The following is a 57,671-nucleotide window of genomic DNA, read 5'->3' on the forward strand; positions in this document are numbered from 1 at the left end:
TCCGGTATTCCGGAAGCTGGTCTTCGGCAATCGCCTGGCGGACCTCTTTCATTAAATGGGTTAGAAAGTGCAAGTTATGGATCGTCATCAGCCGGTGTCCGAAAATCTCATCCGCTTTGATCAGGTGCCGGATATACGCCCGGGAATAATTCTGACAGGTATAACAGCTGCAGGTAGGATCAATCGGCGTAAAATCATCGGCATATGTGGCATTACGGACCACAACCTTGCCAAACCTCGTCATTGCTGTCCCATTTCGGGCAATACGCGTCGGCAGCACACAATCAAACATATCAATGCCGCGCATGACACCCTCGATTAAATCATCAGGTGAACCCACACCCATCAGATATCTTGGTTTAGCTTCGGGCAGCAGCGGAACGGTATAATCCAGCACTTCGTACATCATTTCTTTAGGTTCGCCGACGCTCAAGCCTCCCAGCGCGTACCCTGGCAGATCGAGTTCGGTAATTTCCTGAGCGCTTTGTTTGCGGAGATCCTCATACATTCCGCCCTGAACAATGCCGAAAAGTGCCTGCTTTTCTGTAGTCGGCAGCGTATTTTTGCAGCGCTTCAACCAGCGGAAGGTCCGTTCAGCGGATTTTTTCGTGTACTCCCGGTTTGCCGGGTACGGCGTGCACTCATCAAAAGCCATCACAATATCCGAACCAAGAGCGATTTGAATTTCCGTCGCTTTTTCCGGACTTAAGAATTGTTTGGAGCCATCAAGATGGGATCGGAATTCCACTCCCTCTTCGGTGATTTTCCGTAAATCCCCGAGACTGAAAACCTGAAACCCCCCGCTGTCGGTCAAAATCGCGCCATCCCAGTTCATAAATTTGTGCAGGCCGCCTGCGCGTTTAATCAGTTCATGACCCGGACGCAAAAACAGATGATAGGTATTGCTTAAGATCATGTTGGCTCCGAGCGCCTTCAGTTCTTCCGGGCTGACAGATTTTACGGTAGCCTGAGTTCCCACCGGCATAAACACAGGCGTCTCTATCATGCCATGAGGCGTATGAAGTCTTCCCAGACGGGCCTTGGTACGGGTGTCTTTCTTTAGTATTTCCAGTTTAACGGCCGCCAAAACATTTCTTCCTCTCTTTTTGTGAAATTAACCCGGAAACATGGTCTTCCCCATGTGTCAACCGGAACTAGAATACGTGCATTTTTCCCATGTTAAACTAAAAACATGGCGTCCCCAAAACTGAAGAAACGATATTTCTCACGGACTGCGGTCTGATACGCTTCCAAAATCATTTCCCGGCCTGCAAATGCACTAACCAGCATCAGCAGTGTCGAGCGCGGAAAGTGGAAATTCGTGATTAAGGCATCGACAATTTTGAATTGATATCCGGGGTAGATAAAAATATCCGTCCATCCTTCAGTTTCGGACAGCACATTCCCGGAAGCATCCTGACAAAGTCCCGCTGCGGATTCCAACGTCCGGACTACGGTTGTCCCAACCGCAATCACCCTGCGGCCTTCTTTTTTGGCCAGAGAGATTTTGGCGGCAGTCTCAGAATCTATGCTGAAATACTCCGTGTGCATTTGGTGTTCGGTGATTTCTTCCGTCTTCACCGGCCGAAACGTTCCCAGCCCGACATGCAGCAGGACTTCAAGAACCTCGACTCCGTTGTCCCTAATCCTCTGCAGCAGCTCTTCCGTAAAATGCAGGCCTGCAGTAGGTGCCGCGGCCGAACCGTTTTCTTTGGCATAAACAGTCTGATACCGCTCTTTATCGTTTAATTTTGCTGTGATATATGGAGGCAGAGGCATCTCGCCGAGACTGTCCAGGACTTCCTCAAACAAGCCGGAATACGTAAAATGAATGATCCTGTTTCCGTCGTCAAGAATTCCGATCAGTTCTCCGCGCAAAAGTCCTCCCCCGAAAACAACGGTTTGACCCTGTTTTAACCTTTTGCCGGGCTTAACCAGGACTTCCCAGCGGTCCCTGTCTATTCTCTTCAGCAGGAGCACCTCAATTTTTGCTCCGGTACCTTCTTTTTGCCCAATTAATCTGGCCGGAATCACCCTGGTCTTGTTCAGGACAAGTACGTCTCCCGCATTGAAGAATTGTACAATATCCTGGAATAAGTAATGAAATATTTCACCTTTGGCTTTATCCACCAGCATCAGCCTTGATGAATCCCGCGGTTCTGCCGGCGTTTGGGCAATCAGCCTTTCCGGCAAGTCGTAATCAAAATCCTCCAACCTCATTCTCTGCTACTCCATTTTCACCAAATCAATATTTTTGTAGTAATAGTTTAGGATATCCTGATAAGAATAACCTTGCATTGCCATATCATAGGCACCCCATTGGGACATCCCTACGCCGTGTCCCCAGCCCCTGCCGTTGAAAACAAATACACCGTATATCCCAGGTTTTTCTGCTATACCGTCATTGGAGCTTTTGATCCTGGAGAGCAGCGGACCAGTGCCTTCTTCCGCAGAGGTCCCTGCCAAAGAATTCCCAGTCAAAGAAATCTCCGGAGTCTCCGGGGTATTTTTCTGAAGTACAGGCATGATATATTCTACCTGAAATAGTCTTCCAAGGAAAGAATCATTTGAAAGAGGTCCTTCAGGATAAAACTTGCGAACGAAATCTCCGCCGGATACCAATTTTTCGTTGCCTAACCAGTCTTGAAGCACGACACGGTATACGCGGCCCGATACATATTTCGCCAGCTTCACCTGTCTTACCGGGGCGAGATCAAAAGCTTCTCCAAGAACATCCGCGGCAATTACAAACCTCCAGTGATCGGTATAGCCTCCAATGCCGTTGGAAAACGGATCTGGAGTGGACGTATAATGAGCGTCCTGATTCTGCCAGACATTCTGGGGGGCCTCCATATAACCACCGTTATGTGAAGAGTAGAAAATTGAAATGGGTCTGCCGGTATCCTGATCAGTCAGGACCTCTCCCGTCGTTGCTGTCACCGCCTGGCTGGCTTCCCCTTCCACTGATCTGCCGAGGTAAGCCTGATGGATATCGGGTGAATCCGTGATAACACCACCGTTTATATTTTTCAGCAAATATGTCCTTGCGGCGACCGCCTGCGCTTTCAGGGCTTCGAAACCTTTTGCGGCCCAGGCATTGCTCATCTCTATCGGAACGACGCCTTTCAAGTAGTCTTCCTGCTCAAGTGAATTATACAGCTTCCAGCAACCGTTTTCTTTCACAATGGAAAGATTTCCGCGGTAGCTGATCCAATCCTTTTCGGGTTCTCTGACCCGGAAAACGCCCTGATCTTGAGAAGTAAACTTAACTTTATTTTTCTCCAGAATCACGAACTGGTCGCCGACAGCCAGGAAATCTGCCATACTGCTCTGTCCGATCTGGCAGCGGTCCCCGGCTGTTAAACTGACGCTAACATCATTATAGTCGAGGGTATAACTGCCCTTTCTGACTTCAATTTCCAACCAGCCGGTTTCAGGAAACTGCCAGACAAGCTTCACAGTTACCTCCCTTGCAAGCGCTGCATTCGGTGTCAGGGTAATCAAAAAAAGCATTACAGTAAATAATAGGCAAAAAGCTTTAGACAAAAAAGCGCTCTGTTTAACACCGCAGCCATGGAAAAACATTCGAATCGACTCCTTCACTATCCGGCTGTTAAACAGATTGCCCAACTATCGTTCAGTATATTCAATAATTTTCCTATAGAAAGCTTGGCTTACGCCAAGCTTTTGACGCTGGCGAAAGCCTAAATTTTGCCCTTAAATGAATCAAGAAAGCTATTTACTTTCTGATTCACAAAAAAGTCCCGTCTGTACATTCGCTGGAAGATCCAATCCAAAATAGCTGTAGACCTGGTTCGTTACCATTCTTCCTCTTGGTGTCCGCTGCAGGAAACCTCTCTGCAGCAAAAATGGTTCCACAACATCTTCCAGGGTCTCGGCCTCTTCACCTACAGTAGCAGCCAGCGTTTCCAGACCGACCGGTCCTCCGTCAAAATTCCGGATAATGGCCAGCAGAATTTTCTGATCCAGACTGTCCAGGCCCATCGGATCAACTTCGAGCTTATCCATTGCTTTGGCTGCCGTCTGAGAATCAACAATCCTGCTTCCCCAGAACTGCGCATAGTCCCTTACCCTTTTAAGTAACCTGTTGGCGACCCGCGGTGTCCCTCTGGAACGCTTGGCAATCTCCTCCGCTCCGTCCGATGACAAATCCACTTTCAGAATCCGGGAAGCCCTGACGACGATCTGCAGCAGTTCCTCCGTCGTATAAAATTCCAGCCGACTGATAACCCCGAACCTGTCCCTCAAAGGAGACGTCAGCTGCCCGGCTCTGGTCGTCGCACCGATCAGCGTAAACGGAGATAGGGACAGCCTGATAGAACGGGCGCTTGGCCCTTTACCGATCACGATATCCAGACAGTTATCTTCCATCGCGGAATACAGGACTTCTTCCGCTGTCCTGCTTAGACGGTGGATCTCATCTATAAACAGCACATCGCGCGGTTCGAGTGATGTCAAAAGTGCCGCCAAATCTCCCGGCCTTTCAATCGCCGGTCCGGAAGTCGTCCGGATATTGACCCCCATCTCGGCCGCAATGATATTGGCCAGCGTGGTCTTGCCGAGTCCGGGCGGACCATAGAGAAGGACATGGTCGAGAGCCTCTCCCCTGTTTTGGGCCGCCTGGATAAAGACACTTAAGTTTTCTTTGATACTTGCCTGTCCGATATATTCCATCAGCCTGCCCGGTCTTAAGGCTTCGAATTCCCGGTCTTCAGGACGCTCCAGGGAAGTGATGACTCTTTCCAAATTTTCTCCTCCTTCAAATCAATGTTTTTTTAAATTGCTCGGGTAAAGTCTCCGTAATGGAAGACCGCTTTCGGCTATTGCGCCATCCATGACGAGTCGCTCCTTGCCATCCATGGCATCGCGACATTAGGCCATCCGTGGCCGTCAAAAAGCCGCGCTGCGCATCCATGCTCCGCTTGACGCCGGTCTTCCATTACGGAGACTTAGTCTGGAGCTAGTAAAAGCTTAATTTCAAAGTTTATGCTTCTGAATCGTTGTAGTAGTCAAATGTTATTTTACAACAGGAATGAGCTTCATTCTGACTTTCCAACATGCCAACCTGCTTGGAAACCTAAGATTAGTCTGGGGGCCACAGTTCCGCTGTGAGCGGAGCACGATGCGGAGCGCGGCCTTTTGACGGCCACGGATGGCCTAATGCCGCGGTGCCATGGACGGCAAGGAGCGGCGTGCCACGGATGGCACAACGGCCGAAAAGCGGTATTGTGGCCCACAGACTTGCCCTGATTATGGTTTTAGATATAGAGATAAGCAACAATTTGTGTAAGTAATTTGGGAATCATGTACGAGTATATCAAAGGGTATCACATATGTTCTGATGGTCCTGCCAATAAGCGAAGTGCTTCTTTGAGCTGATCCTCCATGGAAGACAGTCCTCTCTTTTCCGCCCTAGTCAGGGCGTCACGCGCTTCATAGCGGGAAAAGCCCAAAGCCAGCAGTGTCTCCAGGGTATCGTTGGCCGGAATAAAGGAGCCTAGATCTTCCGTTCCGGCTTTAATATCAACATCCTTGATCTTTTCTTTCAGTTCCAGAATGATTCTCTTCGCAGTTTTGCCGCCGATTCCGGGGACTTCGGTCAATTGAGAAACATCCTCACAGACGATCGCCGTCTTGATCTTACTGACAGAAAAAGCCGACAAAATACTCAGTGCTGCCTTTGGACCAATCCCGGTTACGCTGAGCAGCTGCAGAAACAGCTCTTTTTCATCCCGGGTCAAAAAGCCGTACAAAGACAAATCATCTTCCCGCATGATTAAATGGGTATGCAGGACAGTCTCTTCCCCCTGCCTGATCTTTACCATTGAACTTACCGGAACATGGAGTAAATAGCCTACGCCGCCGACATCTAGTACCAGGCGGTCCGCTTCGGCCGTCCACACAGTCCCCCGCAGCATTCCGATCATTTAAACATTCCTCCATTTATCCGACGTCCCATACTGTGCGCATGACATATGGCGATGGCCAGTGCATCAGCCGTGTCATCAGGCTTAGGCGTTTCCTGCAGCGACAGGATTGCCTTGACCATATACTGTATCTGCTTTTTATCTGCTTTACCGTATCCGACCACAGCCTGCTTGACCTGCAAGGGTGTATATTCGGATACTTCAATATTTCGGCGGGCAGCGCTTAGCAGAATGACTCCCCTGGCCTGTCCAACCGTAATTGCCGTCGTAGTGTTGCGGTTAAAAAACAATTCTTCGACAGCCATCACATCAGGTGAATATTCTCCCAAGAAATCCTCCAGAGATTCATAAAGCATTCTGAGCCTATCCGGCATCGGCAAGTCAGACGGAGTCCGCCAGCAGGAATAAGTGACCGGGGAAAGCTTTTGGCCATTTTTTTCGATTAATCCATACCCCATAATGGCGGTTCCCGGGTCAATGCCAAGAATTAACATCTTCTTGCTCCTTCTGTGATCCGCATTCCATTATTCCAGTATCTTGTCAAGCTTATCGTACCTATCGTCCTATACCTGTACCATGTTCAATTTTAAATTCGTTCTATCGAGGCGGAAGATACGGTTTAGAGATCAGCATCTTCCAGTGATTCGGCAAGATCAAAGTTTGTATAGACCTTCTGAACATCATCATGGCTTTCCAACGAATCAATCAACTTAATGATCTTTTTCGCTTGTTCAATATCGGCAATCTCGACGCGGTTGACCGGAATCAGATTGATGGCCACATTTTCAATCGGTATCTTACTATCCAGCAGCACCTGTCTGACTTCCTGCATGCTGTCCGGCTCGGTGAAGATTTCGTAGCTCTCATCTTCAGACGCGACATCCTCTGCACCTGCTTCAAGCGCCAGAAGCATGATTTCATCTTCATCCATCTTTAAATCTTCTTTCGGTACATCAAGCTGTCCTTTTTCTGTGAACATCCAGCTGACACTGCCGGTTTCTCCAAGGTTGCCGCCGTTTTTTGAGAAAAGATGACGCATCTCTGATGCTGTCCGGTTCCTGTTGTCCGTCATCAGCTCCACCATGATCGCTACTCCGCCGGGACCATAGCCTTCGTAACGCAGTTCTTCATAATTAGCGCCTTCCCCTGCTCCGGCACCTTTTTGGATCGCGCGCTGAATATTGTCATTCGGCAGGTTGGCTGCCTTGGCATTATCAATCGCAATTTTTAACCTAAAGTTCCCGTTCGGGTCTGCACCACCCGCACGTGCGGCCACCATGATCTCTCTGGCTAATTTTGTGAAAATCCGGCCTTTAATGGCGTCGGTTTTGGCTTTCTTATGTTTAATATTTGCCCATTTGGAATGACCTGACACAATGATTCCTCCCTGATACATTATAGCCTATATATTTTACCATGTAGCGGGAGCTCAGGCAAAAAAAAATCAGGTGATCTTCCAAATCACCTGATTTTCTCGTCTAGTCATGAATGCGGTGGCCGGCTATTCAGTTTAAGCTCATTGTCGGTCTGTTCTTTAAAATCCATTGTTCGGCTGCGTAATGAAGGGGCAGTGTACGTATATTCTCCCAATCTAAATCCTCGACTCTCCGTTCGCGCAAATCGATTTCTTTAAAATATTGGCCGCAATCTAAACAGACAACAACCTCCACTCCAGGAAACTCGGCAGAATTGAGATACGTTTGTTGAGAAGAATTTTCACTGCCGCAGTGTATGCAGCCCGATATTTTTATTGGCCTCTCGTTTCCGCAGACAAGACAATGTAGAAAGCGTTTTCCATTCAACGCATCCAATGTTGTCATAAGATTATCTTCACCACAAACCGGACATGGGCACATTGGCTGATCATCCACACTTGCAGAGATAGGCAGTTGCTGATATACCGCTTGAGCTACCCCAGCTATTGCTAAGCTCAGACGGCTGAAAAGAGGTTCGTTTCCTTGAATACGACCTGCGCTGAACTCATCTTGGAGAACGGCAAGTTTGGAGTGGTCTATCTTTTCTTCCGCAACAATGTTCAACCTGTCCCATAAATCAATGATGGCGTTTTCCGGCAAATCATTGATGGTGAATAATGGATACTGCCCGGATCTCGACGGTAATTTCAAATCCTTCAGGTTGTTTTCTTTTTGCCAGGCAGTGATCTCTGCTCTCATTTTTAAATAATTCTCTTTGACAGCAGACAAACTTGTTGCTTGTCCTCCATCGGTCTTTTCAGTACCCAAGTACATCCCTCCCAAAGGTTAAGACAGTGTCCAAATGATTTCACCGTACCGGTTCCGGCTTTCGACTATTTCTCTTGCTCCTTGACCTCTTCATACCAGGCGGCGTGATGCGCCTGCGCAAATTTTTCCGGAACGTATCCCTTTACCATACCCTCCAGAGCAACCCTTGATACTGGGTGGAGCAAAGCCAAATAGAGATGTCCCATCAATGCTGTAACCATCATAAACATCGCCAGATCGTGAACGGGATAAGCTATCCGGACCAACTGATCAGGAAAAACCTGAGGGAACCACATGATAAATCCGCTCAAGATGATGAATGCGGAACCCAGGATCGTAATCAGAGAGTTAATCTTTTCTCCGCCGCTGAACTTACCTTGGGCCGGATAGTTGGCGTGTCCTCCAAAAAACTCCTTAGGAAAAGCCATGATATGTTGGATATCCGCTTTCGTAAACCGGAAAGCAGAACGTAGCCATTCCCAGTGATATTTCGGGTCTTTGACAAAAAACATAGCCACAATGACCACCACAAAGATCACGGCAAAAACCCTGTGGAGGATCCGGGAAACATCGACGCCACCAAATATCATTAAGGTCGGCCGGAAAAATTCGGACAATATTCCCCACCCTGTAAGGAGGAGAACAAAAAAGCTTACGACATGAACCCAATGGCTCAATCTTTCCCCTTTGGTAAACCGTAGAATTTTGCCGGGAACTCGAGGTGAATTTGGTTTTTGAACAGCCATTACATTTTCTCCTCCTTCTTCATTTGATGGTGGTCTTCAAAAGGTTCTTTTTGATAATTCCCCTTGACCGCATTAATCACTACTCCAGCTACAACTGCCGCAGCAGCGCCTCCCATCACAATTTTGCCAATCGGCCGGATAATATCTTTCCATAGATAAAGCGATAAATCGGTCGATGGATTTTCAGGCAGTCCATAGGCAGCAGGTGCATCGAGCAAAATATAGCGGTAGGTTGTACCTGCCTGCCCATTCTGACCATAAAGATTAGCGTTGGGGAACTTCTTTTTAACTTCAGCCAACCGGGCCTGGGCTGTAGCCATCATTGCATCATAATCACCGTAGGACAGGGCCCCTGGTTGGCAAATTGCTACACAAGACGGCGAAAGATTGTTTTCTACTCTCGCAACACAGCCGGTGCATTTGTTCGCCTTTTTGGTGCTTTCGTCAACCTTCGGCACGTGAAATGGACAATACTGCGCACAGTACCCGCATCCAATACATTTATCTTGATCAATGACCACAAACCCGGAATCTGTTTTAGATATGGCACTTGAAGAACACGCTTTCAGGCAGGAGGGATCCTCGCAGTGGAAACACTGCGCCTTGCGCATCAGCCAGTGCATGTTATTATTTTCATACTTTTCCTCAAATGTTACATACGTATAGGTGTTTGGTGTAAAACCGGCCATACTCTGATAACTTTTGACGAGAGAGGTTTTTTCAGTCGGAAGATCATTCCATTCCTTGCAGGCTGCTGAACAGGCTTTGCAGCCGGTACATTTGGATCCGTCCACCAAAATCATTTTTTTTGCCATCTCTAAGCCCTCCTTATATTGACCAGACAACATTTATATTCGGGTGTTCCTGCTGTCGGGTCAATTACGCCGATGGTTACTTCATTGATGCTTGATCCAGGATTTAAAGATGCAAAACCCCAACTCCAAGGTACACCGATCGTTTCGGTCGGCTGTCCATGTACCTCATACGACTGAATGCGGTCTGTGACAAGACAACGAATCTCAACCTTGCCGCGTGCCGAGGATATTTCAACGCGATCTCCATCTTGTACGCCAATTTTTGCTGCAAGGTTTTTGCTGATTTCTGCAAAAGGTTCCGGCATCAGTTCGTTCAGCATCGGAATGTTGCGGGTGATACCGCCGGCACAGAAGTGTTCGCTTACGCCATACGTCGTCAGCACATAGGGATAATCTTTACGGTTACCAACCTTCTGAACATCGGGCAATGTTTTGGGCATTGCCACAATCGGATTGCTTGATACATTCGGATGGAAGATATTTTCCGCAGGGCTTTCCACCGGCTCGTAAAACTCTGGTAGCGGACCATCGTTGCAGATCCCTCCTACATTCACGCCGCCAACCGGTTTGCCGTCTGCTGAAGGCGTTGTTGGTATCCCGCTTGTATATTTGCCTGCAAACAAACGCCCTACTCCTTCCGGATTCATACGGAAAGCCAGCTTTCCTTCTGGAGTGTCAGGCCCTTTGGTCTTGTCGACTACGTCAGCACCGTCATTGCCGGCCCAAACATTTTTGGCCGCATCCCACCAAATTAATTTGCGTTTGGGATCCACAGGCTGTCCCTGGGCATCACAGGATGCACGATTGTATAAAATACGGATATTTCCCGGCCAAGCAAAGCTCCATTCGCGGAACAATCCAAGTCCGGAGGGATCTGCATCTCCCCGGCGTGCAGCCAAATTGCCTTTCCCGGTAACACCGGCATAAATCCAGCATCCGGTAGATACTGACCCGACCGGTGCTTTGAGATAATCGGCTAATGTCGGCAATAATTCCCCGCTTGTTTCATCATAGCCGTTTAATTCCTGCAAAACCTTAAGCGCTTTCGGCTCATGGCCGTAATCCCAGCGCGCATCGAGAATCGGTCTGTCTTTGGGATTAGTACTGCCTTCATATAAGCTTTTCACCCGCTTATACAACAGATCGAGCATATCCAAATCCGGTTTGCATTCGCCAAGGGGCTTGAGCGCTGCATCCTTCCACTGAACCCAGCGGCCTGAGTTCGTCAGCGTCCCGTCTTTTTCATAGACAAAGGCAGCCGGTAAAAAGATTACTTCCGTCATAATTTTAGATGGATCAACACCGGGCTCCCGCCAGAACTGGGCAGTCTCAATTTCAAATAGATCAGAGACAACCAACATCTCTAGTTTGGGCAAAGCCTGGCGGACCACTTCGAGGTTTGGTACGGATACCAATGAATTGGAGCCAATATTCAACATCATCTGGAATTGGCCTTTATTCACCGCATCCCAAATTCGAACCAAACTTGAATTAACATTGGAATCATACTTTGGCAGATAATTGAAACAATAGTCGTTTTCCTTGGTCGCTTTATCTCCGAACCAGGCCTTCAATAACGATACGAGATGTTTTTCCCGGTTGGAGCCGTTTCGTACCAAATAATCTTTGAGTGTCTTGTCGGAATGGGAGGGGGCCGGAAGATAACCTGGCAGATTATTATAGAGATTGGCCATATCCGTGGAACCCTGGACATTCGGCTCGCCGCGCAAAGCGTTGATACCGCCTCCCGCTTTGCCGATATTGCCCATCAACAGCTGGATAATGCCGTAACACCGGATACCTTGCACGCCCGTTGTGTGATGGGTCATCCCCAATGCATAAAGGATGGACGCGGGTTTGGCACTGCAGAAAGCATCAGCAATTTCCTTAATTTTTGATGCAGGTATCCCTGTAATATTCTCAGCAGTTTTCATATCATAACGGGAATAATGCTCTTTCAATTTGCTGAAGACGCTGTCAGGATCAGTAAGGACCAGAGCTTTAACCGGTTTGTTAGATTCGTCTAGCTGATAACCCCAACTATCGGTTTTGTATTTTTTCTTTTCGGGGTCAAATCCGGAAAATAGTCCATCCTTGAATTGAAAATCCTTGCTTATTTTGTACAGAGCATTTGTGTAGTTAAGGACATAATCGTGATCATAGAGCTCATTTTCCAATATATAATTGATGATAGCCCCCAGATAGGCAATATCTGTACCCGGGCGAATCTGAGCAAATATATCTGCCTGCGAGGCTGTCCGTGTAAAACGGGGATCAACCACAATCACTTTTGCTCCGCGCTCCTTGGCCTTATTGATCCACCGCATAGCAATGGGATGGTTTTCGGCACAATTTGAGCCTGCAATTAAGAATAGTTCAGCATTCATCAGATCCGGCCAGGAATTGGTCATGGCACCACGGCCAAATGAAGGTGACAAACTTGCCACCGTGGGCGCGTGTCATATCCGGGCCTGATGTTCGTTATAGGGCGTCCCTAAAAGCATTGATAGTTTTTTAACTAAGTAGGATTCTTCATTATCGATTTCAGCCGATCCTAAAACAGCAATCCCCTCAGCCCTGTTGACAGCGAGTTTCTCGGTCTTCCCTGTAGCTGCGTTAATGACATCGGCATCAGCCTTCCAGGTTTTCTCCCTGACATCTTTGACTTTTTTGGCTACTTTGTCGATAGCCTCGTCCCAGGATATTTCCTGCCATTCATTTGCCCCCGGAGCACGATACATCGGTTTCGTAATCCGAGCCTCAGAATAAGCAACTTCTCTCAAGCTGGCTGCCTTAGAACAAAGTGCCCCGTTATTGGTCGGATGATCGGGATCCCCGGCTAAATACACCAGCTTTTCATCTTTGATATAGAGAAGCAAGCCGCACCCTCCGGAACAAAAATGGCAAATGCTCGGAATTTTTTTTGTACCTTCAATCTTAAGTGCATATCCCTGAGCCTGAGCGAGGTCGGGATCAAAACCAAGGCCAAGCGCCAGCGAAGCCAAGGAAGCTCCTGATAGTTTCAGGAAATTACGTCTTGATAAATCCATTTTTCTCCTCCTTTACTTTTTTTAACACAACAATTTTTACTTTTTGCAAGTTTTTAAATTTTCTGAATATTCTAACCTGCAATGTCATTAATATTAAACTGACATAGGAAATTAATCAAGTATTGTTAATTACTTAACAGAATTGGGCTTTTTTTGCGAATACTTGTCAAACGTCTTAACATTTTTGGTTCCTCTGTGGCCGTCACCGCTTTTTAGTCTCCTTGGTTCGCAAAAAAAAACGCCTCAAATTTCTATTTGAAGCGTTTTCTTGCGACTAATATCGACTAAGATGTAAAATAAGGGTCAATTGCTGACTGGTTCCTTCTTAAGTGCCTCATTTGCAATCAGCACCTGACCGAAGGCAAGACCGCCGTCCCCAGACGGGAGTTTCTGCGGGTAAAGGATCTCTACCCCGATCTCTCCCGCCAAGAACAGTAGAATCTCGGTCAACAGCTTATTTTGAAAAACACCCCCTGCAATCGGCAGTTTTTTGTTTTCAAGACCAATAAACAACGCCGTTTCTAGCATCTGACACGCTAAAGAATAGTGAAATCTAAGCGCAGCTTCCCCAGGGTCTTTCTGAAGCAGCACATCGTTGGAGATCTCTTTTAAGAGGCTCCCCACTTTTACGTGAAGAACACCGGGCTGCGGTTCACCTGAAATCTCCAGACAGGCTGGATATAAAGCCGGATATAAGTCCGGACAGAAACTTCCATCTGTCCTGCCGGCCATTTCGTTATATTGCTCAATAAGACGCAAGCGTCCCTCTGCATTTGTCTGACCGGTTTTCTCGTATTGGTCCAAGAGAGCGGCCAACGCCTTGACCCTCATTGAAGCTTGCAGCGTTATTTCTAGGAATTCGTTCCGGTTTTTTTGTGTACCCGTATTTCCGTCTTCCAGCCATTTCTCGGCCACACTCTCCAGTTCAATCGCTGCCTGTCCCTCGTATGTCACTTCTGTACAAATTCCGAGCATACCGCTGACCGCGTCAAAGAGGCGTCCTGCGCTGGAAGTTTCAAACAGCTGGAATCCGCTTCGAAGCTGGCCATCCAGGATATTCTTTTCCTGAGAAGATAATTTTGTCCAAAGCGGTTCCGTCTGCTGCCATTCTTCTTGCGTCATAAGTTTCTTCAGGTAAGCATAGGCAATCCTGAGCGGATATTTGGCTCCGGCATCGCCGCCGGGCAAGGGCAAGTATTCAAGGTGTGCTTTGCGCTCATAGCCTTCCTGATTTCCGAAAAGATACTCAAAGCCCCAGATCCTGCCGTCCTCGCCATAACCTGTCCCGTCGCAAATCAGGCCGAGCATCGGATCATCCATCCCATGTTCAGCCATCACGCTGACGAGATGGGCATGATGGTGCTGAACGCGAAATTTCGGGCAATCCATCGACCGGGCAATCCGGGTCGTCGAATATTCCGGATGCATATCATAAGCAGCTTTTCGCGGAACGATGCTCGTTACTTTCTGAAAGGAGTATAACTCCTGTTCAAATCGTTCCAAATTTTCATATCCATGCATATCTCCAATATACTGGCTCATGAAAGCCATCTTTCCGGAAGCAAGGCAGAAAGCATTTTTCATTTCTCCGCCCAGACCGACAATCGTTGTTTTGATCTCCTGTTTTAAAAATAGCGGCAGCGGCACATAGCCCCTGGCCCTACGGATAAAGATCATTCGATCCCCGATCATCTGCATGACTGAGTCATCACACGGATGATAAATATCTCTGTTGTTTAGAAGAAAATAATCTGCAATTCCGCTTAGTCCTGCCAACGCTTCCTGATTGTCATAGATTAAAGGCTGTCCACTCAGGTTTGCGCTGGTCATCACGAGATAATCATAGGTCCCCTGAAAGAGCAGATGATGAACCGGTGTATACGGCAGCATGATGCCAAGTGATTGAAGGCCGGGTGCCGTTTGCGGAGAAATCCGGCTATTCCTATTCTTCTTTCGCGGCAGCAGGACAATTGGTGCAGAGGGACCGGCAAGCGTCGATCTTTCGAGCTCCGTTATGGTCACCTCTTTGAGGGCGGTTTCAATATTCCTGGCCATGACAGCAAATGGTTTTGCTCCGCGCTCTTTGACCCGGCGCAATCTGCTGACCGCCTCATCATTGCAGGCATCACAGACAAGATGAAAGCCGCCAAGACCTTTGACGGCCAGAATCGCGCCTTCCTGCAGCAAGTTAATGCCGATCCCGTTGCCGCTAATTTCATTGCCTGTACAATCCAGTAGTTTAAGTGCTGGCCCGCAGACCGCACAAGCAGTCGGCTGAGCATGAAACCGCCTGTCCAGCGGATCCTGATATTCCTGATGGCATTCCGGGCACATCTGAAAACCCGCCATGGTCGTTTTCTCGCGGTCATAAGGCCGATCCTTAATAATTGTGTAGCGCGGACCGCAATTGGTACAATTAATAAACGGATAGAGGTAGCGCCGGTCCTTACTGTGAAACATCTCCTGCAGGCAGTCCCTGCATACTGCAACATCCGGGGAGATCAAAACATCCTTGTCTTCGGACTCCCTGCTTTCTGTGATCGTGAACTCCCGGTAATGCTGAACCGGGATCTCTGTTATCTCCAGCGAAACGATCACAGCCAAAGCCGGCTGGTCTGCTCTGATTCTGCGAATAAAGTCTTCCACCCGTTCCCCTTCAGCCTGAATCTCGACTCCGCCGCTGAAATTGTTTACCCAGCCTTTAATGTCCAGCTCCCGGGCAAGTTTAAAAATAAACGGCCTGAAGCCGACACCCTGAACAATGCCGTTGATCAGAATTTTTACAGCTCTTATCACGTTTTACCACTCTTCTGTTTGAAATATCATCCTTATTTTTACATTGGGTCTTTTCTCTAAGGTTATTTGGGAAGATATCCGGTATCAACCAGATGATTGATCAGCTCGTCGGGATCAACATCGGACTTGATAAAACCATTCGCTTTGAGAAATTCAGCAGATTCTTTAAGTTTTTCAATGTCCTGACTGTCAATCGGCATTGTAAAATCAAATTTCGGATATAAAGCAGTTACTGCTTTAAGCTCCATTCCATTGGCGTCAGTCGTCATTCGCAAAGCCTCATCCTGATTTTCCTGGATCCAGTCCAATATTTGCTGATGAATTTCCAGAAAACGCTTTGTTGTTTCAGGGTACTTCTGAATAAACTCTGTTCGCGCGGCGATTACAGCCTGACCCAGGATAAGGCCTTCAGCATTCCGGATCAGGGTGATTTTTTGGGAAGCAATCCCTTTGGTCAGCAGCGGATCGGGGATGACCGCAGCATCCACTTGTTTTTGCAGCAACGCGTTTAGCGCGTCAGCTGAGGCCATGCTGATTATTTCTACGTCATTGGCAGACATGCCTGCCTCGGCAAGCGCTTTGATCAGCATTTCATGCAGCATCGTTCCCTTCTGCAGGGCGACCTTTTTTCCCTTCAGATCCGCTACGGATGCAATTTCGCCACCTTTAGCTGCAACCAGGCCGATCCCCTTCGGAAACTTGGAATAGCTTGAAAGAATCTTAATATCGTTGCCGTTCGCATTCGAAATGATGGCCGAAACATAATTCAGTGATGTGGCAAAATCAATTGATTTGCCAGCAAGGGCTTCCGTTGTTGCCGGACCTTCCAATTCGTACCACTTCACCTGAATTTCATCCTTCGCAAATTCGTCTTCAAACATCTTTTTCTCCAGTGCTACAATTGCCGGGGCGTTCAAAGGCTTCGTCGAATACGATATATTAATAATTTTTGGTTTTTCCTGCTGTTTGGCCGTATTCGGCTGACAGCCTGTCACCGAAATCAGCAGCAATAATGATAATAATACAGTAATACAAATTTTAAGATACTTCTTCATGATAATCCTCCTACTAATACTTATCGAAAACATTTGATTCACTTAGCGAATGGCCTCTAGTATAGTTTTCCTCATGTTGATAAATTCTAACCTATCAGGATTTCTTGGATAAGCAAAAGGTACTTCCAGTACCTCTTTGATCGTACCGGGAGACGGCGACATAATCATGATTTTTTGACTGACAGTCAGTGCTTCTTCGATATCATGGGTGACAAGGATAACCGTTTTTCCGGTTTTCTGCCAAAGATCAATGATTTCTTCCTGCATTCTGGCCCTGGTCTGGGCATCAAGGGCCGAAAACGGCTCATCCATCAAGAATACTTTCGGTTTAAAAGTAAGCGCTCGCGCCAAAGACACCCTTTGGGCCATTCCGCCGGACAGTTCGTAAGGATACGCTTTGCTGAACTGTGTTAACCCTACTAACTGAAGCGAGCTGGCGACAATTTTCTCAACTTCGTCTTGTTTCTCTACTCCTTGGATACCCAGCGCGGTATTTTTTTCAACGGTCAGCCACGGAAAGAGCCGCGGTTCCTGAAATACGACGGCACGCCCATAACCGGGCCCGTCAATGTTTTCTCCATCAATCAGCACTTCTCCGCTGCTCGGGGGTTCCAAGCCTGCAATAATCCGGAGTAACGTAGTTTTGCCGCACCCGCTGGCTCCGACAATACTGACAAATTCTGATTGGTTGCACCGGAAATTGACCTCTTTCAGGGCTTCAATACTTCCCCAGTCGCTGTGGAAAACCTTACCGACATCACGGACTTCGACTAAAACCTTATTCATTTGCGCTCACCTGCCTGATACATCTTTTTCCACGGCATCAGTTTATTTTCAATCTTTCTGAGGAAAAAGTCGATCAGCATCCCGGCAGCTCCGATGGTAAACATCGCGACAAATATCTTATCGGACTGAGCTAATTGCCTGCCTTCAATAATCAGATAGCCTATCCCTGAGGATGCACCCAGCAGTTCAGCTCCGACCAATGCCCGCCAGCAATTACTTAACCCCAGCCTCAGACCCACAAAAATCGACATAGCCGCCGAAGGAATATACACCTTTTTGACCATTTCCCACGGAGTAAGCATATAGGCATGGCCAACTTCAATCAGCTTCGGATCTACACTGGTGACGCCCTGCACCGTATTCAGGAAAACCGGAAAAAATGAGGCATACACAATCACTGCAACTTTTGAGGCTTCATCAATCCCGAGCAGAAGCATAAAAATCGGGATCCAAGCGATTGGCGGGATCTGCTGCAAAAAATGCAGCGTAGGATTCACCCAATGCCTGAACCCTCTGACTTTGCCTACCAGAATACCCATCGGAACTGCAAAAACAACCGTCAAAAAGAACCCGTACACCAATCTCCGCAAACTTGCCAGCAGATGTTCTTCCCAAATCCCGGTTGCAAGCATATGCAGAAATGTTTTTAAAATCTCACTTGGCGGAGGCAAGATGTAGGTATTAACCAGACTGCTGCGTGCCGCTAATTCCCAAACTACAATCACAGCTGATGGGAAAACCGCCCCTCTGAGTATATTCAGAAGCTTTGTCCGGTTATGTGGATTTCCATGCCGGTCAAACCTTTTTTCCGTTTTTTCCTGATTGATTTGCATCAAGTGGTGTACCTACCCTTAGCTCGAATTAAAGCTGCACTGTTTCCTTGGGAATTAATACTACAACATTCGGAAAGAAAAAGAAAGAGCCTAAGCATTCTACGCATTAGGCTCTTTCTTGACGAGGTGTTTTCTAGGGAAGTTGCATCCCTCGCACGAAATAATTTTGTGCAAGAATGCAATAATTTGAAGAAATCAGCAAAAATATTGAGAAATCTGGTTGTGATAGCAAGATTACGACTTGCAGAGATATTCGTTAAACTTGCCGCGCTGCGTATAATACGTGTGCAGCAGTTCATGCGACTTATGGCCATTGGGTTCTTTCAGGAACTCGGCATACAGTTTCATGACATCCTCATTCTCATGAGATTTCCTGAGCTGTTTGCCTTCATCTTCCTTATAAATAGCCTGGAGACGTTTCTGACGAATCTCCGGTGTGGTCGGTCTGGGCTGTCCACCGCCGCTGATGCAGCCGCCGGGGCATCCCATCACTTCGATAAAGTGATAGGGGGATTCACCTTTGGCAATTTGGTCCAGAAGGATCTTCGCTCCTGCCAGACCACTGGTTACAGCAACTTTTACCGTAACTCCATCGAGGAACTTATAAGCCTCAACAGGATTCTCGATGATCACATCCGCTGTCTTAATCTGTTCCAGGCCAACGATCGGAGTAACATGGAGCTTATCAAACGGCAGTTCCCGTCCCGTAACCACTTCGTAAACCGTACGCAGGGCAGCTTCCATAACACCGCCGGTAACACCGAAGATATCGGCAGCACCGGAGGAAAGACCCAGCGGATTGTCAAATTTGCTGTCTTCGAGGTTTACAAAATCAATGCCGGCTTCCTTAATCATCTTGGCAAGTTCTCTGGTCGTCAGTACGGCATCGACATTCGGTACGCCATTGTTCTGCATTTCCGGTCTGGAAATTTCGAACTTCTTGGCCGTACAGGGCATGATCGATACAACATACATGTCCTTCGGATCCACTTCGATCTTGTCGGCATAATAGGACTTCGCCAGCGCCCCAAGCATGGTATGCGGGGATTTACAGGTCGAGAGATGGTCAAGTTCTTCCGGATAGGCATGCTCAACATATTTGATCCAGCCCGGGCTGCAGCTTGTAATCATCGGCAGGGCAGCCTGGCCGCCGGTCAGCACATTTTTCACCCTGGTCAAGAATTCGGTGCCTTCTTCCATAATGGTCAGGTCAGCCGTAAAGTTGGTGTCGAACACATCGTCGAAGCCAAGTTCTCTCAAAGCAGAAGCGAGTTTACCGGTAACGAGTGTCCCAGGTTCCAGCCCGAACTCTTCACCGATTGCAGCCCTAATCGCAGGGGCAACCTGAACAACAACGCGTTTATTGGGATCATTGATCGCCTGCCAGACATCCTGGATCGCATCGGTTTCCTTCAGCGCGCCTACCGGGCAGACCACCGTACACTGTCCGCAGTAAGCACAGTTTACGGAATTGATCGGCAGATCCATAGCAGGACCGACAACCGTCTTAAATCCGCGGTTTTGTGCATTCAGAATGCCAACCTGCTGAATTTCGTTGCAGACAGTGATACATCTGCGGCAAAGAATGCATTTGGACATATCCCGGGTAATGGAAGGGGATTTGTCGATGCAGCCGGCTGAACGTTTTCCTTCAAAACGGGCTTCACTGACGCCGAGCATATTACCCATTTCCTGCAGCTCGCAGCTTTGATTGCGTTCGCAGTTTAGGCAGTCTTTCGGATGGTCGGACAGAATCAGTTCATAAAGGACTTTTCGGGCCTTCCGGACTTTTTCGGTGTTGGTTTTAACAACCATTCCTTCTCTGACCGTAACCATGCAGGAAGGCTGAAGGCTCTTGGCCCCTTCGACTTCAACAACGCACAGTCTGCAGGAACCAAACTTATGAACGCCTTCCAAATAGCACAAGTTGGGAATATGAATATTGTTCTGTTTCGCGGCTTCCAGGATAGTCGCGCCCTCCAAAGCGGAAACACTTTTGTTATTAATTCTTAAATTTACCATGCCTTTACCCTACCTCCTGTCACAGCGTAAACAGCGCATAGATTCTGCAATTGCATTGAGCTTGTGGTACCCTTGAGCCACCTCGCAGAAGCAGTCTTTTCTCTTTTCAGGGTCAAGAACTTCCATTGGGAATCTGGCATGCTCAACGAGTTCGTCCTGATCTGCCGGCGCAGGAATTTCGATCTTTTCGCCTTTATTCAGCACGCCTTTGCCGCCCAGGTAGAGGTCAATGGAAGATGCCGCCTTCTTACCGTCCGCAATTGCCGTGATCGCGACATCGGAACCTCTGGCAACGTCACCGCCGGCAAATACGCCATCCATCGTGGTCATCAAGGTATCTTTATCCGTAATAAAAGTTCCCCAGTCTGTTAATTCAACATCATCCATTCCGACAAACGGCAGATCCGAAGACTGGCTGACCGCCGGGATGACCATATCGACCTTCAGGGTGAAATTGGACCCTTCTTCAATTTTTGGTTTTCTTCTGCCGGCAGAATCAAAGCCGCTCACCTTCATTCTGACGCATTCAATTGCTTCGATTTTGTCTTTGCCAATAAAACGGGTCGGGGCAACCAGCGGAATAATTTCAATGCCTTCTTCAATCATATCGCAGATTTCTCTGGCATCAGCAGGCATATCTTGAATAGTTCTTCTATACAAAACATTGACTTTCTTAGCGCCTAACCTTAAAGCCGTTCTGGCTGCATCAATCGCAGTATTGCCGCCGCCGATAATCGCTACGGTTTCACCGATCTTCACATCCTGTCCGAGGTTCACATTGCGCAGGAAATTCAAGCCGTGAACAACCCCCTCGAGGTCTTCGCCTGGGATATTGATCTTGTTGGACAGCTGGGTTCCTGTTGCAATATAAATGGAATGATGTTTTTTGCGCAGCCCGGCGAAGCTGACGTCATTGCCTACTTCGGTATTCAGATGGATCTTGACGCCGACTTGCTCAATCAGTTTGATTTCATGCTTGAGCACGTCTTTGGGCAGCCTGTATTCCGGAATACCAAATGCAAGTAGGCCTCCGGCCACAGGCGCTGCTTCATAAACATCGACCTCATAGCCAAGTCTTGCCAGGTAATAGCCGCAAGTCAAGCCTGAAGGACCTGCGCCGATAATGCCGACGCTCTTGCCGTTTTTCGGGAAGACAATGTCTTTCGTGGATTCTTCTTCATGCTTGAACGCATAATCCGCCACGAACCGTTTCAGATCGGAAATCGAGATCGCTTCGTCCAGCTGCGCCCTGCGGCATTTGCTTTCGCACGGGTGCGTGCAAATTCTTCCGCAAATAGCCGGAAACGGATTTTCCTGTCTGATAAGGTTGTAAGCATCGATATATCTTCCTGCCGAGATCAAGCCCATATATCCGGGTACATTGACGCTTGCCGGGCAGGCATTCTCACACGGCGAAAGGAACAAATCCGAACATACGCCGGCGCGGCAGTATTTGTTCTTGATATGCTCTTCGTATTCGTCACGGAAATACCGGATGGTGCTTAAGACCGGATTGGGAGCCGTCTGACCCAAACCGCACATGGCGGTTTCTTTGATCTGAGCGCCGAGCTCTTCGAGAAGTTCGATATCGCCTTCCTGGCCTTCTCCCTTGGTAATGCGTTCCAGGATCTCGAGCATTCTCTTGGTTCCCACACGGCAAGGAACGCATTTTCCGCAGGACTCATCCTGGATGAAATCCATGAAGTACCTGGCGGTATCGACCATACAGGTATCCTCATTCATGACGACCAGTCCGCCGGATCCCATAATGGCACCGATTTTGCTGATATTTTCATAATCCATCGGCGTATTCAGATATTCCTTCGTGATACAGCCGCCTGAAGGGCCGCCGGCCTGGGCAGCCTTGAAGTTTTTACCTCCGGGAATGCCCCCGCCAATATTGAACAAAATATTGCCGAGGCTCATGCCCATCGGGACTTCGACGATACCGGTATTGACGATATCTCCGGCCAGTGCGAAGACCTTGGTGCCTTTGCTCTTTTCAGTGCCAAACTGCGAATACCAGTGCGAACCCTTCAGAATAATCGGAGGAATGCAGGCAAGGGTTTCTACGTTGTTGATAATGGTCGGTTTGCCAAACAAGCCGCGTTCGAACGGGAACGGTGGTTTTTGTTTGGGTTCTCCGCGTTTGCCTTCGATCGAAGCCATCAAGGATGTTTCTTCACCGCAGACAAAAGCGCCTGCGCCAATCCGGATTTCCAGGTTGAACTCAAAATCCGAACCAAACAGTTTCGCTCCGAGCAGGCCGCATTCGCGGGCTTCTTCAATCGCGGCACCCAGACGTTCAACGGCAATCGGATACTCCGCCCGGATATAGACATAGCCCATGCTTGCACCAATCGCATAACCACCGAGCATCATCCCTTCAATGACACTGTGCGGGTCACCTTCGATGACGCTTCTGTCCATGAACGCACCAGGGTCTCCTTCGTCAGCATTGCAGACCATGAATTTCTGATCGCTCGTTGATTTCATTCCAGCTTCCCATTTGATGCCTGTAGGGAACCCGGCACCGCCGCGGCCTCTGATGCCGGACTTTTTAACTTCATCGACAACATCCTGCTGCTTCATGCCACCCACAGCTTTGGCAATCGCATAATAACCGTCTTTGGCTATATAAGCGTCAATCGAAGCGTATTCGATCTGTCCGCAATTTCTGAGCGCAATTTTGACCTGGTCTTTGAAAAAATCAATATCCTTAATATTTGGAACGTGTTTGCCAAGCGTCTGATCGTAGAATGTATACTTTTCCAGCACCGTACCGTTGATAATGTGGGATTTTACGATCTCGGCCATTTTTTCGGGATTAACATCCGTATAAAAAGTCTCATCAGGCAGAATAAGAAGGACAGGACCGACAGCACAAGTTCCCATACAGCCTGTCTCACTAACTGCAACCTTGTCCTGAAGCTCGTATTCTTCCAGATATTTCACAAGCGCAGCGGATACTTCACCGCAGTTGGAGGATACACAACCTGCGCCTCCGCATACAAGGATTTGATAATTATACTTGGACAGTTTTTCACTGTATTCCTTTTTAATTTGATCCAAATCAGCAACACGATTGATTTTCATGCGCTTTATTTCACCTCCAGCCCTACCCTAATTTCTATATTTATTCAGGATACTATCAAGCTTATCCGGGTTAACCTGCTTATACACGACATCGTCGATCATCATCGCCGGAGCCAGTCCACAGGCACCGATACAACGGGCTACCTCAAAAGTGAAGAGCCTGTCTTTCGTTGTTCCGCCAACTTCTATGTCCAGGATCTGTTCCAGACGGTCGATAATTTTCTTGCCACCCCTTACGTAGCAAGCCGTACCAAGGCAAACACGGATAATGTGCTTTCCTCTGGGCTGCGTCGAAAAGAAAGAGTAAAAAGTAACAACGCCCGATACCTCCGACAAAGGCATGTTCATGCTTTCTGCAATAAATCTCTGGATTTTCAGAGGCAAATATCCATAAATATTCTGAGCCATATGAAGAACTTGAATCAGGCTTCCTTCTCTATTCTTGTATTTTTCTATTACTTCAGCAATCATGTCCAATTTTTGTTGGTCAGTTTCTTCGCTACAGCAACATTGACAATTCTCAACTTTGTTGCTCATTGTTTACCTCCTTAGGGTACCTATTCGTGTTCAAATTCGCAATCAGTGTCCAAAAAAAAAGAATTCCTCCCTACATTTCTTAATATATCAAAAAACACTAAACTTTTTTGATATACCAAAAAACTTCGTTACTTATTGGCCTTTGTCCCAACAATCACAAACCCAAAAACAAAAAATATCGCCCCCCTGTCATTGAAACTTATCTATGGTATAACACAAACTGTGCTGACACCCTCCAATGGAATCGTTCAAGGTCTCATACCTTTTACGTACAGATCATCAAAACGGGGAAAAGAAATCTCCCAAAGCCGTCCCGGTACAGTAAAAAGTATGCAGCGATAACACAAATATGTAAAAACAACCGTCAATATTTATTTCATAATCCTAAATATCCATCAGAATAAATATAAGATATCCCTTGAAAAATTATAGCACCCGCTAGATTTGACCGCAACACAAAGATACACAAAGAAACCTATAAGCATTCATACCAGAACTTGGAGTATCTATATATATTCCCCTAAATTTGGTCTGCGTCATGGATGCTATTCCACAATATGGCCGTTTCCATAAACAATATATTTGATGGTCGTCAGTTCCGGCAAAGCCATCGGACCGCGGGCATGCAGCTTTTGCGTGCTAATGCCAATTTCAGCGCCAAAACCGAACCTTCCGCCATCGGTAAAACGCGTTGAAGCATTGACATAAACCGCAGCCGCATCGATTTCATTTAAAAAACGCTGAGAGGCCGTGTAGTTTTCGGTAATGATCGTCTCAGAATGCTTCGTGCTATACGTATAAATATGATCCAGCGCTTCGTCAATACTGTTGACAACCTTAACGCTGATAATCAAATCAAGGTACTCCGTCGACCAATCTTCTTCCGTTGCCGGAACAGCATAATCCAAAATCTTTCTGACTCTATCACAGCCGCGGATCTCAACACCGTACGCTTTAAATTTTTTTCCAATCATCGGCAGGTACTCTTCCGCCACCGCCTCATGAACGAGCAAGGTTTCCAGCGCATTGCAGACGCCGGGTTTTTGGGTTTTGGCGTTAAAGACTACCGATACTGCCTTTTCATAATCAGCATCGAGATCAACATAGGCATGACAGACCCCTGTACCGGTCTCAATCACCGGAACGGTGGAATTTTCAACCACTGTCCGGATCAGTCCCGCCCCGCCCCGCGGAATGATCACATCGATATATTTATTCATGCGCATCAGCTGTAGGGCATACGCTCTATCCGTCTTCGGTATAAGCTGAATCGCACCTTCCGGAATTCCATTCTGTTCAGCGGCTTCAGAGATCACCCTGGCCAGTACTTTATTGCTTTCAATCGCTTCCGAGCCTCCGCGTAAGATGCAGGCATTGCCGGATTTTAAACACAGTGCCGCTGCGTCTACCGTCACATTCGGCCGGGCTTCATAAATCATCGCCACAACACCGAGCGGAACCATCGTCTTCTGAATAACCAGACCGTTTGGCCTTTTCCACAGTTCTCCGCCGCCGACAGGGTCGGGCAGCCCGACCACTTCCTTGATCGCATTGCTGATATCCGCAATTCCGGCGCTGGTAAGGCGGAGACGGTTGATTAAGCTTTTCTTGAGGCCCTTTTCCTCCGCTGCCGTAATATCCAGCACATTGGCTTCCAGAATTGCGTCCTGATTATCAAGAAGTGCCTGGGCCATTGCCAACAGTGCTTTATTTTTTGTCTCCGTACCCGTAAAAGCTAATTTGCGTGCCGCATTTTTGGCCCGTTGGCCAATCATGATAAGATCTTCAGCAAAATCCATGATTCAACAACCTCCTGTCAATCTCCCGTACATCCTATTCAATATCTCTTTTATTCAATATCTCATATATTTAATTACATTGCTATCCAAGATTATTCTTTTGCCGACGCCCAATGAATTATTTGACTTTCTTGATCAGTATTCCTGCGTAATCGTCAGGTTATCCCTGTGAACCAGTTCCTCTGCTTTAATTTCCGGAATCAGCCTGCGTATCTCCTCGGAGTGGAATCCTTTGACTTTTTCAGTTTCTTCACTGCTGAATTCGGTAATACCACGGGCAATTTCTTCTCCGCGGTTATTCACAATTTTAATCAGATCTTTGCGCTCCCAAAATCCTTCGATCCCGGTTACTCCGGAAGCGAGCAGGCTCTTGCCGTCATGAAGCAGGGCCTTTTCGGCACCAGCGTCAATGATAACCGTGCCCATCGATAATGCTGCATAAGCCATCCAGCGTTTTTTTCCATTAAGCTTATGCTTCAACGGCGGAAAATAGGTCCCTAAGGGATAGTTTCCTTCGACAATGTCTTTGATCTGGGCAATTCTTGACGCATTCATCAGAAAGGTCGGCGTCCCGAACCGTGTTGCCATTTCAGCAGCCTTTAATTTGGTGACCATGCCTCCGGTCCCAACCGCAGACCCTGTGCCGTCGGCCAGATTTTTTACCTCTGCCACATTCTCTACTTTCGGAATCAGTACAGCCTCCCGGTTATTCACTGGATTGGCTGTAAACAAACCGTCGACGTCCGTAAGAAGGACCAATAGATCTGCGTTGATCATTCCCGCCACCAGCGCGGATAACCTGTCATTATCCCCGAAGCATAATTCTTCGAAGACCACGGTATCATTTTCATTGATGATCGGAACAACTCCGAAGTTCAGCAGTTTTTCCAAGGTATTCTTGGCATTCCGGTAATGTTCGGCTTCAACCAAGTCGATCCGGGAAAGAAGGACCTGGGCACAGCTCATGCCATATTTCTCAAAATAGTACGAATACCTTTCAATCAATATTCCCTGCCCAACAGCCGCCGTGGCCTGCTTGCCGACAATATCCTTCGGACGTTCCTTCAGCTTCATCTTGGCCATCCCGGCAGCAACAGCGCCGGAGGTAACCAGGATGCAGTCTGTTCCCTGCTTTTTCAGTTCAGCAATGACCCCGGCCAGTTGATCGATGACCGTTTCATCAATGCCGCCTTCCGCGAGGCTTAAGCTGTTGCTGCCTATTTTTAAAACCGCCCTTTTCAGGGTATTCATTCAAACATACTCTCCTTCCATCTCTTCAGCCCGTTTGGCACACGCCTCCATAGCCTGATAGACGATATCTGCCAACCCGGCTTGCCGGAAGCTCTCCAGCGCCGCGTAGGTCGTTCCGTTCGGCGATGTAACAGCTTCTCTTAATTCCAGCGAGGTTTTGCCGCTCTCCGCAAGCATTTTCCCTGCACCGACCATGGTCTCTGCGGCCAGAAATTCAGCTTCGTCCCTCGTCAGGCCAAGCTTCTCACCGGCCAGAGCCATCAGTTCCGTTAAGAAATAGAAATAGGCCGGGCCACTGCCGCTGACGGCAGTCAGCGCATTCATTTTGCTGTCGCTAATCCACAGGAATTTTCCTAAAACAGCAAAGATAGCCTCAGCCGTTTTTGCCTGTCCGTCCGTGACACAGCGTCCTCTGGCCAATCCGGATACAGCCTGCAGAACCGCACTGGACGTGTTGGGCATGACCCTGATCACGGCAATGCCCGGAAGCGCCTGCTCGTAAACAGACAGCCCTATTCCTGCTACTACCGTAATAATAAGCTTTCCTGTAAGATTGAACTGAGCGAGCTGGTCAAGAAGACCTTTGATATCTTTAGGCTTTACCGCCAGAAATATAACATCTGATCCCTGAATAGTTTCTGCAAAAGAAGCGCTCGCAACACCATACGTTTGGGCCAGGAGTTCCGCTTTCTCCTGAAATACATCATAGGCCATGATCCGGAAATCCGTGTCCTGCTGAGATAACCCCTTAATCACGGACGAAGCCAGATTGCCTGTTCCAATAAATCCGATTGTCTGCACATTTACACGCTCCATTCTATCCTTAATTTCTTATTTTAATATTTTGACCATTTTTTCCTGTAAGTTTTTCCCTTGATATCTTTCAAATCATTTTGATTCATTAAAGAATACTTTCTGCAGAAAAAATAAATACTTCTCTGTCCATCTAAGGACGAAAGAAGTATATCTTCCGCGGTACCACCTTAATTGCGAATACGCCGCTTCAAGCTCAGATAACGGTGAGACAGCCGTAGGATTATTCATCTCACTTCACAACTGGGTTTCTGTTAACTATCAAGAGAACTTCCAGCTTTGTACACACGTGTACGCAGTTCCCCTCTCTGTATGACCCATTAACATACTGGGTTGATCATCAGCTTTAATTTTCCAATTCCTATTTATTCTAGCACAAAAAATACCCGGAAACAACTTGAATGTTCGATGATGGATATCCCCAAAATACTGGCCGGATATTTGGTTGTCTGATAGATTTCAGGATGATATTCGGATAAAACAAGCTGATTTAGAATAAACCGGCTAATCCAGCTGCCAGCACGAACACGGCAAATATCATTCTGTAGATTGCAAAAATCCGCATCGGTTTTCTTTGTAAATACGAAATAAATTTCTGGATGACGATGACTGCAACCAGGAAGGATACAATGAAGCCGACAGCCAAAGACAAAATTTCCTGCGAAGTAAGTATAGCCAGACCGCCAATTTTTACAACCTTCAGCAGGCTCATCCCAATCATCACCGGAATCGCCAGAAAGAACGAAAATTCCGTGGCGGCTACCGTCGGCAGCCCGGCTACCCATCCGCCAATAATCGTCGATGCCGAACGGGACATCCCCGGAATAACGGCCAAACATTGAAATAAGCCGATCATAACCGCCTGTCTTGGGGAAACATTCAAGTCCCGGTCCCGTCCAACCGGTGCCTTTGTTCTAAGCTTATTCTCGGCGTAGATCATTAAGATTGCGCCGAGGAAAAGCGTTATCGCCACGGGAATCGGGAAAAACAGGTATTTTTCCGCGGTATTGTCAAACAGAATCCCGATCGTAGCGCCAGGAATGCACGCCAGCACAATCATCAGCCAGAATTTCAGTCCGGATTCCTGGTAGCCGACCCTTGACGGGAAGAAATCCACCAACGTCTGTTTGATCTTCTTCCAATAGAGTACAATGACCGCCAAAATCGCTCCAAGCTGAATCACATACGTATACATTTCCACATAATGCGGATTGGTACCCTGAAAGTTGATTAAATTTTGAAAAATAATCAAATGGCCTGTCGATGAGACCGGCAGGAACTCCGTGATCCCTTCCACGATGCCTAAAATAATGGATTGAAGAATAAATTGAATGGTTGCCATATGGTCTCCTTATCTGTGATCTTGATCTATGTATTCCCTTTTTTCTTACCTGGTCTATTTTGGCACTTATACAGGCTGTCTGTCAACCTTAGGTTATAAAACTCCTTTACACTCACCTTTGCAAGCCGGCTCGCGTCTTTATTGCATTTTTCCTTCACCGCCGGATCAAGTCTGGCCACACTTTTTGGTTTGCCGGTTTTTTGACGGTTATATAATCCACAGAAGGAGGAGAGCCTGGTAGTAGGTTAAATTCGTCAGCGCTGACGAATTTGAGCTGCCATTTTGATTCCCGCCTTTTTGGTAGCTTTAATTACAGCATACGTAGACGGGCTTCGGATGGTGAAGGCTTGAGTATAAACCTATCAAAATCGCCTTCCAAAATTGGGGAGCTGGAGGTCACTTTTTTTGCGCCAGAACGGCGCGGCCCTTGCAATCAATTTCATTTAACGCTCATTTAACTTGTCTAGCGAATAAATTTATCTTGTCAAATTATATATTCTATGGTATCATTAGGTTTTATGAAAGGGGGTGTGCATTTGAGCAAGAAACAAATTAATATAATTGAAGAAATTCTCGCTTCAGTTGGGCTTGAATCTTTAAAAGCTTCTGAGTCAAAGAATGTCCTCAAAAAAATCTCCTAAAAAGGGGCGTGATGAAAAATGATGCTAATTTCATATAGCCAAACCTTAAGTGAGTGAAAACGAGTTCCTGATTAAAAATTAAGGAGCTCGTTTTTTTTATTATGTTACTCTGAAAGGAAAAAGAAAGGTTAGTATCACGCAGTCAATCGTTGATTGCCTCGATTCCGAGCCGTTTAAGCTTGTCGAGGTGATCTCGCATGTTTTTGAGCTCCTCCGGAGAGTGCCCCTTCCAGTCCAAAACCTCGCCCATTACTCGTAGTGGGTGTTGGGTTCGGTAGGACCTCGTTGGATTCCCCGGAAACTTCTTGTCCGTCAGATTAGGATCATCCTCGATGGGACCTGTGGGCTCTACACGATAGATTCGACCGGGTCCGTCGCCCACTGCCAGTTCCGCTCCCCACGTTGCCGCATCCAATGTGGCAGTCAGATAGACGTAGTTGGCCTTCTTTCTCTCGCCATAATTAGAGCTATTGCCAGGTTCCAGCATGTCTCTCGCCTTCAGGTCGGCTTTTGTGCCGTGGTAGAAAGGTCCGTGATCCAATGTTTTAGACGGCGTCCGCTCGTTCTTCATATTCATTTCCTATCCTTACCTCCCCGTGGGAAACAGGTTGTTTCCATTACCCACTCCTCGAATATCATAATTCATTGGTAAATAACTTTATACGATTGTTATTGCAACCTCTTTTACTAATTTCATCTGTTATCAATGATTTTGAAATACACAATGCATTTATCCTGTTCTTAAGAAGTGTGTACTGAGAGGTACCCTCAACAAATTTTGGCTGTATTTTTTCACATCTACTGATAGCTGAAGAAACAATTTGTAGAGCTTCTTCTAATTCTTCACTTGTATATTTGTCCATAGTATTGCACCTCAACATTATTTTCAAAGATAAACTGCTTAGCTAATAATATTCATATATTTTTCTATAACCAGCTTATTTAGAATAATTACAAAATGCTTTGCATAATTTAGGCTGGAACCAAGATATATTGTTTCTGAATCAAAAAGAATGTTTTGAGAAATAATAAATATTACAAATTAATGTTAGGGGGCAATATAATGGTAAATAAATCCATATATAGGCGATGGTGGTTTTGGCTATTATGTATCATAGTAATTATCATACTTGTCCAAGCATGTAGTGGCGGTCAGTCTACCCCTGCTCCAACTCCCGCTCCAAATTCGTCTACCCCTCAAACTTCCACTCCCCAGGAATATAAGCTAAATGATGAGGTTAAGGCAGGAAATATTGGGTATTCTGCAAGCGAGGTAAAAAGGAGCACTAAAATCGGGCAAAATGAATATTTGCAAAAAACAACCGAAAATGAATATTTACTAATAAAAGTAAAGGTATCAAACAATGATAAAGAGACTCGTACCATTGATACTAGTTTATTTAAGTTAAAAGATGCTGAAGGCAAAGAATATTCTGCTATGGCTGAAGCAGACATGTATGTAAACGCCGATAATAGTTTCTTTCTAGCCCAGGTAAACCCGGGAACAAGCAAAAGTGGATATATTGTATTTGAAATTCCTAAAAACCTAAAAGGTTTAAAATTACAAGTTTCAAGTGGTTTAGGATGGTCTGGTGGACAGTACCAGATAATAAACCTTGGTCAATAGGCTTGGAAAAGTATAGATTGGGTGTATCCCAAATTCTGTGTAAACTCCAAAATTGATGTAAAACAAGGCTAAATATTTTATGGGAGCAATAGCTTTAATGGCTATCGCTCCTTTTGCCTAATGTACCCTTTGTACAACATGGTATACAAACAAAGAATCGAATTAATTAGATTTATTAATCCAGTGGATAAATAATACAGAAGAAAAGATTATTGATAGTAAAATTAAGGACACTCCTATTATTATCGGAAAATATATACAACTTGAAATTAATTCTTGGGATGTTGTCCATCCATTTGCACCCTCTGGTCTTGATACACTTATTGCTATATCACGACCTCTAAAAAATCCTACATATACAAATAGAACGCCACCCAAAAACAAGGTAACTATAGAAATGAGTGCTTTTGTTTGTTTTTGGAACATCAATATATCCTCCTTGTCCTTGATATCCTACAGATGCGCATTAATTCAAGCACACACAAAACTTTTCAGATCCGTGCAAGGATGCCCGGTTCCGCATGGTCTGTCGCTTAACGTTCCGTGAATTGCCGACGCTTCTCGACTTGATGCATCTTTCCTAAGTGTTGGCAATTCGCTGTTCGTATGAAGTACCATGCGCCCCAAAGACTGACTAAATTAATATCTTTCTAAATATTCTCTAGGTGAAACAATTTCCGGTTTATCAATTTCCACTTCAAAAAAGTCTTTATCCCCGGTAATTAGAATATCTACATCCGACAATAAAGCTGATACTAAAATCGGCAAATCCCCCTTATCCCTTATATCAGGATAGTTTGCGGAATTAATATCAGCAGGTGTGTAAACTAGCTCAAATGCAACCTTACTCAAAAACTTATCAAGCAAATGACTTTTCTCTCTAAATTTCTTTTTAAAAATCTCATTAAGTTCTTCAATAATATGTGAACAGAGTACAAGGGTGTGAGCTTCCGTTACACTTTGAATTACTATAGTGAGCTGAGATTTTGGGAAAAGAATAGCCGAAATAAGCACATTGGTATCAATCATGATTCTCATATTTCTTCTCCCAAATCTCTTTTCTTATATCTTTAACTAAGTTATTAACATCATCTTCAGAATAAATACCCTGCTTTTCAGCTACCCCTTGCATTCCTTCTTGTATTTCTTTCAATGCTATCATGGAGGAATTAGCAAAGACTATCTTATCGCCTTCTTCAATGAAGATAACTTTATCCCCTTCTTTTAAGTTGAGTTTCTTCCTTATTCCTATTGGTATTGTAATTTGTCCTTTTGAGGTTATCCTAGCAAGTTCCATTACAATCACTCCATTCCTTACTTTCCTTACTTCTTATTATACCACATATTATGCGTTATCAACCAGTTGTTTACATCTTCTTCCAAAACACTTTTGCATGGTATTTCACAGTAACGTTCTGCGAATTGCCGAAGTCTGGTTATTACATTCATATTCTCTCAGATTTTGCAAATTCGTTGTTAGGCGACGGACCTGCCCCCATATTCAGAGACGACCATGGACAGACCGTGTAAAAACTCATCCTTAATTTACAGTTATAAAATTGATTTACCAATAATTGCTCTTGTTGTACTACAAATATAAAAATACAAAGGTCTTTTACCCCAGTACTTCAATCAATTTCTTTACTCCCAGTATGTTTATTACTCTTTTAATATTATAAGACAACATTATCAAACTGATTTCAACTTCTACTTTTTCAAAGCCTTTCATCAGCAAATATGCTGCATTCATTGTCCGTTTTATTGTTCCAAATGGATGTTCAGATAAACATCTTCTCAAGAAATACTTTTCTGCATTTTCCTTTAATCGTTTTTGCATTTCTTCTAATATTTCTTCATGTTCCCATCTCTGAATTTCTCTTCCGGTCTTATTTTCTGTGCACTGACTTCTGATTTTGCAATATTTACAACCTTTTGTGTAATAGCTCCTTATTATCTTACCGTTTTTATTTGTTTGTTTTCTGTATGTTAGTTCTTGCTTCCCTGGACATATGTATATGTCTTTTTCTTTTATGTACTCAAATTTCTCGAGCTTATAGCCTTTTCCGCCACTTACTTCTGGCTTGGATACGTAGGGAACCATTCCATTATCTATACAGGCTTTGATTTCAGTTGACTTGTAATATCCTTTGTCTGCTAAAACATCTATGTTTTCAGTTTGCAGTATGTCCTGCGCTTTTAATGCCATGATAGACAGTTGATTTATGTCGCTTACTTCATTTGTTACTTTATAGTCTAATATCAGTTTGTTTCTCTCATCTACTATCGTTTGTATATTGTAGCAGACTTCCATTTTACGGTTGTTCATCATTAGTCTACTGTTTGGATCTGTGCTTGATATTTGGGTTTCTCCCGTTTCTTCCATCTTAGCCTTTAGGGTTTCATATTTTTCTTTGCGTTTTTTAATTGTCTCAATTCTCTCTTGCAGCTCTTCTTTCGTTATCGTTTTTGTGTCTTCTTCATTCTTATCATTTTCTTCAATTTCCTTCAGGTATTCGTTTATCTGCTTCTCAATTTCTTTTATCCTTGCAACAGCTTTTTCTTTTACAACGTTTTGTTTTTTTGAGTTTACTGCTTTAAATTTACTTCCATCTACCGATACTATTTCTCCCCCAAACATTGATAGTTTCTTACAGAGCAGCGTGAATTCTTTAAATACTTTTGGAATTTCTTCTTTGTTGTCTTTCCTGAAGTTTGCTATCGTTTTGTGATCCGGCCTTAGACTCTTTAGAAGCCACATTACCTCTAGATTTCTATGACATTCCTTTTCAAGCTTTCTACTCGATCTTATGGCATTGATGTACCCATACAGGTATAGTTTGAGCAGATCCTTTGGGTTATATGGAGGGCGCCCCGTTTCACTTGTTTTGGAATACTTAAATTCTGTTTCTATATTATCTACAAATGCATCAATAAACTGAACCTCATTGTCCTCTGTTATATAATCATCTATGCTTTCCGGAAATAGTGTAATTTGTTCGCGGTTTATTCCGTTTTTATATGGCATAATTATTCCCCTTATGATTCGGTTTCCTTACTTAATTATACCATATTTATCCATTATTTTCTACGTTTTTACACAGCCTGTGGATGGGAGTCCCTTAAACTTTCCCACAACTATATTCATGTAAAATGAGAATGTAGTGTATGAGAGTAAATATTATATTGACTCTACAAGGAATCATCTTTCTTAGTTGTGAGTTCATTTAATTTATGTTCGATAGATTTTACGTTCTTATCAATTCTCCAAAGCATTTTGATTACCCACATAATAATTGCAATACTCAACATAGCTGCCCAAAATCCCGGTGATAAAAGTAACATAATAAATACCATTCTCCTTTACTGATGATGCACTTTAAATACATAATCTACTGACGGTTGAACAAATGTAAACGGTCAATCAACAGTCTTTTTAAATTCGCAACCGGTTGCGAATTTGATCCATCCAAATTCCTCCCTGGTGCGGAATTACCAACAAAATTCTCATATACAGTCTTTTCAAAAGACGCCATGGATGGCGTCTCCCAAGAAATCCTTAAGTATTTGGATATTTGATAAAACAATATTGATTTAGTCCGGTATGGCTGTCTTCCATAGTTTTAATCAATTGAAATCCCATATGTTCATACATTGGAATATGATTGGGATTATCTGTTTCTAAGATAATTGGAATACTTTTTTCTTTGTAATTCTCAACAATTGGGGTAATCAATGCCCTCAATTTGCCTTTGCCCCGTTCTTCTTGGGCAACAGCAATAACATTAATATGATAATAGTTCTTTTTAACAAATTGTTTTTGCCAGTTTAAATTAATAGCTTTAGAAAGAGCTCTAACGTTATTTGTATATAATTCAAAATCCTCTTTATCAACTTGTTTCCTTAATTCTTGTGTTGCCTGTATACTAAGTATAAGTTGCTTTAACAATTTTAATTTCTTTTTTTCATAGCCTATTATTACTGAATTAAACGTGTCATCTAATGAATAAACATCTCTTGTTTTTTCAAAAACACCTAATTGTATCTGGAAGAGCTTTAAAAGAAATTCTTCCTGATTAATTATCCCTTTTATTTGTAAAACAGTTAAGTGGTCATCAATAAAACACTCTGTCAGAAGCCTAGCAACTGGTTCAATTTGATTTTCAGTCATCCTTATCATATTAATACCTCCAAGCGAAAATCTTCTACTACCATTCCGCACATGGATGTGCGGCTTTTGCATCCTATTACGTATAACGTTTAGGGATTTACGCAGCTTCCCAACCACATTCATCTATACAAAGTTGCGGAAATCCTGTGTTATACGATGCCACGGCAAAGAATTGCCCAAACAATATAAAATCACTTTGGTGCAGTAAAAAAACATGTTTTAAAACCACTATTGTCTATAAGATAATATTTGATGCCATCTTCATTCTCTTCTCTACTTGCCTTTACAATCTCGGCGTTAACTTCAGCAAGTATATCTTTAGAATCATCATTTGAAGGTCTTGCAAATGAATAACTTAATAGCTTTCCATCAAATTCAATTATGTACATTGCCGGATTATTCTTTGTATTGTATTTATCGATTTGGACTTTTGTCTTCTCTCCTCTATTAATACTATCAATAAACTTATCAAGTTTATTGATATTGTAAATTTTTCCTTCTGATTCGACTACATCGCCATTCTCGATCGCTGTCATAGAACTATAATATGGAGAAAAAGCCGAGCAAGCTGATAAAAACAGAATCAATGAAACGAAGAATAATGAGAAAATCGTAAATTTCTTCACGGTTCATTACCACCTTGTTACTTAAATCAAAAATACTTTCTCAAAAACCATTAAGACCCAGTGGTTTCGTAGAACGTCCCGTGAATTCCCGAGGTCTGGTTATTAATTGCATATCCTCTCAGATTTTGGGAATTCACTGTTTATCGGATGGATGAGGCCCCACGGAGCCAGAGTGCGACAGGACGTCGCACCCTTTAGCACTGGGTCTTATGCACCTACCTGACTAATCCAATCTCTTATGTTTGTCCCAATTCTTTCAATATCACGAGTGCCTAATTCTCCACTATGCATTATTACATTACGTGACCTTTCCAACGTATTGAATATTTGCTTTGCCCATTCAATAGATATTACATGATCTTCAAATAAATTAATATTTTGAAGCATTATTGATGCTAAGTCACCAAACTCAGTATAATTAATTAAACTATCTCCTCTTTGAGTATGCCATTTGATTTTATCTTCTTCTAATTTTCTAGATTCAGCTTTTTTTCTAATTGCTTGAGAAACACCATCTTCCCACCAGTTCTCTCCCTTATTTTCAATTAATATTTTCACTACAAAATCTCTCACCATATTTTCAAACGCTGCAATTGCAGCATAAACAGTTGCCATTTGCTTAGCTTTTGCAACAAATTCATCGTCAAGCAAATCTAAAGATAAACTATCAGAAATCTGTTTTTGAATAATCTCCGAATAATGATGTTTACTTACTGTTCCAGATTGATCCAAAGCAACTTTTGTCAATTCTCCTCGCATGATAAACGAATATATCTTGTCATCCATTGATACCATCCCCCTAAATCAAATGCTTTTTTAAGCTTTGGAAGATCGCATCATATACAGCCATATCTCTAGTCTCAGGCAAATGAATCTGTATATTATAATGCAAATCAAGGGATTTCGATCGATCATTTACAGTCTCTTCCAGCCTTTTTTGATCTTCAATGGAGGTCTTTTCATGTGAAGAGTTTCCCTTAACATTTATTACTTCCTTTTCACTTTTCGGAGTAATATTTTTTGCTTTTTCCCAATCTGCATATTCACCTAAAGCTTTAAACGTCATTGCCATCATGCTGATAACTTTTTCTGACTTCTGACCTTGTGTAAGAGTCTTTAATTTATTTTTGACTTCGTCATTTGTCATATTTTGGGCATCGATACGAAGATTAAATAAATCCTCATACGCTTCTTTAATGCCTTCAGCTAAGACTTTCTTCGACTGTGTCTGGTCTAAAAAATCAAAATATCTTTGTGTAGGAGCAGAATTTTCATCAAGCATTCCAACGGCCTTCAATATTCCTATAATTAGTCGATCATTACTACTTGTAAATCCTAGATCGGATAAAAACTTGTTGGTAAAGCGTTCTGGCGCCTTTGCGGTCAAAATAGTATTTAATATACTTTCTAGGTTTTTCGTAGTAACCAAATAATAATTTGTTAACATATTATTACTCCTCCACAATTATAAAATTTAATAACTAATATTTTCACTTATAATATTCCCCTAAACTACAAAGCTTTTCCTAGCTGACGCCACAGGACGTGGCGTCTTTTGCCTCATCTTTCCGATAACTACGGTATTCCCGAACTAAGTTCGTATATACCTCTTTTTTGGTGGTGTTTCCGAACTAGGTTCGGGAATACTTACTTTAAGTGTAATCAATCATCAAAAGTCGACTACCATTACAGACATTATATATCACTGAACTCAGACCCATTTCTTAACGATAATTCCACATTATCCCTCAATTTCCTTTATATTTATTCTCTTTACCTTCTAAATATTGAAAAGAACAAATTAAGCCCGCTTGCAATAATATTATTGCATCTCAACCTCAACTAGAGGTCAAATCAAAAGACCGTAATGACTCAACCATCGTTACGGTCTTTTGATTTAGTCTTCCTTATTCTCTTTGTTTAAAAGAGCGCCAGGATCCAGGTCACCCAATAACTCTTTCGCTTTAGTAATACATACTGTCGCTCACAAGAGCCGAAAAGCGGATAGCATCATGTCGTCAAAAAAAATGCTAATAACAGTCTAAAAACTATTATCAGCATCATCAGTTTGAAGTTTTCCTTTTGTCTAGGGGCCCATCCCAATATTTGACTTAAAGCCAATTTATATTTAAGTGGTAATTTTTACAGCGCGGCCACCACTGCGTCTCCCATTTCTTTCGTCCCAAGCACTTTATCGCCGGGTTTGGCCAGGTCAGCCGTCCGGCATCCCTGATCCAGCACTTTAGCAACTGCCTGTTCAATTCTGTCGGCTTCTTCATTCAGGTCAAACGTATAGCGCAGCATCATCGCCGCCGAAAGGATCGTGGCCAGCGGATTTGCCTTATTCTGGCCGGCAATGTCCGGCGCGGAGCCATGAGCCGGCTCATATAGTCCTTTTTTACCGCTCAGGCTGGCTGAAGCAAGCATGCCGATCGATCCGCCGAGCATCGAAGCCAGGTCGGTCAGGATATCCCCGAACATATTCTCGGTGACAATCACGTCGAACTGTTCCGGATAACGCACCAACTGCATCGCAGCATTGTCAACATACATATGCATCAGCTCGACATCCGGATATTCCTTGGCCACTTCTTCAGCAATCTCCCGCCAGAAACGAGAAGACTCGAGCACATTGGCCTTATCGACCGAGCAGAGCTTTTTCCGTCTGCCTCTGGCAGTTTCAAAGCCAAGCTCAATGATCCGGCGGATTTCGTCTTCATGATAAAGCAGAACATCATAAGCGGCCTTTGGGTTTTCGTTTCTTCCCTTTTCGCCAAAGTAGATTCCGCCGGTCAGCTCGCGGATCACAACCATATCCACATTCTTGACAACTTCTTCCCTTAAGGTGGAAGCCGAAATGAGCGAAGGAATCATCTTGACCGGACGGATATTGGCATACAGTCCGAGTTCTTTGCGGATAGGCAGTAGCGCGCCAAGCTCAGGTCTTTCCTTGGCCGGCAGTGTATCCCATTTCGGTCCGCCGATCGCACCTAAAAGCACCGCGTCGGCCTTCTTACAGGCATCCAGTGTTTCGGCGGGCAGTGCTTTGCCGACTTCATCAATTGCGGCTCCGCCGATCAAATAACGATCGAATTCAAACTTGACCGGGCAGTCTTCTAATGCTGCCTGAAGCACTTTCAGCGCTTCAGGAATAATCTCTCTTCCAATCCCGTCGCCGGGCAATACGGCAATTTTAGGCATTCTTTCTTTTCTCCTTTACGTACGGAACCAGCCCACCGGCTTTGATCAGTTCCTGCATAAATGGCGGAAAGGGAGTAGCCTGAAAACTTGTTCCTTTGCTGATGTTTTGGATCGTGCTGCTCTGGAGATCGACCTCGACTTCGTCACCGGCCTCAATGCCTCTGACAGCTTCCGGGCACTCCAGAATCGGCATCCCGATGTTCAGCGCATTCCGGTAAAATATCCGCGCATAGGATTCTGCGATGATGGCTTTGACACCGGCAGCTTTAATCGCCAGCGGAGCATGTTCCCTGGAAGATCCGCAGCCAAAGTTTTTGCCGCCGATCATCATATCTCCGGGTTGCACGTTGGCCGCAAAAGAAGCATCCGCATCTTCCATACAATGGGCGGCGAGATGTTCCGGTTCAAAGCGGTTCAGATAGCGGGCCGGGATGATGACATCCGTGTCAATATCATGGCCGAATTTCCAAGCTTTACCCATTATCAACGACCTCCCTCGGATGAACGATTTGTCCGCATATGGCTGAAGCCGCAGCGACTGCCGGATTGCACAGGTATACTTCGCTTTCAGGATGACCCATCCGGCCTACAAAGTTCCTGTTTGTGGTGGACAGCGCCCGCTCACCTTTGGCCAGAATCCCCATATGGCCGCCCAGACATGGCCCGCAGGTCGGCGTACTGACTGCTGCTCCGGCTTCAATCATGGTCTGAATCCAGCCGCGGCTCATCGCTTCAAGCAGGATATCCTGGGTGCCCGGGAAAATCAGGCAGCGGATATTCGGATGGATCTTCTTCCCTTTCAGAATCTTAGCCGTGATTTCGAGATCCTCAAGACGTCCGTTCGTACACGAGCCTATCACAACCTGATCTATTTTCAAACCCTTTGCTTCCTCCACCGATTTGGTGTTCTCCGGAAGATGCGGGAAAGCGATCTGCAGCGGAATATCTTCCGTGTCAAATTCGTAAACCTTCTCGTATACGGCATCCGGGTCGCTATGATAAACTTTATAATCCCTTTTTGCCCTGGCTTTGACGTACGCCAGCGTAATCTCGTCCGGTTCAATGATCCCGGCCTTGCCGCCAGCCTCGATCGCCATATTGCACATCGTCAGCCTGTTGTCCATAGAGAGTGCTTTGATGCCGTTTCCCGTAAATTCCATCGCTTTATAGCGGGCACCGTCAACGCCGATTTTGCCGATGATATATAGAATCAGGTCTTTGCCGCCGACATACGGCTGGAACTTTGTGCCGTGAAAAACAAATTTCAAGGTCTCCGGAACTCTGAACCAGGCTTCGCCTGTGGCCATCCCGGCCGCGCAATCCGTACTGCCTACGCCGGTCGCAAACGCACCGAGTGCACCGTACGTGCAGGTATGGGAATCGGCGCCAATGATCAGGTCACCGGGAAGTACCACCCCCTGCTCCGGAAGCAGACAATGTTCGATGCCGACTCTTCCGGTATCCCAGTAATGTTTAACCTCATGTTTCCGGGCAAAGTCGCGAACGATTTTGCATTGTTCCGCGGAGGCAATATCCTTGTTCGGGGTGAAATGGTCAGGTACCAGTGCAATTTTTTCTTTGTCGAATACCTTCTCAATTCCTAATTTTTCAAACTCTTTGATCGCGACCGGAGCTGTAACATCATTGGATAAGACCACATCCAGTTTGGCATTGATGATTTCTCCGGGAACGACTTTATCTACTCCGGCATGGGCTGCCAGAATTTTTTCGCTTATCGTCATACCCATGGGCAACAACCTCCTTTTTCATGTGCTCCTTAACATTATCTCATCTCCGTAAACATTCCGTACGCGCAGATGAGATAATAAGTATCCGCAATCATGCATCATCGCGGCCTGTTTTACCTCCAGTTATCATCTTTGCTTCAGGCTGATCCAACCTTTACCGAGCGCCCTGTTGACAGCCTGGACATAGGCCTTGACGCTGGCCTCGATAATATCCGGACTGACACCCCGGCCGGCAACAGTGTGATCACCGAACGAAACCGTTACGGTTACTTCACCCTGAGAATCCTCGCCGACGTCAATTGCCTGTAACGAGAAATTCTGCAGTTTTCCTTCAATCCCGACAATTTTGTCGATTGCCTTATAGGCAGCCGCTACAGGGCCGTCACCATAAGCCGCTTTCGCCAGCTCATTATGATGCTCTTTCCCATCTTTCAGCTCTAGGCCAATCGTTGCCGTAGGCTTCAGGTTATTTCCGCTTAGAATCTGCCAGTAATTTAAGGCCAGTGTTTCCTCTGCCTCCTGCGTTTCAGCAAGCGCATAAAGATCAGCTTCCGTGATAATCTTTTTCTTCTCAGCAAGGATTTTGAAGTCTTCAAAAAGCTTCTCAAAGCGTTCTTCACTGACTTCAATGCTCAGGTCGTCCAGAGACTGTTTGACCGCATGCCTCCCGGAATGTTTGCCGAGGACAATCGTATTCATGTCAAGTCCGATGGCATCCGGGGACATAATTTCATACGTACTACGTTCCTTCAGAACCCCGTCCTGATGAATGCCTGATTCGTGCGCAAAAGCGTTCTTACCTACAATCGCTTTATTCGGCTGGACCCTCATACCGGACAGTCTGCTGACCAGACTGCTGGTCCGGGAAATCTCCCGGGTGATGATACCTGTCTCGACCCCATAAAGGTCTTTCCGGGTGTGCAGCGCCATGGCCAATTCTTCCAGCGCAGCATTCCCGGCCCGTTCTCCGAGGCCGTTGACCGCACATTCAATTTGATGAATACCTGCCTTGACTGCAGCCAGGGAATTCGCGACGGCCAATCCGAGATCATTATGGCAGTGGACGCTGACTTTGACTTTTTCAATGCCATCGGTTTTGTCCATGATCGCCTTGACGAACTGAGCAAATTCTGCGGGCATCGCATACCCGACGGTATCCGGAATGTTAATCACAGTAGCTCCGGCCTTAATGACCAGTGAGAATACCTTGGCCAGAAAATCCACATCGCTGCGGGACGCATCTTCAGCACTGAATTCGACATCACTAACTTTGGATTTTGCCAGTTTGACCCCATAGACAGCGCGTTCCAACACCTCATCCGGTGTTTTTCTGAGCTTGTATTGCATATGAATCGGAGATGTCGCAATAAACGTATGGATTCGCGGGCTTTCCGCAATATGAATTGCCTCCCAGGCCCTTTCAATATCCTTAGATTCAGCTCTGGCAAGCGCAGCAATGGTCGTATTCCTGACTTTTTCGGCGATCAAAGATACAGCCTCAAAATCGCCCGGAGAAGTGATTGGAAAACCAGCTTCAATAACATCCACACCCAATTTTTCCAGCTGACGGGCAATCTGCAGCTTCTCCTCCATATTCAGCGCAACGCCGGGAGACTGTTCCCCGTCCCGCAGCGTTGTGTCAAAAAATTCAATCCGTCTCACCCTATCCACCCCCTGCGCTTCGAATCAATTTTATACATAAAGATTTTTTCCGGGTAGGTCTCCGTAATATATCGCCGCTTACGGCAATTGAGCCCTCCTGGCTCAAAAAGCCGCGCTGCGCACTCCTTGCTCCGCTTACGCTGGCTATATATTACGGAGACTAATCTTTGGAATATATTTTAGTTATATTATTCTGAAAAATACATTGTTGGAATCGACATGCAAGTATAACATTCTAGAACACAGATTCTTTTAAAAAACCAAACATCTAAATTCTATATTCTGGAAAGAGTTAGCTTATAAAAACTGCTGTATCATACTTAAGATCAGTCTGGGGGCCACAGTTCCGCGACAAGCGAAGCACGGATTGCGCAGCGCGGCTATTTGAGCCATGGAGGGCTCAATTTGCCGAAAGCGGTACTGTGGCCCCCAGACCTACTTGAATATATTATTGTACCTGCGAACCTACTCAAATAGTCAAAATAGGGATTCGGCAGACTTTATTTCTTCTTCAGCCACGGCATCATGGAACGGAGTTCCTGACCGACTTTTTCAATTTTATGTTCGGCATCCCTGCGGGTCATGGCATTGAAGACCGGACGGCCAACCTGATTTTCGGAGAGCCATTTGCGGGCAAACTCCCCATTCTGGATTTCGGAAAGGACCTTCTTCATTTCCTTGCGGGTTTCTTCCGTAATGATGCGTCTGCCGACCATCAGATCCCCGTACTGGGCTGTATCGGAAACGGAGTAGCGCATCCGGCTGATTCCGCCTTCATACATCAGGTCGACAATTAATTTCAATTCATGCAGACACTCAAAGTAAGCGATTTCCGGCTGATAACCGGCTTCTACAAGTGTATCAAAACCGGCGCGGACCAATTCGGACGCACCGCCGCAAAGTACTGCCTGTTCACCGAATAAATCGGTTTCGGTCTCTTCAGCAAACGTGGTTTCAATCAGCCCTGTGCGGGTACAGCCGATCCCTTTGGCATAAGCGAGACCGATCTGATGCGCATTACCGGTAGCATCCTGATAGACGGCGATCAGTCCCGGAGTTCCTGCGCCCTCAGTGTAAGTCCGGCGCACCAGATGTCCCGGGCTCTTCGGAGCGATCATGATCACATCGACATTAGCCGGCGGCACGATTTGACCAAAGTGAATGTTAAAACCGTGTGAAAAACAGAGTACTTTGCCCGCAGTGAGCGATGGTTCGATTTCTTCCCGGTAGATCCTGCTCTGGGTCTCATCAGGCAGAAGGATTTGAATCAGGTCCGCTTTGGCTGCGGCTTCAGCGACTGTCATCACCGTCAGACCGGCTTCTTCGGCTTCTTTCCATCTCGGGCTGTTTTTACGCAAGCCCACAATCACGTTCAAACCGGAATCTTTAAGGTTTTGGGATTGAGCATGACCCTGGCTTCCCCAACCCATTACCGCAATCGTTTTTCCTTTCAGCAGTCCCATATCAGCATCTTGATCATAATACATTTTAGCCATGTTATTTACTCTCCTTATTCATTATTTATTTAAGTGAAAATTTATTAGTAAAGCATCTATCAGTCGCTTACCGTATTAATTATCAGATCGGGCAATCACAATTTTACCGGTTCTGACAAGTTCGAGAATGCCGTAAGATCGCATCGTTCTGACAAACGCATCGATCTTATCTTCATCCCCGGTAAGCTCGATCGTTAGGTTATTTTTGCCCATATCAACGACTCTGCCCCTGAAGATGTCTACCGTTTGGAGTACTTCGAGCCGGGTATCCGATTTAACCTTGACCCGGATCAGGGCCAGCTCCCTGTTCACCACGGACTCCTGGCTCAGATTGGTCACCTTATGGACGACAACCAATTTATGCAGCTGCTTGGTGACCTGTTCAATGACCTGGCTGTCACCCTCGACCACGATCGTCATCATGGAAAGGTCCGGATTTTCAGTCTGACATACCGTCAGGCTGTAGATATTGTAGCCCCGCCGGGAAAACAGGCCTGATACCCTTGCCAGGACCCCCGGATCATTTTCAACCATTACTGCGAGTGTATGCAGCATTATTCCTTCCCCTCCAGTATCTCGGTAATTCCCTGACCGGCAGGAACAAAAGGAAGTACAACTTCATCCGGTGAGATCGTGAAATCCAGCAAAAACGGTCCGGGCGTTGCAACAGCTTCCTTCAAGGCGTCTTCAACTTGATCGGCCTGCTCGACTCTGCGCCCTTTGATCCCGTAGGCGTCGGCAAGCTTTACAAAATCGGGATTGGCATCCAGCTGGATTTGGCTGAAACGCTCGTTAAAGAGCATTTTTTGCATCTGCCTAACCATGCCTAAAACCCCGTTATTCATCAGGACTATTTTTACGGGAAGGTGATATTGGACCGCAGTGGCGAGCTCATGGATGCTCATTTGTAAAGAACCGTCTCCGGTAACCAGAAAGACCAGACTGTCCGGTTTCGCAAACTGGGCGCCGATCACAGCCGGAAGACCAAAACCCATCGTTCCCAGACCCGCACTGGTAATAAAATGTCTTTCTTGATTAATCGGACAGAATTGAGCCGCCCACATTTGGTGCTGTCCGACATCTGTTACCACGATCGCTTCTTCCCCGCTGATTTTCCCCATCGCTTCCAAAATCGTCTGCGGATTGAGGCGGCCATCCTGCTCATAGCTTAACGGGTATTCCTTTTGCCAGCTCCTGAGTTCGTTCCACCAATCCTGAATGGCCGGCGGATTGATTTTGGTAAGGAACTCTTCCAGGACAAGTCTGGCATCTCCGACAATCGGGATATGTGCCCGGATGACTTTGCCGATCTCGGCAGGATCGATGTCAATATGAATGACTTTCGCCTTCGTGGCAAAACGGTGCTTCAGCCCGCTCGTGACCCTGTCGTCAAAGCGGACACCGATCGCAATCAGTAAATCACACGCATCTACGGCAAGATTGGCAGTAATGGTCCCATGCATTCCGACCATCCCTAAATGATTCGGATGTTTGGATGGGACACTGCCAATGCCCATCAGGGTCGTGACCACAGGAAGATTGGTTTTTTCGAGTACTTCCTGAAGAATCTTGCCGGCTCCGGAGGTTATGACGCCTCCCCCGGCATAAACAACCGGTTTTTTGCTTTGGGCCAGTGCTCTGGCTGCTTCAGAAATCTGACCGGGATTTCCCTTGGTAAAAAATTTATAGCTTTTCAGCGCCACTTTGGACGGATAAGGCTCATTGACCTCTGCTGCCATAATATTCTTCGGCAGATCGATCAGGACCGGACCCGGGCGGCCTGTACTCGCAATATAAAACGCTTCTTTCACAATACGCGGGATATCCCTAGCATCTTTAACCAGATAGGAATGCTTCGTTATCGGCATCGTGATCCCCGTAATGTCAACTTCCTGAAAAGAATCTGTCCCCAACAGATGGGTCGATACCTGACCGGTTAAGATCACAAGCGGGATGGAATCCATATACGCATTTGCAATTCCCGTGACCATATTGGCGGCTCCCGGACCTGAGGTAGCCAGACAGACACCCACCTTGCCACTGACCCGTGCGTAGGCATCGGCGGCATGAACAGCACTCTGCTCATGTCTTGGCAGGATATGACGGATCGAGCTGTCCAGAAGCGCATCATACAGTGCTAGCAAAGATCCGCCGGGATACCCGAAGATCAGCTCTACCCCCTCCTGGTCCAGTACATCGAGCAGCGCTTTGGCGCCATTATAATTATCCAAAGCAAGACTTTCTTCGTCTTCCCAGGTAATTTCAGGGTCTCTGGCTATTAAGGCGTCTTCTTTGGACTTATCCATTCATTCATTCCTCCTTGACTGTCCGGAAAGCTGCTCCTTTATTGGCCGACTGGGCAAATTGGACGTAACGTCCCAGATATCCTGTCCGGCCTGCTACTTTATACACTTTCTCCAACCCTTTTTTGGGGTCAAAGCTGTTTCTTCTTTCTGCTTTTTCAGATTCGGGCAGAAGCCAGTCAATGGTCCGTTTTTCTAAATCAATCCGAACCATATCGCCGTTCTCTACGAACGCAATCTCCCCGCCGAGCGCTGCTTCCGGAGAAATGTGCCCGATCGAAAGTCCGCGGCTGCCTCCGGAAAAACGTCCGTCCGTCAACAGTGCCACGGAAGAATCAAGGCCCATTCCCGCTAGGGTTGCTGTTGGTCCGAGCATCTCTCGCATACCAGGCCCGCCCTTCGGTCCTTCATAGCGGATAATCACGACATCGCCTTCTTTGATCACGCCGCTGCGGATCGCTTCCGCCGCCAGGTCTTCTCCGTCGTAGACCTTGGCCGCGCCCTCGAAGACAATATCTCTGTTCGCCAGCGCACCTACTTTGATCACGGCTCCTTCCGGCGCCAGGTTACCAAACAGGACACAGAGTCCGCCTTTGGCAGAGTACGGATCAGTTAGCGGCCGAATCACACTCGGATTTTTGACAACCGCGCTGCTTAGTCTTTCCGCCATGGTACTGCCGGAAACTGTCATCCCGGAACCATCAATCAAACCGGCATCCAGCAAGCTCTTCAAAACGGCACTGATCCCGCCTGCTTCATTGACTTCGACGAGATAATGCCCGTTCACCGCCGGACTCAGTTTGCAAATCTGAGGGGTCCGGTCACTGATCGCATTGATCTCGGCCAGGTCAAATTCTATTTCTCCTTCAAACGCAATCGCAGGCAGATGAAGGATGGTATTGGTTGAACACCCCAACGCCATATCGGCGGCAACGCCGTTCCTGATTGAAGTGCTCGTTACGATATCACGCGGCCGGATATTGTCCCGCAGCAGGTTCATAACCTGATAGCCGGTTTCTTTGGCCAAGCGTATTCTCTCGGAATAGACGGCCGGTATCGTACCATTGCCGGGCAAGGCCATGCCGATGACCTCTGTCAGGCAGTTCATGGAGTTTGCCGTAAACATCCCGGCACAGGAACCACAGGTTGGGCACGCATTCTGTTCGAGGCCCTGAAGCCACTCCTGGCTTTCCTGGCCGCTATAGACTTTGCCAACGCCTTCGTAGACGGTAATAAAATCAACATTTTTCCCCTCGTGACGGCCCGGCAGCATCGGCCCGCCGCTCACGACGATGGACGGCAGATTCAGCCGCATCGCAGCCATCAGCATTCCTGGGACGATTTTGTCACAGCTCGGAATAAAAACCAGGGCATCGACAGCATGCGCTCTGGCCATAATCTCAATGGAGTCGGTAATCAACTCCCTGCTCGCCAGGGAAAAATGCATTCCAACGTGTCCCATGGCAATGCCGTCACAGACACCAATCGTCGAAAATTCGAGCGGCGTGCCGCCGTTTTCTCTGACTCCGGCTTTAACTGCTTCGGCAATTTGACGCAGATGCATATGCCCGGGCACAAATTCATTAAAGGAGTTGACGATACCGATCAAGGGTTTATTGATTTCCCGGTCGGTAAGTCCGAGAGCTTTAAATAGAGAACGGTGAGGTGCCCTGTCAATTCCGACTTTTACTGCATCACTGTTCATGGGATCGCTTCCTTTCCGGAAAAATTTTCGGTCTTTGGTCTTTAATCTATCGTTTGGTCTTTAATCTATCGTAAGGAAGAAAAATAACGCTTTGTCAGTGTTATAGCTATAACTTGTCCGCGCTGAAATGTACAGTATTAGATAGGCTCTCCCTCTGTTTTGACATATTCGTGGAATTTAGCCAGCAGCTTTTTAAATACGGGTCCTGGTTTGCCGTCCCCGATCTTTCTGGAATCCAGCATAATAATCGGAATCAGCTCAGCCGCCGTACCGGTCAGGAAGCACTCATCGGCACTGTAGACATCAATCAGATGAAACAGCTCTTCTTGAACGGTGATCCCTTCCTGGCGGGCTAAATCGATGACCGAATCACGGGTGACGCCTTTTAAAATCCCGGCATAAACTGGAGGTGTGGTTATAATTCCGTCTTTGATAATGAAAATGTTGTCACCGGTGGCTTCACTGACATACCCTTCCTGATTCAACATCAATGCTTCCATCAGACTTGCCCTATTGGCTTCAATCTTGGCCATAATATTGTTCAAATAGTTCAGGGATTTGATTCTCGGGCTTAACGCATCCGAACTGGTCCTGCGAGTTGCAGCCGTAATAATTTCCATCCCGTTTTCATACATGCTTGGCGGGTACAGGGAGATATTGCCTGCAATGCAGATAATCTCCGATTTAGCGCATTTCCTTGGGTCTAAGCCCATATCTCCGACCCCTCTGGAAATGATCAGACGAATATAAGCATCTGTAAGGTTATTTTTTCTTACGGTTTCCACGACGATATCCATCATTTCCCGACGGCTTATCTCGACGTTTAACAGAATTGCATTGGCTGACTCATACAGTCTGTCAATATGTTCCTTTAATTTGAATACCCGGCCATTATAGGCTCGGATCCCTTCAAATACACCATCTCCATAAAGAAAGCCATGATCAAATACAGAAATTTTCGCCTCCTGGCTGTCAACAAATTTACCATCGCAATAGATAATCATGTGAATACTCCTTTCCGAAACTCAATTTTGATTTCAACACTATCTATATTGTAACGAAACACAATCAACATGTAAAATATACCTTAATAAAAAAAACAGGGAGTCTAATTGATACACTTCCTAACGTGCATATTCATATATGAGAAAAACTCTACGGACTTTCTGAACCATCATTATCTCGTCAACGATGTGTTATAGCACATATAATTATTTTATCTAAGTGTATATGATACAGTTAACTGTGTCAATATATTTGGAGTATACTTTTCATCCTGCAGTGGGCCGATCAAAAATATCCTTGCCAATTCCAGGATAGCTTGGTATAATGTCCACTGTACAGAAACACTTGTTCATTCAGAGGGGATAGGGAGGAACTATTTATGAAGAAAATTGTAATTGGTTTACTGGGTTTTGGAACTGTCGGATCAGGTACAGCCGCCATACTGGAAAATAACCGGTATGACATCAGTACCCGTACCAATGCTGATATAACTATAAAAAAGGCTTTAGTCCATGATATCCATAAACCTCGGCCGGATTGCCGCGGCATTATTTTGACAGACGATCCCAGGGAGATCACGGATGATCCGGAAATTGACATTGTTGTCGAAGTAATGGGCGGTATCGAGCCAGCCCGCACGCTTATCCTGACCGCAATGGCAAACGGCAAAAATGTCGTTACCGCCAATAAAGATCTTTTAGCTCAAAATGGAGAAGAACTGCTTGAGGCTGCGAAAAAGAACGGTCGAGATTTGTACTTTGAAGCCAGTGTCGCTGGCGGTATCCCGATTATCGCTGCCTTAAGGCAATCCCTGACCGCCAACCGGATCTCCTCACTGCTTGGGATTATTAACGGTACGACCAATTATATTTTGTCTGCTATGACCGAACAGGGACGCAATTTTGCCGATGTCCTGAAAGAAGCCCAAGAGCTCGGCTATGCTGAAGCAGATCCGGTCTCCGACGTAGAAGGGCTTGATGCCGCCCGCAAACTTGCGATTCTTTCTTCCCTGGCTTTTAATACGCGCGTGACGTTTAACGATGTTTATGCCGAAGGAATTTCCAACGTTTCTCCGGAAGATATCCACTATGCCGATGAGCTCGGCTGCGTGATTAAGCTGCTGGCCATTGCCAAAAATCAGGAAGAAGGGATCGAAGTCAGGGTGCATCCCGCCCTGATTTCCAAAAAACATCCGCTGGCCAATATCAGCGGTGTGTACAACGCGATTTATGTCACCGGTGATGCTGTCGGAGAAACCATGTTTTACGGGAAAGGCGCCGGAGCCTTGCCGACAGGCAGTTCCGTTGTAGCCGACATTATCCAGATTGTACGCAATATGTCCGCCGGATCCGAAGGACTCCTGAATTGCGGCTGTTACCGCAACTATCCGATCATCTCAACGGATGATTTTACAACCGCTTATTACATCCGGCTTAAAGTTAAAGACGAGCCAAAAGTCTTTGCAACACTGGCGTTATTCTTTGCTGAAGCTGGTATTAGCTTTCATTCCATCATCCAGAAACCGCGGCCGGATAAAAGCGCCGAAATTGCACTGGTGACCCACCCCTGCCGGGAAGGACAGCTCCGTCAGGCCATCCAATCCCTGAACTCCTACAGCAAGCTGGATAAAATCTACAATGTTATTCGGTTGGAGACGAATGGAATAAGTATCTAGGGTTGGTCTGGGTGTCACAATTCCGCTTGCGGCAGATAGCGCCCTCCACAGGCTGTGTAAAAACGTAGAGAATAATGGATAAATATGGTATAATTAAGTAAGGAAACCGAATCATAAGGGGAATAATTATGCCATATAAAAACGGAATAAACCGCGAACAAATTACACTATTTCCGGAAAGCATAGATGATTATATAACAGAGGACAATGAGGTTCAGTTTATTGATGCATTTGTAGATAATATAGAAACAGAATTTAAGTATTCCAAAACAAGTGAAACGGGGCGCCCTCCATATAACCCAAAGGATCTGCTCAAACTATACCTGTATGGGTACATCAATGCCATAAGATCGAGTAGAAAGCTTGAAAAGGAATGTCATAGAAATCTAGAGGTAATGTGGCTTCTAAAGAGTCTAAGGCCGGATCACAAAACGATAGCAAACTTCAGGAAAGACAACAAAGAAGAAATTCCAAAAGTATTTAAAGAATTCACGCTGCTCTGTAAGAAACTATCAATGTTTGGGGGAGAAATAGTATCGGTAGATGGAAGTAAATTTAAAGCAGTAAACTCAAAAAAACAAAACGTTGTAAAAGAAAAAGCTGTTGCAAGGATAAAAGAAATTGAGAAGCAGATAAACGAATACCTGAAGGAAATTGAAGAAAATGATAAGAATGAAGAAGACACAAAAACGATAACGAAAGAAGAGCTGCAAGAGAGAATTGAGACAATTAAAAAACGCAAAGAAAAATATGAAACCCTAAAGGCTAAGATGGAAGAAACGGGAGAAACCCAAATATCAAGCACAGATCCAAACAGTAGACTAATGATGAACAACCGTAAAATGGAAGTCTGCTACAATATACAAACGATAGTAGATGAGAGAAACAAACTGATATTAGACTATAAAGTAACCAATGAAGTAAGCGACATAAATCAACTGTCTATCATGGCATTAAAAGCGCAGGACATACTGCAAACTGAAAACATAGATGTTTTAGCAGACAAAGGATATTACAAGTCAACTGAAATCAAAGCCTGTATAGATAATGGAATGGTTCCCTACGTATCCAAGCCAGAAGTAAGTGGCGGAAAAGGCTATAAGCTCGAGAAATTTGAGTACATAAAAGAAAAAGACATATACATATGTCCAGGGAAGCAAGAACTAACATACAGAAAACAAACAAATAAAAACGGTAAGATAATAAGGAGCTATTACACAAAAGGTTGTAAATATTGCAAAATCAGAAGTCAGTGCACAGAAAATAAGACCGGAAGAGAAATTCAGAGATGGGAACATGAAGAAATATTAGAAGAAATGCAAAAACGATTAAAGGAAAATGCAGAAAAGTATTTCTTGAGAAGATGTTTATCTGAACATCCATTTGGAACAATAAAACGGACAATGAATGCAGCATATTTGCTGATGAAAGGCTTTGAAAAAGTAGAAGTTGAAATCAGTTTGATAATGCTGTCTTATAATATTAAAAGAGTAATAAACATACTGGGAGTAAAGAAATTGATTGAAGTACTGGGGTAAAAGACCTTTGTATTTTTATATTTGTAGTACAACAAGAGCAATTATTGGTAAATCAATTTTATAACTGTAAATTAAGGATGAGTTTTTACACGGTCTGTCCATGGCGCTAACAGCCGCGCTCCGCATCCATGCTCCGCTTGACGCTGGAACTTGTGGCACCCAGACCTAATATAGGGTATTCAGGCTTGAATGAAATTATTTGAGCAATGGGTTTAAGAATGTTGTACCGACTGTTTACTTCCCTCAGTAATTGTTATAGAATTTATTCGAATAAATAGGCATATTCATAGATTACCTGCCGAAAAAATGGAGGAAAAGATGTTCCAAGTAAAAGTACCAGCAACTTCAGCAAATCTCGGACCAGGTTTTGACTGTATGGGACTGGCTTTAAGGCTATATAACTATATCCAGGCTGAAGAAAGTGAAAAACTGGAGATTATCCTTAAAGGCACCTATACGAGTAACATTCCTGCAAATGAAAAAAACCTTTTATGGAAAACCGCCTGCAAGCTGTGGCAGAAAATTGATTTTCAGCCGAGACCCTTAAAAATCACCCTGGAAAGCCATGTTCCGCCTGCCCGTGGACTCGGAAGCAGCTCCACTGCCGTCGTCGGCGGACTAATTATCGCCAACGCGGTAGCCGGGAACCCTTTAAACCGGCTTCAATTGCTTGAAGTCGCTTCTGAAATCGAAGGCCATCCGGATAATGTCTCGCCTGCTCTTTGCGGCGGCATCACCCTGACAGTCATGGATGAAAACAAGCTTATTCCGAGGACGCTGGCGAAGTTTCCAAAATTCAAAGCTGTCGTCGTGATCCCGGATATTCTCGTTGAAACTGAAAAAGCGCGTGGGATACTGCCCGCTTCTGTTTCCAGAACTGATGTGATCTTTAACGCTTCCCGCGTTGGCCTTTTAGTTGATGCGTTTATTAAAGAGGAATACGATTTATTGGCGATTGCCACTCAGGACAGGATCCATCAAAATCAGCGGGCTTCTCTGATCCCCGGTATGCCCGAAGCCTTAAAATCTGCCGTGCTCGCCGGCGCGTACGGCGCAGCGCTAAGCGGTTCCGGACCGACCTTGATTGCTTTTTGCCCTCACGGCAAAGAAGATCAGATAGCCCTGACGATGAAGGGCGTACTCCAAGAAAATGGTTTACCTTCTGAAGCCCTGACCCTGGATATTGATTCTGAGGGAGCTGTGCTAACCGAATTTTGATTTTTTAGGGTAACCCCTAAGAAAAACCTTCTCCTACATCAGTACTATGAAATTGCGGCTCTCCCGGATCCTGTCCGTATGAAAAAAGGTGAACTGCGCATTGGTTTCTCTTCCTTCATCATCCAAGATCAGGAACTATATTATACACAGGGCCCTGCCTTTTGTTGTATTTGAAGTGAATGAAAGCAATATGACCTCGGCTTTTTGGGACTCTCTCCACAGTGTTGCAGTCAAACAAAAAAGCAAAAACGACAGACAGCTTACAATTACTAAATTAAAAGCATTTATTCTCGCCCTCCAGAATGCTGAGTAGCATAAAGGGCCAAATATTTTTCATAACTTCTGTAAACTTTCTCGACATATTCCCTGGTCTCTGTAATTGGAATTTCCTCAATACGGTACGCATTCGGGTCCTTCGGCCAATCATCCAGCCAGCTTTGTACCCTGCCGATCCCGGCGTTATAAGCTGCCAGGGTAAGAACCGTATTGCCGGAAAACTCCTTATTCAAAGAAGCAAGGTACCAGGTGCCGTAACGAATATTGGTTTCCGGATCAAGTAAGTCAACCTTTGCGTAATCTTCATTGAGCCAGACAGCTATCTCTTCCGCTGTCCCCGGCATCAGCTGCATCAATCCGACTGCCCCTTTGGATGATTTCGATTTGGTGATGAACCTGCTCTCTTCCCTGATTACGGCAATCACTAGCAAAGGATCTGTTCCATACTTGGCGGCATATTTTTCAACCGTCTGCTTGTATGGAAAAGGATACATCATTCTGCCGATAAAATTTGACTGGTATACAGCCAAAATTATAAACAATAAAAAAATAATTGCTATGGTCTTAACAATTTTCCTCTTTGCGATAAACAAAACGCACCCATCCTATTTCATATATTCTAATATCTTGTTAACCCTTAAATGATAACATCATTTTTTTATTATCTTTTGATTATCCGTATGTTCATCTAAGCGGAGATATGATTTAATTCTGAAACATTATATACGACAAAGCTACTTCAAGGCAAGCTGAGACCTTGCCTGAAAAATCTATGGAGTGGATATCTCAGGAAAACAGTTCTTTCCAAATCATCTCAAGTTGTTTTTCAGTCTCTCTCCAGTCCCCGGAATTATCAATGACCCGGTGGGCTTTCTTTTTTTTGTCCTCAAGCGGCACTTGCGCAGCAAGCCGCCGCTCGGCCTCTTCCCTAGTCAAGCCACTTCGTTCCATCAGCCTGGTGATTTGTATTTCAGCAGGGACATAAACGACCCAAACCTCGTCGACAAATTTTCCCCATCCCGTCTCCAGAAGCAGCGGAATATCCAGGATAATCAGCTTTTCACTTTGGATTTCTGCCTTCAGGCATTGATCCTGCATCTGCTGCCGGATCAAAGGATGAACAAGTTCCTCAAGCCTTTGCCTGGCCTCAGGATCGGCAAATATGATTTTTCCCAGCTCCGCCCGGTCAATCTTCCCATCTCGGACGCATTCAGATCCAAACTCTTTGCCGATCAAAGGGATCAACGGCCCGTCATACAACCTATGAACTGCGTCATCCGCGTCAAAAACCGGGATGCCCTTCTGCGCAAACCAACTGGCAACACGCGTCTTGCCGCTTGCTATTCCTCCTGTAAGTCCAATTTTGATCATGTTTAACCTCAAATTATTTTTAATGACCCGATGAGTATCAGGACGATCCCCGGCAGATACCTGACTCTCGCCAGCACGCTCGCCGGAAGTCTGCCTGTCAATACCTGACCGGTAAAGATCATCAGAATCTGCATCAATGTCACCATCCCGATGACATACCAGAGAATTCCTGTCAGCGCAGCGGCTACGCCCGAAGCAAACGCATCCAGAGACAATGCCACGCCGAGAAGCAGACTTTCATTCAGTGTAATGACGCCGGAGCCGTCAATGTCTGCCGCATCCGGTGTCTTTAAAACCTGAATGACCAGGCCGAAGAAATTTAAATTAATGCAGAACAAAGTACGATATGGATTGTCATCTATCTGTCCGGCTGCAGTTGTCATCACCGGTACAGCTTCGGGAAGTTCCGCTCTGCCTTTCAAAGTCTGAATCAATTGATACGAGCCGATTGCAATAAGAACGACTGCCCCCAAGATACCGGGATGGATCACCGTAAGTTGAGACGTGATCAGATGGCCGCAGTACATGGAAACCGTCATGGCGAGTGTCGTACAAAAACCAATGATCATCATGGAACTGAGCGGTATCCGAATCCTCTTCAGACCGTAGGCCATCCCTACCCCTAAACCGTCAAGACTCAAAGCCAAAGCAAGGATCATTGCCATTCCCATATTCTTTTACCCCTTAAGTATTTCCTTCGGGATAATATATGGCTGTAACCTCGTTTTGGTGTACCGCGCTGGCTCATCTGTATCGTCGGTCTGTCAGTTTTTTCGTACTAATCCTGGTAAGCCAGCCACTCCTCCATCAGATGATCGAGCTCTATCTGCACTTTCTCATACGACTGGTGAAGTGACAATGTCAGTTCATAATCACTGGCTGCGGCATCGAGCTTATCCTCAATTTCTTGAAGCAATAATTCTGTTTCCGCAATTTTTTCCTCGATTTGCTTGATCTTTTTTTCTATCCGTTTGGTATTCTTGGACTCTTCCCTGTAATCTCTGGCTTTTTGAACCTCTTCATTTTTACAGGTCTGATCTTGAGCGGCTTGAGCAGATTCTTTTTCTTCATCTTCACTCTTCTCGCTCATTTCACGATAGGCCGTGTAGTCTCCCTCAAATACCTTCAGACCATTCACTGTAAGCAAAGCAATCTTATTCACGATTCGGTTCAGAAAGTACCTGTCATGGGATACGGTCAAAATTGTCCCGTTGTAATCCTGCAACACTTCCTCCAGGACTTCTCTCGTCTCCATATCGAGATGGTTGGTCGGCTCATCAAGCAAAAGCAGGTTCCCCTGATTCAGAAAAAGCTTGCAAAGTGCCAGCCTGCTTTTCTCTCCCCCACTTAAACCAGCAACAGGTTTGAATACATCCTCTCCCCGGAAGCCAAAACGGGCTAAAACATTGCGTATTTCCGGATCGTCAAGCGTTGAAGAATAACGGATCTCGTCCATGACAATTTCCCTTAAGCCAATATTCTCATGCTCCTGGGAATAGTAGCTGACGGAGACATTCGCCCCGGTCCGGATCGTACCGTTATACGGGATTTGTCCTGTAACAGCTCTTAACAGCGTTGTCTTTCCAATCCCGTTTCTGCCGAGCAGGGCAATCTTATCACCCCGGCGCAATTCCAAACCTACATGTTCAAATATGGTTTTCTGCCCGTACTTAACGGCCAGATCGTCTATCTCGAGAACCCGGTCTCCTGAGCGGGTTTTGGCCTGGAGGCTTATGCTGAGTTTTTTCGAATCTTTCGGCGCATTCACCGGCGTAATTCTTTTCAGCATGGATTCCCTGCCCCGGGCTTGTTTAGCTTTGATTCCGGCACCATGACGCCGGATATACTCCTCCAGGTCCGCAATTTTTTTATTGATCCGTTCCGCTTCTCTGGTCAGCGATATTTTTTCAATATTCCGCTGCAGTTCAAACTCCGAATAATTGCCATTGTAAGCTTTCAGGAACCCATCCTCAATCAGGAAGGTGCTGTCCACGACCCTGTCCAGGAAATACCTGTCATGGGAAACGACAAGCATAGCTCCAGCATAATCGGCCAGGTAATTTTCAAGCCATTCCAGTGCCTCAATATCGAGATGGTTCGTAGGCTCGTCAAGAATCAGAACGTCCGGATCACGCAGCAGAAGTTTGCCAAGCGCCAGACGGGTTTTCTGACCACCGCTTAAATGATTCGCTTCAGTCGTCTGATGCCGGTCCATCCCGAGTCCGGTCAGGATCTTGCGGATCCTGGCTTCGAGCGCATAACCGCCCGCCCTTTCATAC

Annotated in this window: 48 protein-coding genes (2 of these 48 only partly in view); 4 read left to right on the forward strand and 44 right to left on the reverse strand. The window is 45.6% G+C overall.

Going from position 1 to position 57,671, the window contains the following annotated elements; translation table 11 throughout:
* The 23 genes from tgt to arr all read right to left on the reverse strand — a co-directional run.
* Nucleotides 1-1,087 carry the 5' portion of a tRNA guanosine(34) transglycosylase Tgt gene (gene tgt, locus DEHRE_RS08345; RefSeq protein ID WP_019225942.1) on the reverse strand. 35 nt of this gene lie to the left of the window's left edge, so only the first 1,087 of its 1,122 coding nucleotides appear in the window; the start codon lies at nt 1,085-1,087; the stop codon falls past the left edge of the window.
* Between the two features lie 92 nt (nt 1,088-1,179).
* Entirely contained in the window at nt 1,180-2,220 is a 1,041-nt protein-coding gene (gene queA / locus DEHRE_RS08350) for a tRNA preQ1(34) S-adenosylmethionine ribosyltransferase-isomerase QueA (RefSeq protein ID WP_019225941.1), read from the reverse strand.
* Between the two features lie 6 nt (nt 2,221-2,226).
* Nucleotides 2,227-3,513: a SpoIID/LytB domain-containing protein gene (locus DEHRE_RS08355; protein ID WP_242836918.1), complete on the reverse strand. Its 1,287-nt coding sequence runs from the start codon at nt 3,511-3,513 to the stop codon at nt 2,227-2,229.
* A gap of 222 nt (nt 3,514-3,735) precedes the next feature.
* The gene (gene ruvB / locus DEHRE_RS08360) at nt 3,736-4,767 is read right to left on the reverse strand and encodes a Holliday junction branch migration DNA helicase RuvB (protein WP_019225939.1); all 1,032 of its coding nucleotides are present in this window, start codon (nt 4,765-4,767) and stop codon (nt 3,736-3,738) included.
* A 581-nt stretch (nt 4,768-5,348) separates the two neighbouring features.
* On the reverse strand, nt 5,349-5,948 hold the full coding sequence (gene ruvA / locus DEHRE_RS08365; RefSeq protein WP_019225938.1) for a Holliday junction branch migration protein RuvA: 600 nt from the start codon (nt 5,946-5,948) through the stop codon (nt 5,349-5,351).
* Nucleotides 5,945-6,442 (reverse strand): crossover junction endodeoxyribonuclease RuvC, encoded by a 498-nt coding sequence (gene ruvC, locus DEHRE_RS08370; protein ID WP_019225937.1) that lies wholly within the window; start codon nt 6,440-6,442, stop codon nt 5,945-5,947. Before ruvC ends, ruvA begins: the two co-directional genes overlap by 4 nt.
* 125 nt (nt 6,443-6,567) lie before the next feature.
* Nucleotides 6,568-7,323: a YebC/PmpR family DNA-binding transcriptional regulator gene (locus DEHRE_RS08375; protein ID WP_019225936.1), complete on the reverse strand. Its 756-nt coding sequence runs from the start codon at nt 7,321-7,323 to the stop codon at nt 6,568-6,570.
* Nucleotides 7,324-7,453: 130 nt separating this feature from the next.
* Nucleotides 7,454-8,197, reverse strand: coding sequence for a formate dehydrogenase accessory protein FdhE domain-containing protein (locus DEHRE_RS08380; protein WP_051008276.1), 744 nt, complete (start codon nt 8,195-8,197; stop codon nt 7,454-7,456).
* 59 nt (nt 8,198-8,256) lie between these two features.
* Nucleotides 8,257-8,937 (reverse strand): formate dehydrogenase subunit gamma, encoded by a 681-nt coding sequence (locus DEHRE_RS08385; RefSeq protein WP_019225934.1) that lies wholly within the window; start codon nt 8,935-8,937, stop codon nt 8,257-8,259.
* Nucleotides 8,937-9,752, reverse strand: a complete 816-nt coding sequence (locus DEHRE_RS08390; RefSeq protein WP_019225933.1) for a 4Fe-4S dicluster domain-containing protein — start codon at nt 9,750-9,752, stop codon at nt 8,937-8,939. Before DEHRE_RS08390 ends, DEHRE_RS08385 begins: the two co-directional genes overlap by 1 nt.
* A 2-nt stretch (nt 9,753-9,754) precedes the next feature.
* Nucleotides 9,755-12,802: a formate dehydrogenase-N subunit alpha gene (gene fdnG / locus DEHRE_RS08395; RefSeq protein ID WP_083221879.1), complete on the reverse strand. Its 3,048-nt coding sequence runs from the start codon at nt 12,800-12,802 to the stop codon at nt 9,755-9,757.
* Nucleotides 12,803-13,105: 303 nt separating this feature from the next.
* Nucleotides 13,106-15,598, reverse strand: coding sequence for a carbamoyltransferase HypF (hypF, locus tag DEHRE_RS08405; RefSeq protein ID WP_019225932.1), 2,493 nt, complete (start codon nt 15,596-15,598; stop codon nt 13,106-13,108).
* A 62-nt stretch (nt 15,599-15,660) separates the two neighbouring features.
* A complete protein-coding gene (locus DEHRE_RS08410) occupies nt 15,661-16,653 on the reverse strand; it encodes an ABC transporter substrate-binding protein (protein ID WP_019225931.1) in 993 nt (330 codons plus the stop codon).
* Between the two features lie 42 nt (nt 16,654-16,695).
* Nucleotides 16,696-17,439, reverse strand: coding sequence for an ABC transporter ATP-binding protein (locus DEHRE_RS08415; protein ID WP_019225930.1), 744 nt, complete (start codon nt 17,437-17,439; stop codon nt 16,696-16,698).
* Nucleotides 17,436-18,272 carry an ABC transporter permease gene (locus tag DEHRE_RS08420; protein WP_019225929.1) on the reverse strand — a complete coding sequence of 279 codons (837 nt, stop codon included), beginning with the start codon at nt 18,270-18,272 and terminating at the stop codon, nt 17,436-17,438. The genes DEHRE_RS08415 and DEHRE_RS08420 overlap by 4 nt, the downstream gene beginning before the upstream one ends.
* A gap of 234 nt (nt 18,273-18,506) precedes the next feature.
* Complete coding sequence (locus DEHRE_RS08425) at nt 18,507-20,294, reverse strand: NADH-dependent [FeFe] hydrogenase, group A6 (RefSeq protein ID WP_019225928.1); 1,788 nt, start codon at nt 20,292-20,294, stop codon at nt 18,507-18,509.
* 9 nt (nt 20,295-20,303) lie between these two features.
* Nucleotides 20,304-23,390, reverse strand: coding sequence for an NADH-quinone oxidoreductase subunit NuoF (gene nuoF, locus DEHRE_RS08430; protein ID WP_019225927.1), 3,087 nt, complete (start codon nt 23,388-23,390; stop codon nt 20,304-20,306).
* A gap of 27 nt (nt 23,391-23,417) precedes the next feature.
* Nucleotides 23,418-23,927, reverse strand: coding sequence for an NADH-quinone oxidoreductase subunit NuoE (nuoE, locus tag DEHRE_RS08435; RefSeq protein ID WP_019225926.1), 510 nt, complete (start codon nt 23,925-23,927; stop codon nt 23,418-23,420).
* A gap of 545 nt (nt 23,928-24,472) precedes the next feature.
* Nucleotides 24,473-25,726, reverse strand: coding sequence for a glutamate-5-semialdehyde dehydrogenase (locus DEHRE_RS08440; protein WP_019225925.1), 1,254 nt, complete (start codon nt 25,724-25,726; stop codon nt 24,473-24,475).
* A gap of 135 nt (nt 25,727-25,861) precedes the next feature.
* Complete coding sequence (gene proB / locus DEHRE_RS08445; protein ID WP_019225924.1) at nt 25,862-26,977, reverse strand: glutamate 5-kinase; 1,116 nt, start codon at nt 26,975-26,977, stop codon at nt 25,862-25,864.
* Nucleotides 26,978-27,778 (reverse strand): pyrroline-5-carboxylate reductase, encoded by an 801-nt coding sequence (gene proC, locus DEHRE_RS08450; RefSeq protein WP_019225923.1) that lies wholly within the window; start codon nt 27,776-27,778, stop codon nt 26,978-26,980.
* 502 nt (nt 27,779-28,280) lie between these two features.
* Nucleotides 28,281-29,132: an undecaprenyl-diphosphate phosphatase gene (locus DEHRE_RS08455; protein ID WP_019225921.1), complete on the reverse strand. Its 852-nt coding sequence runs from the start codon at nt 29,130-29,132 to the stop codon at nt 28,281-28,283.
* Between the two features lie 783 nt (nt 29,133-29,915).
* The gene (gene arr / locus DEHRE_RS08460; RefSeq protein ID WP_019225919.1) at nt 29,916-30,350 is read right to left on the reverse strand and encodes an NAD(+)--rifampin ADP-ribosyltransferase; all 435 of its coding nucleotides are present in this window, start codon (nt 30,348-30,350) and stop codon (nt 29,916-29,918) included.
* A gap of 486 nt (nt 30,351-30,836) precedes the next feature.
* Between arr and DEHRE_RS08470 the strand changes: the two genes are divergently transcribed.
* Nucleotides 30,837-31,400 carry a DUF4352 domain-containing protein gene (locus tag DEHRE_RS08470; RefSeq protein WP_019225917.1) on the forward strand — a complete coding sequence of 188 codons (564 nt, stop codon included), beginning with the start codon at nt 30,837-30,839 and terminating at the stop codon, nt 31,398-31,400.
* Nucleotides 31,401-31,562: 162 nt separating this feature from the next.
* On the opposite strand, the gene DEHRE_RS08475 is transcribed toward DEHRE_RS08470, so the two are convergent.
* From DEHRE_RS08475 to ilvE, 17 genes are all read right to left on the reverse strand, one after another.
* Nucleotides 31,563-31,826, reverse strand: a complete 264-nt coding sequence (locus tag DEHRE_RS08475) for a hypothetical protein (protein WP_019225916.1) — start codon at nt 31,824-31,826, stop codon at nt 31,563-31,565.
* A 213-nt stretch (nt 31,827-32,039) separates the two neighbouring features.
* Complete coding sequence (locus DEHRE_RS08480; protein ID WP_019225915.1) at nt 32,040-32,438, reverse strand: putative toxin-antitoxin system toxin component, PIN family; 399 nt, start codon at nt 32,436-32,438, stop codon at nt 32,040-32,042.
* Nucleotides 32,422-32,697, reverse strand: coding sequence for an AbrB/MazE/SpoVT family DNA-binding domain-containing protein (locus tag DEHRE_RS08485; protein WP_019225914.1), 276 nt, complete (start codon nt 32,695-32,697; stop codon nt 32,422-32,424). The genes DEHRE_RS08480 and DEHRE_RS08485 overlap by 17 nt, the downstream gene beginning before the upstream one ends.
* A 318-nt stretch (nt 32,698-33,015) precedes the next feature.
* Entirely contained in the window at nt 33,016-34,425 is a 1,410-nt protein-coding gene (locus DEHRE_RS08490) for an IS1182 family transposase (protein WP_019226930.1), read from the reverse strand.
* A 531-nt stretch (nt 34,426-34,956) separates the two neighbouring features.
* Complete coding sequence (locus DEHRE_RS08495; RefSeq protein WP_019226852.1) at nt 34,957-35,577, reverse strand: GNAT family N-acetyltransferase; 621 nt, start codon at nt 35,575-35,577, stop codon at nt 34,957-34,959.
* Between the two features lie 182 nt (nt 35,578-35,759).
* Nucleotides 35,760-36,194, reverse strand: a complete 435-nt coding sequence (locus DEHRE_RS08500; protein ID WP_019226851.1) for a DUF4362 domain-containing protein — start codon at nt 36,192-36,194, stop codon at nt 35,760-35,762.
* Nucleotides 36,195-36,401: 207 nt separating this feature from the next.
* Entirely contained in the window at nt 36,402-36,980 is a 579-nt protein-coding gene (locus DEHRE_RS08505) for a Swt1 family HEPN domain-containing protein (protein ID WP_019226850.1), read from the reverse strand.
* Between the two features lie 13 nt (nt 36,981-36,993).
* Complete coding sequence (locus DEHRE_RS08510) at nt 36,994-37,641, reverse strand: DUF5343 domain-containing protein (RefSeq protein WP_019226849.1); 648 nt, start codon at nt 37,639-37,641, stop codon at nt 36,994-36,996.
* A gap of 695 nt (nt 37,642-38,336) precedes the next feature.
* Complete coding sequence (gene leuB / locus DEHRE_RS08515) at nt 38,337-39,395, reverse strand: 3-isopropylmalate dehydrogenase (RefSeq protein WP_019226848.1); 1,059 nt, start codon at nt 39,393-39,395, stop codon at nt 38,337-38,339.
* Nucleotides 39,388-39,876, reverse strand: a complete 489-nt coding sequence (locus DEHRE_RS08520) for a 3-isopropylmalate dehydratase small subunit (protein WP_019226847.1) — start codon at nt 39,874-39,876, stop codon at nt 39,388-39,390. The genes leuB and DEHRE_RS08520 overlap by 8 nt, the downstream gene beginning before the upstream one ends.
* Nucleotides 39,869-41,143: a 3-isopropylmalate dehydratase large subunit gene (gene leuC / locus DEHRE_RS08525; protein WP_019226846.1), complete on the reverse strand. Its 1,275-nt coding sequence runs from the start codon at nt 41,141-41,143 to the stop codon at nt 39,869-39,871. The genes DEHRE_RS08520 and leuC overlap by 8 nt, the downstream gene beginning before the upstream one ends.
* Before the next feature lie 126 nt (nt 41,144-41,269).
* Nucleotides 41,270-42,805: a 2-isopropylmalate synthase gene (locus DEHRE_RS08530; protein WP_019226845.1), complete on the reverse strand. Its 1,536-nt coding sequence runs from the start codon at nt 42,803-42,805 to the stop codon at nt 41,270-41,272.
* A 500-nt stretch (nt 42,806-43,305) separates the two neighbouring features.
* Nucleotides 43,306-44,301 carry a ketol-acid reductoisomerase gene (gene ilvC / locus DEHRE_RS08535; RefSeq protein ID WP_019226844.1) on the reverse strand — a complete coding sequence of 332 codons (996 nt, stop codon included), beginning with the start codon at nt 44,299-44,301 and terminating at the stop codon, nt 43,306-43,308.
* A 75-nt stretch (nt 44,302-44,376) separates the two neighbouring features.
* Nucleotides 44,377-44,856 (reverse strand): acetolactate synthase small subunit, encoded by a 480-nt coding sequence (gene ilvN, locus DEHRE_RS08540; protein WP_019226843.1) that lies wholly within the window; start codon nt 44,854-44,856, stop codon nt 44,377-44,379.
* The gene (gene ilvB / locus DEHRE_RS08545) at nt 44,856-46,607 is read right to left on the reverse strand and encodes a biosynthetic-type acetolactate synthase large subunit (RefSeq protein WP_019226842.1); all 1,752 of its coding nucleotides are present in this window, start codon (nt 46,605-46,607) and stop codon (nt 44,856-44,858) included. Before ilvB ends, ilvN begins: the two co-directional genes overlap by 1 nt.
* Nucleotides 46,608-46,611: 4 nt before the next feature.
* On the reverse strand, nt 46,612-48,309 hold the full coding sequence (gene ilvD, locus DEHRE_RS08550; RefSeq protein WP_019226841.1) for a dihydroxy-acid dehydratase: 1,698 nt from the start codon (nt 48,307-48,309) through the stop codon (nt 46,612-46,614).
* Between the two features lie 137 nt (nt 48,310-48,446).
* Nucleotides 48,447-49,313, reverse strand: a complete 867-nt coding sequence (gene ilvE / locus DEHRE_RS08555) for a branched-chain-amino-acid transaminase (protein WP_019226840.1) — start codon at nt 49,311-49,313, stop codon at nt 48,447-48,449.
* Between the two features lie 380 nt (nt 49,314-49,693).
* Between ilvE and DEHRE_RS08560 the strand changes: the two genes are divergently transcribed.
* The 3 genes from DEHRE_RS08560 (at nt 49,694) to thrB (ending at nt 53,745) form a co-directional block, all read left to right on the forward strand.
* Nucleotides 49,694-50,989, forward strand: coding sequence for a homoserine dehydrogenase (locus DEHRE_RS08560; RefSeq protein WP_019226839.1), 1,296 nt, complete (start codon nt 49,694-49,696; stop codon nt 50,987-50,989).
* Between the two features lie 128 nt (nt 50,990-51,117).
* Nucleotides 51,118-52,527, forward strand: a complete 1,410-nt coding sequence (locus DEHRE_RS08565) for an IS1182 family transposase (RefSeq protein WP_019226930.1) — start codon at nt 51,118-51,120, stop codon at nt 52,525-52,527.
* Nucleotides 52,528-52,845: 318 nt separating this feature from the next.
* Nucleotides 52,846-53,745: a homoserine kinase gene (gene thrB / locus DEHRE_RS08570; protein ID WP_019226455.1), complete on the forward strand. Its 900-nt coding sequence runs from the start codon at nt 52,846-52,848 to the stop codon at nt 53,743-53,745.
* Nucleotides 53,746-54,029: 284 nt separating this feature from the next.
* Here thrB and DEHRE_RS08580 read toward each other — a convergent pair whose 3' ends face one another.
* The 4 genes from DEHRE_RS08580 to DEHRE_RS08595 all read right to left on the reverse strand — a co-directional run.
* The gene (locus DEHRE_RS08580) at nt 54,030-54,614 is read right to left on the reverse strand and encodes a lytic transglycosylase domain-containing protein (protein ID WP_019226457.1); all 585 of its coding nucleotides are present in this window, start codon (nt 54,612-54,614) and stop codon (nt 54,030-54,032) included.
* Between the two features lie 193 nt (nt 54,615-54,807).
* On the reverse strand, nt 54,808-55,392 hold the full coding sequence (coaE, locus tag DEHRE_RS08585) for a dephospho-CoA kinase (protein WP_019226458.1): 585 nt from the start codon (nt 55,390-55,392) through the stop codon (nt 54,808-54,810).
* An 8-nt stretch (nt 55,393-55,400) separates the two neighbouring features.
* Nucleotides 55,401-56,063 (reverse strand): sporulation membrane protein YtaF, encoded by a 663-nt coding sequence (ytaF, locus tag DEHRE_RS08590; RefSeq protein WP_019226459.1) that lies wholly within the window; start codon nt 56,061-56,063, stop codon nt 55,401-55,403.
* 107 nt (nt 56,064-56,170) lie between these two features.
* On the reverse strand, nt 56,171-57,671 hold the 3' portion of the coding sequence (locus tag DEHRE_RS08595) for an ABC-F family ATP-binding cassette domain-containing protein (protein WP_019226460.1). It continues 374 nt past the right edge of the window; the window shows 1,501 of its 1,875 coding nt (coding positions 375-1,875); its start codon lies off the right edge, out of view; the stop codon is at nt 56,171-56,173.

Source organism: Dehalobacter restrictus DSM 9455, assembly GCF_000512895.1.
GTDB classification, from domain to species: Bacteria; Bacillota; Desulfitobacteriia; order Desulfitobacteriales; family Syntrophobotulaceae; genus Dehalobacter; species Dehalobacter restrictus.

Excerpts from the sequence above, each read along its gene's own strand:
- DEHRE_RS08455 (WP_019225921.1), bottom strand. The coding sequence starts at position 29,132 with ATGGCAACCATTCAATTTATTCTTCAATCCATTATTTTAGGCATCGTG.
- nuoE (WP_019225926.1), bottom strand. The coding sequence starts at position 23,927 with ATGAGCAACAAAGTTGAGAATTGTCAATGTTGCTGTAGCGAAGAAACT.
- DEHRE_RS08565 (WP_019226930.1), top strand. The coding sequence starts at position 51,118 with ATGCCATATAAAAACGGAATAAACCGCGAACAAATTACACTATTTCCG.
- DEHRE_RS08560 (WP_019226839.1), top strand. The coding sequence starts at position 49,694 with ATGAAGAAAATTGTAATTGGTTTACTGGGTTTTGGAACTGTCGGATCA.
- DEHRE_RS08485 (WP_019225914.1), bottom strand. The coding sequence starts at position 32,697 with ATGGAACTTGCTAGGATAACCTCAAAAGGACAAATTACAATACCAATA.
- leuB (WP_019226848.1), bottom strand. The coding sequence starts at position 39,395 with ATGCCTAAAATTGCCGTATTGCCCGGCGACGGGATTGGAAGAGAGATT.
- thrB (WP_019226455.1), top strand. The coding sequence starts at position 52,846 with ATGTTCCAAGTAAAAGTACCAGCAACTTCAGCAAATCTCGGACCAGGT.
- DEHRE_RS08380 (WP_051008276.1), bottom strand. The coding sequence starts at position 8,197 with ATGTACTTGGGTACTGAAAAGACCGATGGAGGACAAGCAACAAGTTTG.
- ilvC (WP_019226844.1), bottom strand. The coding sequence starts at position 44,301 with ATGGCTAAAATGTATTATGATCAAGATGCTGATATGGGACTGCTGAAA.
- ruvA (WP_019225938.1), bottom strand. The coding sequence starts at position 5,948 with ATGATCGGAATGCTGCGGGGGACTGTGTGGACGGCCGAAGCGGACCGC.
- arr (WP_019225919.1), bottom strand. The coding sequence starts at position 30,350 with ATGAATATGAAGAACGAGCGGACGCCGTCTAAAACATTGGATCACGGA.
- leuC (WP_019226846.1), bottom strand. The coding sequence starts at position 41,143 with ATGGGTATGACGATAAGCGAAAAAATTCTGGCAGCCCATGCCGGAGTA.
- DEHRE_RS08475 (WP_019225916.1), bottom strand. The coding sequence starts at position 31,826 with ATGTTCCAAAAACAAACAAAAGCACTCATTTCTATAGTTACCTTGTTT.
- DEHRE_RS08420 (WP_019225929.1), bottom strand. The coding sequence starts at position 18,272 with ATGCAAATCAATCAGGAAAAAACGGAAAAAAGGTTTGACCGGCATGGA.
- queA (WP_019225941.1), bottom strand. The coding sequence starts at position 2,220 with ATGAGGTTGGAGGATTTTGATTACGACTTGCCGGAAAGGCTGATTGCC.
- DEHRE_RS08415 (WP_019225930.1), bottom strand. The coding sequence starts at position 17,439 with ATGAATAAGGTTTTAGTCGAAGTCCGTGATGTCGGTAAGGTTTTCCAC.
- nuoF (WP_019225927.1), bottom strand. The coding sequence starts at position 23,390 with ATGAAAATCAATCGTGTTGCTGATTTGGATCAAATTAAAAAGGAATAC.
- DEHRE_RS08470 (WP_019225917.1), top strand. The coding sequence starts at position 30,837 with ATGGTAAATAAATCCATATATAGGCGATGGTGGTTTTGGCTATTATGT.
- DEHRE_RS08510 (WP_019226849.1), bottom strand. The coding sequence starts at position 37,641 with ATGTTAACAAATTATTATTTGGTTACTACGAAAAACCTAGAAAGTATA.
- DEHRE_RS08520 (WP_019226847.1), bottom strand. The coding sequence starts at position 39,876 with ATGGGTAAAGCTTGGAAATTCGGCCATGATATTGACACGGATGTCATC.
- DEHRE_RS08440 (WP_019225925.1), bottom strand. The coding sequence starts at position 25,726 with ATGGATTTTGCTGAAGATCTTATCATGATTGGCCAACGGGCCAAAAAT.
- DEHRE_RS08355 (WP_242836918.1), bottom strand. The coding sequence starts at position 3,513 with ATGCTTTTTTTGATTACCCTGACACCGAATGCAGCGCTTGCAAGGGAG.
- DEHRE_RS08480 (WP_019225915.1), bottom strand. The coding sequence starts at position 32,438 with ATGAGAATCATGATTGATACCAATGTGCTTATTTCGGCTATTCTTTTC.
- DEHRE_RS08425 (WP_019225928.1), bottom strand. The coding sequence starts at position 20,294 with ATGGTAAATTTAAGAATTAATAACAAAAGTGTTTCCGCTTTGGAGGGC.
- DEHRE_RS08385 (WP_019225934.1), bottom strand. The coding sequence starts at position 8,937 with ATGGCTGTTCAAAAACCAAATTCACCTCGAGTTCCCGGCAAAATTCTA.
- ruvC (WP_019225937.1), bottom strand. The coding sequence starts at position 6,442 with ATGTTAATTCTTGGCATTGACCCGGGAACCGCCATTATGGGGTATGGA.
- DEHRE_RS08505 (WP_019226850.1), bottom strand. The coding sequence starts at position 36,980 with ATGGATGACAAGATATATTCGTTTATCATGCGAGGAGAATTGACAAAA.
- proB (WP_019225924.1), bottom strand. The coding sequence starts at position 26,977 with ATGAATACCCTGAAAAGGGCGGTTTTAAAAATAGGCAGCAACAGCTTA.
- ilvE (WP_019226840.1), bottom strand. The coding sequence starts at position 49,313 with ATGATTATCTATTGCGATGGTAAATTTGTTGACAGCCAGGAGGCGAAA.
- coaE (WP_019226458.1), bottom strand. The coding sequence starts at position 55,392 with ATGATCAAAATTGGACTTACAGGAGGAATAGCAAGCGGCAAGACGCGT.
- DEHRE_RS08410 (WP_019225931.1), bottom strand. The coding sequence starts at position 16,653 with ATGAAGAAGTATCTTAAAATTTGTATTACTGTATTATTATCATTATTG.
- ilvD (WP_019226841.1), bottom strand. The coding sequence starts at position 48,309 with ATGAACAGTGATGCAGTAAAAGTCGGAATTGACAGGGCACCTCACCGT.
- ytaF (WP_019226459.1), bottom strand. The coding sequence starts at position 56,063 with ATGGGAATGGCAATGATCCTTGCTTTGGCTTTGAGTCTTGACGGTTTA.
- DEHRE_RS08490 (WP_019226930.1), bottom strand. The coding sequence starts at position 34,425 with ATGCCATATAAAAACGGAATAAACCGCGAACAAATTACACTATTTCCG.
- DEHRE_RS08390 (WP_019225933.1), bottom strand. The coding sequence starts at position 9,752 with ATGGCAAAAAAAATGATTTTGGTGGACGGATCCAAATGTACCGGCTGC.
- DEHRE_RS08495 (WP_019226852.1), bottom strand. The coding sequence starts at position 35,577 with ATGATAAGGATGACTGAAAATCAAATTGAACCAGTTGCTAGGCTTCTG.
- ilvN (WP_019226843.1), bottom strand. The coding sequence starts at position 44,856 with ATGCTGCATACACTCGCAGTAATGGTTGAAAATGATCCGGGGGTCCTG.
- ilvB (WP_019226842.1), bottom strand. The coding sequence starts at position 46,607 with ATGGATAAGTCCAAAGAAGACGCCTTAATAGCCAGAGACCCTGAAATT.